Origin of the sequence: Nocardia sp. BMG111209 (assembly GCF_000381925.1) — a bacterium.
Taxonomy (GTDB): Bacteria; Actinomycetota; Actinomycetes; order Mycobacteriales; family Mycobacteriaceae; genus Nocardia.
In genome coordinates this window covers 1-57,671 of sequence record NZ_KB907309.1, presented here as the reverse complement: position 1 = coordinate 57,671, position 57,671 = coordinate 1, and the positions used below count along the sequence as shown (strand labels likewise).

The 57,671-nt window shown below is 68.4% G+C and carries 21 protein-coding genes and 1 pseudogene (1 of these 22 running past the window's edge); 6 read left to right on the top strand and 16 right to left on the bottom strand.

Features of this window, described 5'->3' with window-relative positions; genetic code table 11:
- The 4 genes from G361_RS0131595 to G361_RS0131580 form a co-directional block, all read left to right on the top strand.
- Positions 1-30,696, top strand: the 3' portion of a protein-coding gene (locus G361_RS0131595; protein WP_020647650.1) for a C2 family cysteine protease. The gene continues 10,617 nt to the left of window position 1, outside the view; 30,696 of the gene's 41,313 nt are visible here — the last part of the coding sequence; the start codon falls outside the window, past its left edge; its stop codon occupies positions 30,694-30,696.
- Positions 30,697-30,784: 88 nt separating this feature from the next.
- The gene (locus G361_RS47465) at positions 30,785-31,939 is read left to right on the top strand and encodes a type VII secretion system-associated protein (protein ID WP_019931143.1); all 1,155 of its coding nucleotides are present in this window, start codon (positions 30,785-30,787) and stop codon (positions 31,937-31,939) included.
- Between the two features lie 34 nt (positions 31,940-31,973).
- Positions 31,974-35,321 (top strand): hypothetical protein, encoded by a 3,348-nt coding sequence (locus tag G361_RS50555; protein WP_052172935.1) that lies wholly within the window; start codon positions 31,974-31,976, stop codon positions 35,319-35,321.
- A gap of 183 nt (positions 35,322-35,504) precedes the next feature.
- Positions 35,505-35,903 (top strand): hypothetical protein, encoded by a 399-nt coding sequence (locus G361_RS0131580; protein WP_019931142.1) that lies wholly within the window; start codon positions 35,505-35,507, stop codon positions 35,901-35,903.
- A gap of 124 nt (positions 35,904-36,027) precedes the next feature.
- On the opposite strand, the gene G361_RS0131575 is transcribed toward G361_RS0131580, so the two are convergent.
- The 4 genes from G361_RS0131575 to eccD all read right to left on the bottom strand — a co-directional run bounded on the left by G361_RS0131575 (position 36,028) and on the right by eccD (position 43,612).
- Positions 36,028-36,558, bottom strand: a complete 531-nt coding sequence (locus G361_RS0131575; protein ID WP_019931141.1) for a hypothetical protein — start codon at positions 36,556-36,558, stop codon at positions 36,028-36,030.
- A gap of 80 nt (positions 36,559-36,638) precedes the next feature.
- A complete protein-coding gene (locus tag G361_RS0131570) occupies positions 36,639-40,685 on the bottom strand; it encodes a type VII secretion protein EccC (protein WP_019931140.1) in 4,047 nt (1,348 codons plus the stop codon).
- 34 nt (positions 40,686-40,719) lie between these two features.
- Complete coding sequence (gene mycP, locus G361_RS0131565; protein ID WP_231387168.1) at positions 40,720-42,141, bottom strand: type VII secretion-associated serine protease mycosin; 1,422 nt, start codon at positions 42,139-42,141, stop codon at positions 40,720-40,722.
- Positions 42,134-43,612 (bottom strand): type VII secretion integral membrane protein EccD, encoded by a 1,479-nt coding sequence (gene eccD / locus G361_RS0131560; RefSeq protein WP_026343739.1) that lies wholly within the window; start codon positions 43,610-43,612, stop codon positions 42,134-42,136. The genes mycP and eccD overlap by 8 nt, the downstream gene beginning before the upstream one ends.
- A 206-nt stretch (positions 43,613-43,818) precedes the next feature.
- Between eccD and eccA the strand changes: the two genes are divergently transcribed.
- Positions 43,819-45,636, top strand: a complete 1,818-nt coding sequence (eccA, locus tag G361_RS0131555) for a type VII secretion AAA-ATPase EccA (RefSeq protein WP_019931137.1) — start codon at positions 43,819-43,821, stop codon at positions 45,634-45,636.
- Here eccA and G361_RS0131550 read toward each other — a convergent pair.
- The 3 genes from G361_RS0131550 to eccB are packed head-to-tail and all read right to left on the bottom strand — an operon-like array spanning position 45,620 to position 49,180.
- On the bottom strand, positions 45,620-46,420 hold the full coding sequence (locus tag G361_RS0131550) for a hypothetical protein (protein WP_019931136.1): 801 nt from the start codon (positions 46,418-46,420) through the stop codon (positions 45,620-45,622). The genes eccA and G361_RS0131550 overlap by 17 nt on opposite strands.
- A gap of 11 nt (positions 46,421-46,431) precedes the next feature.
- Positions 46,432-47,505 (bottom strand): glycosyltransferase, encoded by a 1,074-nt coding sequence (locus G361_RS47455; protein ID WP_019931135.1) that lies wholly within the window; start codon positions 47,503-47,505, stop codon positions 46,432-46,434.
- A gap of 40 nt (positions 47,506-47,545) precedes the next feature.
- The gene (gene eccB / locus G361_RS0131540) at positions 47,546-49,180 is read right to left on the bottom strand and encodes a type VII secretion protein EccB (RefSeq protein ID WP_019931134.1); all 1,635 of its coding nucleotides are present in this window, start codon (positions 49,178-49,180) and stop codon (positions 47,546-47,548) included.
- Between the two features lie 96 nt (positions 49,181-49,276).
- Between eccB and eccE the strand changes: the two genes are divergently transcribed.
- On the top strand, positions 49,277-50,965 hold the full coding sequence (gene eccE, locus G361_RS45585) for a type VII secretion protein EccE (protein WP_052172934.1): 1,689 nt from the start codon (positions 49,277-49,279) through the stop codon (positions 50,963-50,965).
- Positions 50,966-51,051: 86 nt separating this feature from the next.
- Here eccE and G361_RS0131530 read toward each other — a convergent pair whose 3' ends face one another.
- The 9 genes and pseudogenes from G361_RS0131530 to G361_RS50550 all read right to left on the bottom strand — a co-directional run.
- Complete coding sequence (locus G361_RS0131530; RefSeq protein ID WP_019931132.1) at positions 51,052-51,381, bottom strand: hypothetical protein; 330 nt, start codon at positions 51,379-51,381, stop codon at positions 51,052-51,054.
- A 38-nt stretch (positions 51,382-51,419) separates the two neighbouring features.
- Entirely contained in the window at positions 51,420-51,767 is a 348-nt protein-coding gene (locus G361_RS0131525) for a WXG100 family type VII secretion target (RefSeq protein WP_019931131.1), read from the bottom strand.
- Positions 51,768-51,833: 66 nt separating this feature from the next.
- Positions 51,834-52,619, bottom strand: a complete 786-nt coding sequence (locus G361_RS0131520; protein ID WP_019931130.1) for an ESX secretion-associated protein EspG — start codon at positions 52,617-52,619, stop codon at positions 51,834-51,836.
- Positions 52,619-53,674, bottom strand: a complete 1,056-nt coding sequence (locus tag G361_RS47450; RefSeq protein ID WP_019931129.1) for a PPE domain-containing protein — start codon at positions 53,672-53,674, stop codon at positions 52,619-52,621. The genes G361_RS0131520 and G361_RS47450 overlap by 1 nt, the downstream gene beginning before the upstream one ends.
- 35 nt (positions 53,675-53,709) lie before the next feature.
- Positions 53,710-54,015 (bottom strand): PE domain-containing protein, encoded by a 306-nt coding sequence (locus G361_RS0131510; RefSeq protein WP_019931128.1) that lies wholly within the window; start codon positions 54,013-54,015, stop codon positions 53,710-53,712.
- A 51-nt stretch (positions 54,016-54,066) separates the two neighbouring features.
- Positions 54,067-55,359 (bottom strand): hypothetical protein, encoded by a 1,293-nt coding sequence (locus tag G361_RS0131505; RefSeq protein WP_019931127.1) that lies wholly within the window; start codon positions 55,357-55,359, stop codon positions 54,067-54,069.
- Complete coding sequence (locus tag G361_RS0131500; protein WP_019931126.1) at positions 55,356-55,664, bottom strand: type VII secretion target; 309 nt, start codon at positions 55,662-55,664, stop codon at positions 55,356-55,358. Before G361_RS0131500 ends, G361_RS0131505 begins: the two co-directional genes overlap by 4 nt.
- 96 nt (positions 55,665-55,760) lie before the next feature.
- A complete protein-coding gene (locus G361_RS0131495; RefSeq protein WP_019931125.1) occupies positions 55,761-56,063 on the bottom strand; it encodes a YbaB/EbfC family nucleoid-associated protein in 303 nt (100 codons plus the stop codon).
- 48 nt (positions 56,064-56,111) lie between these two features.
- Positions 56,112-57,671, bottom strand: a pseudogene (locus G361_RS50550) (collagen-like protein); the annotation flags it as partial.

Genomic DNA, 57,671 nt, shown 5'->3' with positions numbered 1-57,671 from the left:
GAGCGTTCCCGCCGCCTGAAGACCGCGCTGACGACCTTCGGCGAAGCGCGTCGGGCCCATTCGACGACCGCACCCGACATTCGGGTGGTCGACACCCTTGCGCCCCTGAATCGGGCCTCGGGACGGGTGACCGGTGGCAACGGCAGGCCGGTCGGCGTGCATTACGCCGTGGCGCAGGTGATCTCGGAACTGGAGCGCGAAACCCACGTCACCGCTCCGGTCGCATCGGACCCGACCGCGCTGGTGGCCCCGGCGCCGCCACAGCAGGCCGGGCCGCAACCCCTCGCCGTGCAGCCCGCCACAGCGGATGCGGCGACCCAGCAACTGCGGAACTGGTTCGCGCGCAACACTTTCAACGACGCCTTCGATCGTGCGGTGCGGGGCGGGGTGGTGCGCGACGGCACCGTCACCGACCCGGAAGCGGCCGACCTCGAAGGCATGTCGCAGGACGCCCGGCAGCCGGAAGCAGGGCCGGGCCTGCTGGAGAACGATCCCGCGACCGGTGTGCAGTGGGGCGACGACGAGATCGCCGGCTTCTTCGATCGGATGGAGGCCGAGGCCGCGGCGTCGGTGCAGCAGGCCGCCGCGCCGATTGTGCCGGCGGCCGCCGCGAATCAGCAAGCGCCGCAACGGGCCACCTTCGACGATCTGCATCCCTTCGTCGCGCCCGCGATCGAGGAGCGGGTGCCGTCCGATCGGATGGTGGTGCTGGACAAGGCCGGTAACACCCGCCGGTTCGGGATCGGCAGCGGCTGGCGGCGGGTCGCGGGCCCCACGGTCACGGAGAACGGCCGGGAATACGTCGGGCTCGTGCCCGTGGACCAGACCGGTGACCACAATCCGATTCTCGTGAGCAAGGGGATCGTCGACCGGGCCTTCGTAGAAGAGGAATCCACCGGCTGGTTCTCGCGGACGAAATACCTACTGGCCACGTCGGGTATCTGGTTCGACGGCTCAGACGGTGAACCCGTGACGCTGCCGCTCGGTTCGACGGCCGCGGTGCGCCGAGTGGAGAATCGCGACGGCACCCTGGACCCGGACACGATCATGATCCGTGATCCCGCCGACAAGAATCCGGGTACCGCGTGGCGGCGGCTCGCGACGCAGACGGCCGGGATCCGGCTGTCCCGGCTGCAAAAGATCGACGCCCCGTTGTGGGGGCCGGCGGGTCCGCGGGATTCCGATGTCGCACAAGGTTATCTGGGTGACTGTTACCTGATCTCGAACATGCTGGAGTTGGCGCGCACTCCGGGCTTGTTGTCGGAGATGATGCGCGATCTGGGTGATTCGGTGGCGGTGCGGTTCTTCGACAAGGATCGCAACGAGGTGTGGCAGCGGGTCACCAAGGATGTCTATCTGAACGCGGACGGGGCCGCCCGGAATGTGGCGCTCCGCAACGGCGTGCTGTGGCCGGCGATGCTGGAGAAGGCGTATGCGGTCTTCGCCGGCGGCGAGAAAGGTTACCTCGGAATCGAAGGCGGCACTGCGGATATCGCCGCAGCGGCGATCATGCCGGATGTGCTGCCGGGCAGCTACGGGCCGCAGCCGGCGCGGACCGTCGGCGACGCCTACTTCCTGCATCCGATGCGGCTCGATCTGGACACGACGCGGCAATTGACGGGCTCCGACGAGGAATTCGCCAGGCGGATAGGATCGCTACAGGCCGAATGGGAAGCGGCGCTGCACGCGCACATGGCCCGGGAACGCAACCCGTTCGCGAACGCCGACGATGCCGAACTGGTGAACCTGCTGACGGTGCAGCACGGCCCGGCGCAGGCGATGCGGGAATTCCTGGACATCATCAAATGGCGCAACCCGGCGCTCAGCGAGGGCTTCCGGAACTTCCTGCAACAGCGTTTCAGCAGAGCGGAACTGGCTCGCTGGGAGCCGGAGATCGACCGGCTCGTGCAGCATGTCACCGTCGAGGATTCGTGGCAGCACACCACACCCGACCCGATCGTGACGCACTCGGCCGCCGAGCGGATCCAATTCGCCCTGGACCGTGGCGATCTGGTGATGCTGGACACCCGGAAGTGGGGCACCGGCACCGAGGACACCTTCGAATTCCCCGGCCTGGTAGGCGGTCACAGTTTCGCGGTGCTCGGGATCGAGCGGAATGCCCTGGGCGAACCGGTGGCGGTGGCCCTGCGCAATCCGTGGCGGCGGCACGGGCATCCGGGCGAGGCGTTGTTGCCGCCGATGGCCGGGATCACCCAGTACCGGGACGGTGTGCTGACGGTCGGGCTCGAACACCTGAACAAATTCAACGGGCTCACCGTCAGTGGTAGCGGGGCCCGCGGAATATTCGGCCTCGACCAGGTCGCGGAGACGACCTTCGACCGGCTGGTGCGCACCGGTCCGTCGGCGGAAGAGAACGCAGCCGATGTGCCGGCAGCACGAGTCACCAACGGGGAGGTGCGTGGGCGGGCCGGGGAACCGGCGCGGCAGGCCGCCGAGGTTGCCCGGCAGCGCCGATTGCTGAATGTCCAGGACGCCGCGCTGGGCAGGCGTGCGGGCTCCGCCGCGTCGCTCGAGGTACTGCGGTACCTCGCCCGGGAAGGCGCCCGGATCGCGGCCTGGCGAAACGATCTGGACGAGTGGTCGCGACTGCTCGCCGCCGGGCAGGTGCGGCCCGCCACCGAAGTGGGGCTGTACGCGCATCCGGAGCCGGTGTCGGGACAGGACCGGATCGTGCCACCGGAATTCCCGCCGGCGGCGCGAAGGCCGGAGGTGCGCACCAGGACCCACGAACTGGCGACCTGGTGGTGGCGGCACGGCCGGCAGTGGTGGAGCGACCTGCACTTCGCCGATCTCGCCCCGGAACATCAGCACCGACTGGCCACCGGCTTCCCGGAACTGCGCAACTCGAACGGTATTCCGGGCGACATCCGCGACCTGCTCAACCTGACCTACGCCGAGACCGAACTCGGGAAACTCGCCGAACTCGATCAGTTGTCGCCGAAACAGCAACAGCGGCAACAGAATCTGGAGAATGTCCTCGGCATCCGGTACGACGCCGAGCTGGAGGCGGCGCTCGTCGCCGATCGGGCCGGCATCACCGCGCCGCCGGTGCGCCTGCTGGCATTCGATCCCGACGCCGCCCCGGGGCGCGGCGCGGTGGTGCTGGCGATCGGCGACCTCGATGCCGCGGATGCGGTCTCGTGGCATGTGACCGGCGACGACGTCTCACCGGCCGCCATGTCCGGAGAACTGACCACCGCGCTGGGCCGGTTCGTCGCGGACACCCAGCAGAACCGGGGTGCGCCGATCGCGGCGGTGGTGTGGGCCGACCATCGCGGCGTGACCGGAATTGCCTCACGCACAACACGTTTCGCACCGGCATCGCGGGCGCGAGCGACCGCGTTGCAGAATGCGCTGGCCGCCTTCGACGAGGCCAGGCGCGCCACGGTGATCGACCCCGTCGAGGTCCCGGTCCGCGTTTTCGACGCGCGCACCGCCGCCGACGATGCCATGCCGAATGTCACCGTGGCGGCGACCGCCGGTCCCGAGGCAGCGATCGGTGCGAGGGCCTCGCGCACGTCGTCCGACGGCGTCGTGGTGGCGGTCGAATCCTCGCGTGGCCGAACGAGTCTGGCGGACTTCCTGTCCAACGGTTCCCCCGATCAGCAGCTGGCCGAGGCGATCGGGCTGCACCGGCTGACCGGCCGGTTCCGTGATCCTGGGCCACAGTTGCGCGCGCTGGACTATCTGCGCGTCTCGCTGGCCGGCCCGGTGCGCGGCGGCCGTAAGGATCAGGTGCAGGAGCTGACCACCGTGCGGCGGCTCGTGGATCTGCTGCGGTCGGAGGGCATCCTGCGCGGTTCGACGCCGCCGACGATCGCGCACGTTGATCAGCTACTGGCGCAATTCAATACGCGCCGCACCGTGACACCCATGCAGCGGGCGTTGCTACTCGATGTGCTGGACAAGCTGAAGGTGAAGGGGAAGAAGCTCACCGCCGATCAAGTCCGTAATGCCTACCAGCAGTTCCTCACCCGTCCGGTCGGATCCACCGACAGCGTCACCATCGACGGCCTGTCCCGCCGATTCGATCAACTGACCGCGGCCGGCGCGGTGGTGCCGGCCCGCCTGCTTATCGCGGGCGCCGATCGGGACGGTCTGCGCCGGCTGCGCGACCTGATGACCGCGGACCTGATGCCGAAGCTGCGCGCCGCGGACGCGAGCCGAGTGCACACGGTGCCGCAGGAGATGAATTTCGCGGTGTCCGGCGATGAGCTGACGCCCGCGGCGCTGGCCAATATCAAGGCGTGGATCCGGTCGGCCGGTACCACCGATTGGACGTTCACGCTGTGGACCGACGCCGGCAACGATCGGCTGCGCATCCAGTTGACGAACGATCCGGACATGGCGGCGTTCGCGGACAGATTCACCGTGCGCGACGATATGCGGGACGTCGTCGCGGCGCTCCGCGATCCGCACTTGGTGGCCGCCTACGATTCCGCCACGAACTCGGGGAAGCCAGGGCTGGCCGCGGAGATCGGCCGCAACGCGGTATTGCTGTTCCGCGGTGGTGTTTTCACCGACCCCGGCCTGGCTCCCGGTGGCGTGCAGCTGGCAGGCATCCGGCCGATGGCCATGCACGAGAACGACGTTCCGGTATTCGCGCCGGTTCTCTTCGACGCGGCGCCGGCGCCGGATCGCGGGCTCCCCCACGCGGAGCAGGTCCGGCGGGCGGTCGATCGGCAGTATCGGAACTCCCGGATGAACGACCGTTTCCTGGTCGCGCCGCCGAATTCGCGATACCTGTCGCGTCGGCTGGCGCAGCTTGCGGGGACTCCGAATCGTCCGGACCGGACCGCGGGTTTCGAGGTCTCGGGCACGATCGGTGAGTACGTCGAGGACGCTTTCGGATTGCGGCTGCTGTCCGCCGACCATGCCGCGGTGATCGATCCCGCGATCCGCGGGGCATTCGAATCGGTGGCCTGGCTCACCGACCGGGGGACTGTGCCCTTCGCGGACGCGCGGACGACGCCGGCCACCGACGCCGATCCGGCCGCCGCCACGGTCACCCCGGCCACCGCGAACCGGGTGACTCCGAGGGTACGAACGGCAACAGGCCATCCGGCTCTCACCGGTGCGCCGGATCAGCTCCGGCAGGCGGCGCGGGCGATGTTCGACGGCACGCACTCGGTGTCGCTGGACCTGGCCCGGCGACAGGGCCGCGAGGCTCTCGTGTCGATGCGGCAAACGCTCACCATGCTCCCGACTCCCGACGCTCGCGCGGTGGTCGCGGCGCTGGATCAAATCCTGACCGCGACCGACCTCGACGCCGCGTTCGCCGAATTGCGTACCTACCGGTGGGCCCCGAGCCGGGCGCAGACGGCGGCGCTGCAGGCGGCGGGACTGACCCTGACCGAGGTCGAGGCCACCGGCAACTGCATGTTCGAGTCGTTCGCCGTCGCTTCGGGAAGTACGAAGCACCACTTGACGATTCGCGACGAGGCACTCGACTACATCGCGGCGAATCGGGCGGCCTTCCTCAGCCTTTATCATCCGCGCGGCGTCGCCGACTACAACCGCGCGCTGACGTTCGACCGCGAACTGGGCGAGTTGCGCGCCACCGGTGTCTACAACAACGATCTGGCGGATCTCCTGCCTCGGGCGATCGCGGGATCGCAGGGCAAGACGATCGCGATCATCGACGAGCGGTGGGCGACCCCGGCGCACGAAATCGCCGCCGCGGACGCGGTACTGGTGCGGATCGACTACGGCGGCGGGCACTATCACGCGGCGGTCCGGCCCACCGCCGGACCGCAACAGGCGCCGGTCGTCCAGCGGTCCGGTCCCGCGGCGTGGGAACCGATGGGTACTCCCGCGGATCCGCTGTTCGCCACGCTGGCACGGACATTCGACATCGATTCCTCGCGGGAGATGCGGGAGGTGCTGGCCGAGGAACTGCAGAACAATATCCGGCACTATCGGGAGACGATGTTCTCCGAACGTTCGGCAGCGCAATGGGCAGCCGAACGGATCCGGCGGCAGAACCACTTCGAACGGGCCGCCACCGATCCGGCCTGGGCGGCCGCGCATGCCGACGTGGAGTGGCAGCGCCGGGACACGTTCGACCGGAATTTCCGGGAGGAGACGAACAACCGCCTGCAACAGGCGCGAACCCAGTTGCTGGACCCTGCACACGATTTCGGGCAGCATCCGGTTCGCCACGGTGACCTCACGCACCGTGAACTGCTGGTGCTGGCCGCCCGCGCGTTCCGCGCCGATATCGTGCTCGACACTGCGTCGGGACCGTCGATCCATGTCATGGAGAACGACCGGCGGGGCACAATCCATCTGCGCCGCACCGAGACCGGGCAGTACGAGATCGGCCTGAACGCGGACGGTTCGCTGTTCTCGTCGGTTCGGCCGATCGTGCCGTCGGCGGTCACGATGCCGGGAGCGATTCCGCGCGACCAGATTCCGGCTCCGTTCGATCGAGTACTGGCCTCGCAGGCGATTCCGCTGCTCGACGGCGCGGTGCTAGGCCATCACTACGCCGGCGAGAACCGGCCAGTGCGGGTGCTCACGGATCTGAAACTCGGCCTGACGAAGCAACAGTGGGCCAGAGCCACCGCGAAGCTGAAAGCGCTGGAATTCCGGGGCGAGCCGCCGACGCACTACATGACGCCGGCGGAGCGCGAGCAGCACCGTATCTTCGTCGCGCCGGACGGGCGGTTGTATCAGGCCCGGGACGGCGCCCTGTTCACCACCTCGGGTGCCAGATTCGTCATGGACGAATTCGGCAACGTGTATGCCGGCGACACCTCGGTGACGCGGTTCCACTCGTCGTTCCTCGGTGGCCGGACGGTCACGGCCGCAGGGTATCTGAGCGTCGACGCCGGCGTCCTGCGCATCATGTCCGACCACAGCGGTCACTACGCGCCCCGGGCAGACATGAACGATTTCGCGCTGGATCTGCTGCGCCGGCGGGGACTGCGGCTGACACCGGATTTCCAGCGGCGTCGTTACGACCAGCACCGGCGCCGTGGTGGTGTGAGCGGGCCACAGCGTGAACGGGCCGGGGAGCATGCCCGCCAGTTCGCCGAGGTGGTCCGCCTGCGCCGGATCATCGGCGCGCACGACACGGTGCTGAGCAGGCGCGAGCGGACCGCCACCACACCTGTTCTGCGACAACAACTCGCGATGGAACGGCAGGGTCTCGCCGCCCGGCAGACCGATGTCGACGCCTGGGCGAACCTGCTGCATCAGGGCAGGATTCGGCCTTCGGCCACGCTGAACCTGTTCGCGCATCCGGAGCCGAAGTCGGAGCAGGATCGGATCGTGCCGCCGGAGTTCCCGGCGGCCGACCGTACCCTGACCGATGCCCGCACGCGCACCGGGGAACTCGCGAAGTGGTGGGGTGATCACGGCCGGACCTGGTGGGAGAGCCTGCAATTCACCGATCTGGCCGCGGAGTATCAGCGCCGCCTGGCGATCGACTTCCCGGAACTGCGTAATGCCGAGGGTATTCCGGCCGCGGTGCGGAACACGCTCAATCGCGGTTACATCGATGCGGAGCTGGGCAGGCTGGACGGGATCCCCTACCCGTCGCGGCAGCAGGCGATGCGGAAGGCGAATCTGACCGCGGTACTCGGCGCCGTCTACGACGCCGAGATGGAGGTGTACCTCAACGTCGGCCGGACCGGTACGCATCCACCCGTGCATCTGCTGAATCTCGAGCCGAACGCGTTCAACGGGCTCGGTGGCGTGGTGCTGGGCATCGGTGATGTCGACACCGCGGATTCGATCGTGTGGCGGGCCGCCCCCGGTGACACTCGGCTGGCCTCGATGTCGGACGAATTGTCCACTGCCATGAATCATTACGTCGAGACGCTGCGAGCGAACCCCAGCGCCGCAGCCGCCACCGTGCTGTGGCTCGGTCACCGGGCATCGACCGCACCGGGCACGCGCGAGACACCCCAGGCCACGCGGTCCCGCGTGCTGAACGCCGCGGTGGCGGCGTTCGACGCGGCGCGCGGCGCCGGTTCGGCACCCGCGCCGACCGTCCGGGTGGTCGACGCCGGTGCGAACCGGAGAACGACCGCGAATCCGATCCCACCGTCGCACGGAAGACTGCTTCCGGCGACCCCGCTACGTGCTGCGGCAGTGCGACGGATCCCGGCCGGACCGCGGCCGATGGGCGCGCCCTCCCGGGCGCGCCCGGTGGCCGCGGCACTCGATCCCGCGAGTGCGGAGCTGTGGAATTTGTTCGCCCGCAACATGTTCAACGACACGTTCGATCGTGCGGTGCGGGGACGTGCGGTGCGCGACGGCAGCGTCACAGATCCGGAGTTCACGGATCTTGCGGGACTGTCCGACGATGTGCTGCGTCCGGCGGCGGGACCGGGTCTGCTCGAAGACGATCCCACGACGGGTACGCAGTGGGACGACAACGAGATCGGCGGCTTCTTCGAGCGGATGGAGGCGGAGGCCGGGCCGGCCGGCACCACGCCGCGGCAGACCCGGTCTCGGGCGCTACCGGTAGCGCCGACCACGGCGACCTTGATGCAGCTCCCACCGGTCACCACCCTGCCCGTCGAAGGGACGGTTCCCGCCGATCGGCTGGTACTACCGGACCGGACCGGGGTGCCCCGGCGATTCGTCACCGGCAGCCGTTGGCGGCTGACCCTTGCCCTGCCGATCGTCGATCCCGTCACCGGCGACACCTTCGTCGGTTTGGTTCCGCACCAGCAACGTTCCGACGCCGATCCGGTCTGGGTGAAAGCCGAGCTGGTCGCGGCAGCCTTCACGCGCGCGCCGAACCTTGCCGTGTCGGACCATCTGATCGCCGGCGCCGGTCTGTGGTTCGACGACAACGGCTCACTCACCTCGCTGAAGGCCGACGCGAACATTCTGGTCAAGCCCGCGGAGCGCCCCGACGGAACGCCCGACACCGACACGGTCATGGTCGCCGATCAGCGGGGCACCCAGTGGCACCAGTTGCCGCGCCGGTTGTTCGGGGACTCGATGCCGGACCTGCAGTTCTTCGACGCTCCGCTCTGGAAGCCGGGCGGCCCGACCGAAGCCGATGTGCGGCAGGGCTTTCTGGGAGACTGCTACCTGATCGCCAATATGCTCGCACTGGCACGTCGTCCCGAGTTGATCACCGATATGATGCACGACCTCGGCGACTCGGTGGCCGTGCGTTTCTACCGACCGGATGGCACCGAGCAATGGGTGCGAGTATCCAAGCATCTGTACACCAACTCCGACGGCACCGCGCGCCACGCCGCGGTCCGCGACGGGGTGCTGTGGCCGGCCATCCTGGAGAAGGCGTATGCGGCGTTCAAGAGCCCGCATCTGGGCTATGTCGGTATCGACAGCGGTAGGACGGAGGACGCGGCAGCGGCCATCATGCCGGAGCTCCTGCCGGGCAGCTACGGCCCGCGCCCGGCGCGTACGGCGAACGATGCCTTTCCCCTGCAACCGATGCGGATGGACGCCGATACGATCCAGCAATTGACCGGTGGCGACGAGGAATTCGCCGCTGCGATCGTCTCGTTGCAGGACACGTGGACACGGGCCGTACACGCCCACACGATCCGGGAGCGGAATCCGCGTGCGAGACCCGGCGACCGGGCGTTGTACGCGAATCTGTTGCAACAGCACGGGTCCGGGGCGGGCACGGCAATGCGGGCGTACCACGCGGCGCTGCGGCCGGATAATCCGGCGCTGTCGACCGGCTTCCGCGCTTTCCTGCAGTGGCATCTGACCGCGGCCCAGCAGACCCGCTGGTCCGCGGAGATCTCCCGATTGGTCACGCACGCCGAAATCGACGAAGAGTGGCGTACTCGGACGCCGGATCCGGCCGTGACGCAAACGATCGCCGAACGCATCCAATACGTGCTCGATCGCGGCGATCTGGTCACGCTGTCCTCCCGCCGCTGGGGACAGACCCCCGAGGACACAGAGCAGTTCCCCGGTCTGGTCGGTGGCCATGGATATGCGGTGCTCGGCGTTCAGCGCGACACCGCCGGCAATCCCGTGGCGCTGGTGCTCCAGAATCCGTGGCGCGGTCACTGGCAGCACGGAACGTCGCCGAGCACGTTGCTGCCCGGAATCAGCCACAGCGAGCACGGCGTACTGACCATGCGGCTCGAACATCTCGGCAAGTTCGACGAACTGACGGTCAGCGGTTCCGGGGCGCGTGGGTTGTTCGGCCTCGACCCGTTCGTACGGCCGACCCTGGACCGCAACATCGGCGCGGCCGCGGGGGCGTCCGAGTCCGACGCGGCGATCGCGGCGGCAGCGGCCTTCGATCGTCAGGTGCACAGCGCCGCGGCCCCGGAACGACTGGAATCGGCCCCGCCGTCCGTGGCCGACCCGGTGGTGGCCGAATTCGGTGCGACCCGGGCAGTGCGCTGGCGGCGCAGGTTGCAGAGTGCGTTGCGGATACTCCGATTCCGCGGATCCCGGACCCGTGATGTCCCGGCCGTAGCGCAGCCCGGTGTCACCGCCCAATCGACCGTGACGCCGGAGACAGCCGGATCGATCGGACCGGCGGAGCCGAATGTCATCGCTGCGACGGAGACCGCGGAGTCGATCCGATCGCAGGCCGGCGATATCGACGGCGAGATGCTGGAAGCCATCGCCTCGACCGGGCAGCCGATCCGTTTCACCGCCGCCGACGTGATCAGTAATGCGCTGGTGGACAAGGACGGTCGCACCATCGGTGTCACCTTCATGCAGGGCCGGGACCTGGCCGGAATGGAGAGCTGGGCGAAGGCGCCGCTGGGACACGACAATGTACTGAAAACCCGCGCGGGCGACGATGACCTGGTGGAAGTGGCCCGCCGTGGCCTGGTGCCGCAGGAGTCGCTGGTCCTGGCGCCGTGGTTCCGCGATTATGTGCGCAACAAGGACAAGCCGGGCTATCCCGGTCCCGTGTACCTCGACACCCACGCCGGGCCCGATGGTTTTGTGGTGCACCTGAAATCCGGTGTCAAGGCGTTCGTCGACGGGGAGACCTACGCGAAGATCGCCCAGTCGACGCAGGCGTTCCACGACGCGCTCAACGGCCGTACCGGCAAGTCGTTCGTGCTGTTGTCCTGTTACGCCGCACAGGGTTCGCTGGCCGGGGACTTCTATGACGCCATCCGAACCAATTTCCCGATCTCTCGCGTCTACGCCTCCGAAGGGGTCATCAGCGGGTTCGGCTCGCCCGGCGTGGGGGCCATCCTGGGCGCCCACCACAACGCCGGATGGGTTTCCTTCTTCAGGAACCGGGGATTCCGGCACGCCTACACGCAGTACGAGGACGATCCCGGCACCGGACAGGTCGCCGATTCGCCGACTCGGGAGAGTACGGCGGTTGCGGCGCAAGCGGTTTCGGGCACCGATGCCGAACCGGTGGTGGCCACGACGACCGCCGAGCCGGGCACTACGCCGGCTGCCGACCCGATCGTTGTCACCCATTCCGCCTCGGTTACCGCCGCTCCCGTCACCGAATCCGCGACGGCGGAGGCGTCCCGATCCGTGTCGGCCGGCCGGGCGGGGAGCTGGCGATCGTATCTGCGGTCCCGGGCCGCGGGCGGTCGGTTCGCGGCGGCCGACCGTGGGCTCGACAGGGTGCATCGGAGTCGGCGCGCGCGCGGCCTGCGCGGCTGGATCGGCCGTTCGGTCCGGGGCGACGCCGGGCCGGCGGCGCGGTATGCGGACTCCTCCGGCGACTCGGTTTTCACCGGTACGCCCGAGGAATTGCGGGACGCGGCGCGGGCGCTGTTCGACGGTACGTATTCGGTCCCGATGGACCTGGCCCGGCTCCAGGGCCGCAATGGACTCACGTCGCTGCGGAACTCGCTGACGGCGTTGCCGACTCCCGATGCCCGCGCGGTGGTCGCGGCGCTCGATCAGATCCTGACCGCGGCCGACCTCGATGCCGCATTCGCCGAATTGCGTCCCTACCGATGGGCCCCGGACACGGCGCAGACCGCGGCGCTGCGGGCGGCGGGACTGACGCTGACCACTGTCGAGGCCGCGGGCAACTGCATATTCGAATCGTTCGCCATCGCTTCGGGAAGTACCAAGCACCACTTGACGATTCGAGACGAGGCACTGGATTACCTCGCGGCGAATCGCACAGTGTTCCTCGGGCTCTATCATCCGCGCGGCGTCGCCGACCAGGATCGCGCGAAGACGTTCGACCACGAGTTGGCGCAGCTGCGCACCGCCGGTGTGTACAACAATGATGTGGCGGATCTGCTGCCGCGGGCGATCGCGGAATCGCAGGGCAAGACGATCGCGGTCGTCGACGAGCGGTGGGCGACCCCGGCCGGCGATATCGCCGCTGCGGACGCGGTATTGGTGCGGATCGACTACGGCGGCGGGCACTATCACGCAGCGGTCCGGCCCACCGCCGCGGCGACCACCGCGCAACAGACACCGGTCGCCCAACGGTCCGCTCCCGCGGACTGGGAACCGATAGGTACTCCCGCGGATCCGCTGTTCGCCACGCTGGCGCGGATGTTCGACGTCGATTCCCCGCAGGGGCTGCGGCGGCTGCTCGCCGCGGAATTGCAGCGGAATTCGAGCCACTACCGGAAGGCGCTGGTTTCCGAGCGTTCGGCCGCGCAGTGGGCGGCCGAACGCCTGCGGCGGCAGGATCATGTGGCGCGCGCCGCCACCGATCCGACCTGGGCAGCAGCCCGTGCCGATCTGGAGGGACAACTTCAGGACACGTTCAACCGGAATTTCCGGGAACAGACCGATGCCCGGCTGGAGCGCGCGCGCCTGCACTTGCTGGATCCGTTGCACGATTTCGAGCAGCATCCGGTGCACGACGGCGACCTCACGCATCGTGAGTTGCTGGTGCTGGCGTCCCGCGCGTTCGGCGCCAACATCGTGCTGGAGCATTCCGCGGGACCGCCGACCCACGTCACCGAACACGAATGGCGTGGCACCGTCCATCTGCGCCGGACCGCGGAGGGGCAGTACGAGATCGGGGTGAAGGCGGACGGTTCGCTGTTCTCCGCGGTCCGCCCGATCGTGCCGGCCGCGACAACGGTGCCGGGAGCGATTCCGCGCGAACGGATTCCGGCTCCCTTCGATCAGGTGCTGGCCTCACCGCGGATTCCGCTGCTCGACGGCGCCGTGCTCCAGGCGCGCCACGCCGGTGAGAACCGCCCGATGCGAGTGCTCACCGAGCTGAAACTCGGCCTGTCGAAGCGGCAATGGGCGACCCGCACGGCGAAGCTGAAACCGCTGGAGTTCCGGGGCAAGCCACCGACCCATTACCTGACGCCGGCGGAGCGCGAGCAGTACCGCATCTTCGTGGGCCCCGACGGCCGCATGTACCAGGCGCGCGACGGCGCCCCGTTCGCCACCGCCGGTGCGAGATTCGTGATGGACGAATTCGGCAACCTGTATGCCGCTGACACCACGGTGGTGCAATTCCACTCGTCGTTCCTCGGTGGCCGGACTGTGACGGCCGCCGGATATCTGGTCGTGGACGACGGCTTGCTGCGCGTGATGACCGACCACAGCAGCCAGTACGCGCCGCATCACAAGATCAACGATTACGCGCTGGACCTGCTGCGCCGGCGCGGCCTGCGCCTGGCGTCGAATTTCGAACGCCGAGGATCCGATCCGGCCGACCGGAGCGGTCTCACCGGTCCGGTGCGCGAGCGCGCCGGCGAGCGCGCCCGGCAGACGGCCGAGGTGGCTCGCCTGCGCCGAATCATCGCCGCGCACGACGTGGTGCTCAGCCGACGCGAGCGGGCCGCCGGCACGTCCGCGTTGCGACAGCAACTCGCCACGGAGCGGCAGGGGCTCACCGACCGGCAGCGCGATGTCGACGCCTGGGCCGAGCTGCTGCAACAGGGGCGGTTGCGGAACTCGGCCACCCTGGACCTGTTCGCGCATCCCGAGCCCGCCTTCAAGCAGGATCGCATCGTGCCGCCGGAGTTTCCGGCGGCGGATCGCAAGCTGACGGATGCGAGTGCCCGGACCGCGGAGCTGGCGAAGTGGTGGCGCGATCACGGCCGGACATGGTGGGAGCAGCTGCAATTCACCGATCTGGCGTCGGAGTATCAGCGCCGCTTGACCAGCGATTACCCGGAATTGCGCAACGGCGACGGGATCCCGGCGGCGGTGCGCAACACCCTCAATCGCGCCTACATCGACGCCGAGTTGCGCAGGCTGAGTGACATCGGGATGCCGTCGCGGGCACAGACGCTGCGGAAGCAGAACCTGGAGACCGTGCTCGGCGTCATCTACGACGCCGAACTCGAATCGTGGCTCAACCACACCCGCACCGGTACGCAGCCGTCGGTCCAGGTGCTGAAACTCGCACCGGACAGCCACAATTCACGGGGTGCGCTGGTGCTGGGCATCGGCGATATCGATCGCGCCGACTCGGTCGTGTGGCGCGCTGCCCCCAGCGATACCGTCATGACCGCGATGTCGGGGGAATTGGCCGCCACCCTCGAACATTACGTCGGCGCCAAGCGGGCGAATCCCGCTGCCGAGACCGCTGCCGTGGTGTGGTTGGACCATGGGATCTCGCAGGGATCCGCCTCTGGCGAAACATCGTGGGCTGCGCGTTCCCGCCGGTTGAGCAACGCGATCACGGCCTTCCGCGCAGCGCGCCGGGCCGATTCGGCGACCGTGCCCGTCATCGAGCTGTTCGACGCCGGCCTGAGCCGGGACACGATAGCGAACCCGATCTCCGGACAGGTCTTCGACGGCATCGGCAAGCCGGTCGGTACCCACTTCCCGGCGACGCCCGCGGTGCCGACGGGCCCGGCCACGATCCCGGCGGTCCCCGGCACGACGCCATCGGAGCACGACGAGGAGGATCCCTTCGAGGTCGTCTTCGCGACCGCTCAGCTGCGAAACTGGTTCGCCCGCAACGTATTCAGCGATGTATTCGATCGCGCGGTGCGGGGCCGCGCGGTCCGGGACGGGACGATCGCCGATCCGGAGTTCGCGGATCTCGCCGAGCTGTCGGAGGATGCGCGAAATCCGTTGGCGGCGAAGGGATTGTTCGTCGATGATCCGGACGCCGGTATCCACTGGGACGACAACGAGATCGGGGCCTTCTTCGATCGGATGGGCGCCGAGGCCGGAACCACGACACCGCAGCAGGCCACCACCCGTGCGCCGGCGGCGGTGATACCGGCTGCGCCGCAGGACGAAACGCTGCGGCAGCTGCCCCGAGTCGCCGTGGTGCCCGCCGGCTGGACGGTGCCTGGCGATCGGCTGCTGGTGCCGGACGTGACCGGCACCACGCGCCGATTCCACGTCGGCAGCCGCTGGCGCACGATCGCCGCCGCGCCGACCACCGATACCGCCACCGGGCGTACTTATGTCGGATTGGTTCCCCTGCGCCAGCAAACCGACGACAACCCGATCATGGTGGACGAGCTCGCCGTGGCGAAGGCGTTCACGAAACCGCAGAATTGGACCGCGGCGGATCATCTGGTCGCCACCTCGGGCCTCTATCTGGACAACAACGGCTCGATCATCTCGGCGGCGGTCGGCACCGAAATCCTGACCCAGCCGGTGGAACTTCCCGACGGCACGTTCGATAAATCCACGGTCATGCTCCGCACTCTCGACAGCGACGAATGGCAGCAGGTGCCGCGGCAGGTCCTCGGGTCCACGATGCCGGGCTTCCAGCATGTCGCCGGCCCGCTCTGGCGATCGAGCGGACCGAGCGAGAGTGACGTCCAGCAGGGCGCCGTCGGTGATTGCTACCTCATCGCCAATATGCTCCAATTGGCGCGCCGACCCGAATTGCTCGCCGATATGATGCGCGATCTCGGTGATTCGGTGGCCGTGCGTTTCTACAAAGCGGATCGCACCGAGCAGTGGGTCCGGGTTTCCAGGCATGTGTATTCGAGGGCGAACCACACCGCACGCCATGCGTCGATCCGCGACGGGGTGATGTGGCCGGCGATCCTGGAAAAGGCGTATGCGGTGTTCGCCGGCGGGAACCGAGGGTACCAAGGCATCGACGGCGGCAAGGCGAACGAGGCAGCCTCGGCAGTGATGCCGGATCTGCTTCCGGGGACGGCCGGACCGAGTCCGGCGCGGACGGTTCCCGATTGGTATTTCCTGCACCCGATGCGGATGAACACGGATACCCTGGCGCAGTTGACCGGCGGTGACGAGGAATTCGCCGAATTGATCGAATCGTTGCAGGAGGACTGGATACAGGCACTACACACTTTTTCCGCCCGGAAGCACAGCGCGGCGACGAATACGTCCGACTCCTTGCTGATGATCTCGCTGTTTCAACAGCACAACCAGGACTGGAAAGAGGCGTCCCGGGAATACCTGCGGCGGATCGAGAAGGAGAATCCGGCGATTGTCACCGGCTTCCGGAGCTTCCTGCAATGGCACTTGACCGCCGCCCAGCAGGCCCGCTGGTCCGCGCAGATCGATAAGCTCGTCGACGCCGCCGGCGTCGACGAATCGTGGCGCACCCGGACCCCGGACCCGGCCGCGGCCCGTGCCGTCGCCGAGCGCATCGAATATGCCCTGGCCCGTGGGGATCTGGTCACGATCAGTACCCGTCACTGGGGGACCACGGCGGAGGACACACAGGAATTCCCGGGCCTGGTCGGGGGACACGTATACGCGGTGGTGGGCGTCACCCGCGACGGCACCGGTGAGCCGGTGCGGCTGGACTTGCAGAACCCCTGGCAGAGCAACCGTTCCGGCCGAAGCGCACCGACCGGGTTGATTCCCGGGGTCGTGCACCAGGCCGGTGGGCTGCTGACCATCGAATTCGAACATCTCACGAAGTTCTTGCAATTGTCGATCGCCGGTTCCGGTGCCAAGGGGCTGTTCGGTATCGGGCCGGTCGCGCCGTCTCTCAGGCGAGGTGGCACGGCAGCCGGCACGATGACGGGCAGCCGGGCCGACGCGTCCGGCCCGCAGGCACCGATCATCGAGCAGTCCCGGCCCGCCGACATGGCGGCCGCCTTCCGCGCGGCGCTGGTGGCCGACGATGCGACAGCCGTGCGGGCCGTCCGGACGTTCGACACCGCACCGTCGGACGCGACCCCGATGATCCTCGCGGCCGCGCCGCGCAGCGAGGTCGCACCGCAGCTCGCCGCCGCGGCGCGGTCCGAAGCCGTGCCGACGCCGGCCCCCGTTGTGAGCACCCGGTTGCGACGATGGTTCGAGCGCAACCTGTTCAACGATGCATTCGATCGCGCGGTGCGGGGCCGGGCGGTGCGGGACGGTACCGTCCTCGATCCGGAACTCGATGATCTCGCGGGTCTGTCGGAGGATGCCCGGAATCCGGCGGCGGGCGGGGGATTGCTGATCGACAATCCGGAATCCGGGGTGCACTGGGACGACAACGAGATCGGCGCCCTCTTCGATCGGGCGGACGCCGAGGCCGGGCGTACCGCCCCGAGCCGCTCGGCGGGGACCCCCGCCACCGACGCGCCCGCCCCGGCGATACCCGCTGCGCCACAAACGGATTCGTTGCGGCAGCTGCCGCGTTTCACCGCCGTGCCCATCGAGGCGACGGTGCCGACCGACCGGCTGGTGGTCCCGGACATGGCCGGTGTCGCACGCCGATTCGGCGTCGGCAGCCGCTGGCGGCGGGTCGCCGGTGCGCCGGTCACCGATTCCCGTACGGGCAACAGCTACGTCGGATTGGTTCCGTGGCAACAACAGTCGGACGCCGACCCGATCTGGCTGGGCGAGGGCCTGGTCGCGCAGGCGTTCACGAAGTCACGGTTCTGGTCCGGGGCGGATCATCTGATGGCCACCTCCGGCATCTGGTTCGACGACGACGGGCCGCAGGCGTTGCCGGCCGACTCGAGCGTCCTGGTCCAGCCGGTGGAACTCGCCGACGGCACACTCGACCCCGGTCTGATCCGGATCCGCGAGCCCGCGGGCGGCCAGTGGCGGGTGCTGCCGCGGCGGATCTTCGGAAATACCATGCCGTCGTTGCGAATGTTCGATGCGCCGCTCTGGCAGACCGGCGGGCCGACCGGAGCCGACGTCCAGCAGGGTGAGCTGGGCGATTGTTATCTCATCGCCAATATGCTCGAACTGGCGCGCCGTCCCGAACTGATCACCGCGATGATGCGCGACCTGGGCGATTCGGTAGCCGTGCGCTTCTACGACGACGATCGCAACGAGCACTGGATCCAGGTATCCAAGCATCTGTACACGCATCACCACGGCACCGCGCGCAACGCCGCGGTCCGCAACGGTGTGCTGTGGCCGGCCATGCTGGAGAAGGCATACGCGGTGTTCGCCGGCGGGGACCGGGGCTACCTCGGCATCGAGGGTGGCCGGACGGATCGGGCGGCCGCGGCGATCATGCCGGATCTACTGCCGGGCGCCGCGGGCCCGCGCCCGACGCGCACGGCGGACGATTCCTACTTCCTGCATCCGATGCGGATGGACGCCGACACGCTGCGGCAGTTGACCGGCGGCGACCCGGAATTCGCCACGCTGATCGCCTCGCTCCAGGACGAGTGGTCGCAGGCGCTGGAGGACCATCTGGTCCGGGAGCGCGATCCCGGCGCGTACCCGCAGTACAACCAGCTGATGCTGAACCTGCTGCGGCAGCACAAGGACGACCTGGAGGGGGCACTCGCCGGATATCTGCGGCAGATCAGAGACGCCAACCCGGCTCTGCGCACCGGGTTCCAGCGCTTCCTGCAAGGTCGTCTGACCGCGGACCAGCACGGCGAATGGGCCACCGAGATCGCCCGGCTGATCGAGCAGGTCAGCCTGGACGAATCGTGGCGCACCCGGACGCCGGACCCGGCCGTGGCGCGGGTCGCCGCCGAACGCATCAAATACGCCTTGGACCGTGGCGATCTGGTCACCCTGGGCACCCGCCAGTGGGGAGAAGCCGCCGAGGACACGACGGAATTTCCGGGCCTGGTCGGTGGCCACGGCTATGCGGTGCTCGGCGTCGGACGCGACGCCGCGGGTGAGCCCGCGGCGCTGGCGTTGCAAAACCCTTGGCGCCGGCACACTCTGAGTGGAAAGCCACTCGGCACGGTGATGCCCGGCATCCGCCACGACCCGGGCGGCGTGCTGATGATGGGGCTCGAGCACCTCAACAAGTTCCTCGGGGTGACGGTCAGTGGCAGTGGAGCGCGCGGACTGTTCGGCATCGACCCCATCGCGCGCGATACGCTGGACCGCGCTGTGCGCAGCGCTGCGGTCGCATCCGACGAGGTGCCGGAGGACACCGCGGGCATGTCGGAGGATGCGCGGAATCCGTCGGCCCCCGCTGTCGAGATCACGAAGTCGGTGTCGTCGTCGGTGGCGAAGGCGTGGGCGACGCGTGGGGTGCGCTGGCAGGCGGTGCTGAACAGCTGGCGGATGCGCAAGGATGCCGATTCGATCCAGGGTGTCGATTCCTGGGGTCTGCCGGTGCGGTTCCAGTTGCGGGATGTGGTCAGTTATCCGTTGCTGAACAAGGACGACACGATCATCGGCGTCACCTTCGCGCACAAGACCGATGAGGTGTTGGTGTCGCAGCGGTGGGCGGCGGCCGACAGCGGGCACGATCGGGTGTACAAGACGCGGTTCGATGCGGCGTCCGGGACGTATGTCCGGGCCGACAATATCGCGGCCCCGTGGTATCGGGACTACCTGAACGGCAAGGATGGTCCGGTATTCCTCGACACTCATGCGGGGCCGGATGGGTTCCAGGTGCGGTTGGCCGCGGGTCTGACCGTGATGGTGGACGGGCGTAACTACGCGAAGATCGTGCAGCACAGCAACGCGGTTCGTGAGGCGTTGCAGTCGAATTCGTTCAGGTCGTTCGTGCTGGTGTCGTGTAAGCCTGGGAAGGGTTCTGCTGCCAACGATTTCATGGCGGCGATGCGGAGCGCGTTCTCGGATAACACGATGTACGCGTCCGCGGGCACGGTGCGGCTCGGTGTCCAGGCGTCCGGGCCGGGTCGGACGGAGGCGACGCTCTCGGCGTTGAAGAACAAGGGCTGGACGACGTATCTGCTCGGCGAGGAGCTGGACAATCCGCGGACGCGGTATCCGGAGGCCGAGAAGAAGACGGTGGTACAACGGATCCTGGGCCCACTCGCCGGGAAGACCACGGCCGCTGCCGATATCACTACGGCGGGACAGAGGTCGGCAGGGACAACTCACCGGACGACGGCAGCGCCGACCACCCCGGTCGAGACCACGGGCACTGCGGCCGAGACCAGGGCCGCCACGGCCGGGACGGTGACCCCCGCTGCCGAGTCGTCGACGACCAAGTCGGTGTCGTCATCGATGTCGAAGGCATGGGCGACCAAGGGCGCCCGCTGGCAGGCCGTGTTGAACACCTGGCGGATGCGCAAGGACGCCGGCACCGTCCGAGGCACCGACACCTGGGGTCTGCCGGTGCGGTTCCGCGTGCAGGATGTGGTCAGCTATCCACTGGTCGACAAGAGCGACCGGATCACCGGCGTCACGTTCACCCACAAGATCGACGATGTCCGCCTCATGCAGCGGTGGGCCGCCGCCGATGTCGGGCACGACCGCGTGTACCGGACCAGGCTCGACGAGTCCACCGGCAAGTACGTCCGTGGCGACGACGTGGCGGCGCCGTGGGGCATCGACTATGTCAACGGGGACGGTCCGGTATTCGTCGACACGCACGCCGAACCGGACAGCTTCCAGGTGCGATTGAATTCCGGCATCACCGTCACGGTCGGCGGGCGCGACTACGCGAAGATCGTGCAGAACAGCAACGCGGTACGCGAGGCGTTGCAGTCGAATCCGTACAAGTCCTTCGTGCTCCTGTCCTGCAAGCCCGGAAAAGGCACGGCTGCCGACGATTTCGTGGCGGCGATGCGCGGCGCCTTCTCGGGCAACGCGGTGCACGCCTCGGCCGCCACGGTGACGACCGGCGTCCGGGGCATCGGGTTCGGCCGGACCGAGGCGATGATCACCGCGGACCGGAACAAGGGCTGGACATCCCATATGTTCGGCACCAAACGGGACGTTCCGCACACACGATATGACGAAGAAGCGAAAACCACTGTGCCACAGCAGGTTTTGGCGGACAGGTCCACCGTCGCGGCCACCGCGATGGCGGCCCGGAAGACGGTCTCGTCGGCATTCTCGAAGGAGGGCGCGCGCTGGCGGTCGTTCCTGGACGCATGGCGACTGCGCAACGATCCCGAAGCCATCGAGGCCACCGACGATGTCTGGGGATTCCCGCTGCGATTCCGGCCCGAGGACATCGTCAGCAGATCCATGGTGAACAAGGACGGCAAGTTCCTCGGCGTCTCCTTCATGCACAAGCAACGCTCGATCCGGCTCATGCGGCGGTGGGCCGAAGCCGACAGCGGACACGACACGGTGTTCCGTACCTACCTCGACGAGAAGGGAAACTGGGCCAAGGGCGAGCAGGTGGCCGCGCCGTGGCACGGCGACTACGCCAACGGTGGCGACGGCCCGATCTTCCTCGATGCGCACGCCTATCCGAACACCTTCTCGCTACGGCTGAAGTCGGGCATCGACATCTCGCTCGACGGGCGGAACTACGCGAAACTCGTGCGGCAGACCGGGGCGGTACGCGACGCGCTGCGGTCGAATCCGTTCAAGTCCTTCGTCCTGCTGTCCTGTGCGCCAGGCAAAGGTACTGCCGCCGAGGATTTCGCGGCGGTGATCCGAGAAGCGTTCTCGGACAACACGGTCCATGCTTCGGCCGCCACCGTGGTCGCCGGTGTGCAGGAACGCAACGGCCGGGTCATCGCGACGATTCGCGCGGAGCGGAACAAGGGCTGGCTGTCCTTCCTGCCCGACCGCGTCCTGAACAATCCGTCGACGCGATATCCGGGCGGCCTCACCGGGCGGCCCGCGCAGCAGGGCGCGGAAACCACCGCGCCGGCCGTGACCGCCGCTACCTCGGAAGCGAAGAACGCCAACGCCTCTCGCGATATCCCCGCGAGCGCGCCGATTTCGCATGGTCTTTCGAGTGTGGTGTCGTCGAAGTTGGGTTGGCGGACGTATTTGAATTCGTGGCGGGTTCGTCACGCGAGTGATGTGTTGCAGGGTAAGAATTTCTTGGATGTGTCGGTGAATTTCCGGGTGCAGGATGTGGTGTCGCATCGGTTGGTGGGGTCGGCGGGTAATCCGATCGGTGTGACGTTTGTTCACAAGGCGAACGAAGTGGAGTCGGTTCAGCGGTGGGGTCGTGCGGAGTTGGGTAATGACAAGGTGGTTCGGACGCCGGCGCGTAATAGTGCGTGGTGGGCGCGTGGGTGGTTGGCGAAGGGGTGGTGGGCGAAGAAGGCGGAGGGTGTGCCGTCGGGGGATGCGATAGTCGATGCGCCGTGGGCGAGCGAGTATTCGGATTCGAAGGGGCCGTTGTTCGTCCAGGCGCATGCGGGTCCGGACACTTTCGAGATCCGGTTGAAGACGGGGACGTCGTTGGAGGTGTCGGGGGAGACGTTCGCTCGGATTGTGGAGCAGTCTCAGTTTTTTCAGGATGCGGTGAACGACGAAGAGGTGGAGCTGAATCGTCTGTCGCGGTCGCTGGTGTTGGTTTCGTGTAAGCCGGCGGCGGGTAGTGCTGCGAAGGATTTCACGACGACGATGGCGGGGTCGTTCCCGTATATGCGGGTGCATGCGTCGAGGGCGACGGTCATGACGAATGTGTCGTGGAATGATGCGCGTCCGGGTGTGGAGACTCGGTTGATTCGTGCGAAGAACAATGCGGGGTGGGAGACGTTCACGCCGAATGGGAATTCGTTCCCGGTGAAGAGGACTCGGTACGAGCCGACGACGCCGGCCACCACGAACGCACCGGCCACCCCCTCGGTCGGCCCTGCCGCTTCGGCGAACGCGACGGTGACCGCCGCACAGACGGTGAGTGCCGATACGGTGACGGCGGCGAACGGTACGAGCGTTCTGGGCCAGGGGATCTCGCACGGTGTCGGTAGTGCGGTGTCGTCGAAGTTGGGTTGGCGGACGTATCTGAATTCGTGGCGGGCCCGTAACGCGAGTGATGTGTTGCAGGGCAAGAATTTCCTGGATATGTCGGTGAATTTCCGGGTGCAGGATGTGGTGTCGCATCGGTTGGTGGGGCCGACTGGTAATCCGATCGGTGTGACATTTGCGCACAAGGCGGATGAGGTGGCGGCGTTCCAGCGGTGGGGTCGTGCGGCGGGGTTGCAAGACAAGGTTTTCCGGACGCCGCCGCGCAACAGTGCGTGGTGGACACGAGGGTGGTTGGCGAAGGGGTGGTGGGCGAAAACGGACAACTCGGCACTCGGGCCCGCGATTGTCGATGCGCCGTGGGCAGCTGAGTATTCGGATTCGAAGGGGCCGTTGTTCGTTCAGGCGCATGCGGGTCCGGACACTTTCGAGATCCGGTTGAAGACGGGGACGTCGTTGGAGGTTTCGGGGGAGACGTTCGCGCGGATTGTGGAGCAGTCGCAGTTTTTTCGTGATGCGGTGAACGATGAGGAGGTGGAGCTGAATCGTTTGTCGCGGTCGTTGGTGTTGGTTTCGTGTAAGCCGGCGGCGGGTAGCGCTGCGAGGAATTTCACGACGACGATGGCGGGGTCGTTCCCGTATATGCGGGTGCATGCGTCGAGGGCGACGGTCATGACCAATACGGCCACCTACGATACGAAGCCGGGTGTGGACCACCGGGTGATCGGCGCGAAGAACAATGCGGGGTGGGAGACGTTCACGCCGAACGGGAAGTCGTTCCCGGCCGAGGGCACCCGGTACGAGCCGACGACACCGGCCACCACGAACGCGTCGGCCGGCCCTACCGCTTCGGCGAACGCGACGGTGACCGCCGTGCAGACGGTGAGTGCCGATACGGTGGCAGTGGCGAACGGTACAAGCGTTCTGGGCCAGGGGATCTCGCACGGTGTCGGTAGTGCGGTGTCGTCGAAGTTGGGTTGGCGGACGTATCTGAATTCGTGGCGGGCTCGTGGTGCGGCGGATGCGTTGCAGGGTAAGAATTTCCTGGGTGCTTCGGTGAATTTCCGGGTGCAGGATGTGGTGTCGCATCGGTTGGTGGGGTCGGCGGGTAATCCGATCGGTGTGACATTTGCGCACAAAGCGGATGAGGTGGCGGCGTTCCAGCGGTGGGGTCGTGCGGAGGGGTGGCAAGACAAGGTGGTTCGGACGCCGGCGCGTAATAGTGCGTGGTGGGCGCAGGGGTGGTTGGCGAAGGGGTGGTGGGCGAAGAAGGCGGAGGGTGTGCCGTCGGGGGATGCGATAGTCGATGCGCCGTGGGCGGGTGATTATTCGGGTGCGAAGGGGCCGTTGTTCGTTCAGGCGCATGCGGGTCCGGACACCTTCGAGATCCGGTTGAAGACGGGGACGTCGTTGGAGGTTTCGGGGGAGACGTTCGCGCGGATTGTGGAGCAGTCGCAGTATTTTCAGGATGCGGTGAACGACGAGGAGCACGAGCTCAATCGTTTGTCGCGGTCGTTGGTGCTGGTGTCGTGTAAGCCTGCGGCGGGTAGTGCCGCGAGGAATTTCACGACGACGATGGCGGGGTCGTTCCCGTATATGCGGGTGCACGCGTCGAGGGCGACTGTTACCACGAATTTGTTGACCAACAGTGCGCGGCCGGGTGTGGACCATCGGGTCATCGGTGCGAAGAACAATGCGGGGTGGGAGACGTTCACGCCGAACGGGAAGTCGTTCCCGGCCAAGGGGACTCGGTACGAGCAGCCGGCGGCGACCCAGCCGGCCGCGGCCGCGGAGAACCCCACGCCACCGGTGAACACGACAGCTCCGGCGAGCGTCCGGGCCGTCGCGGATCCGACGGTGGCCGCGACCAGCACGACGGTGAGTGCCGGTACGGTCACGGCGACGAACGGAACGAGCGTTGTGGGTCCGTCGATTTCGCATGGTCTTTCGAGTGTGGTGTCGTCGAAGTTGGGTTGGCGGACGTATTTGAATTCGTGGCGGGTTCGTCACGCGAGTGATGTGTTGCAGGGTAAGAATTTCTTGGATGTGTCGGTGAATTTCCGGGTGCAGGATGTGGTGTCGCATCGGTTGGTGGGGTCGGCGGGTAATCCGATCGGTGTGACGTTTGTTCACAAGGCGAACGAAGTGGAGTCGGTTCAGCGGTGGGGTCGTGCGGAGTTGGGTAATGACAAGGTGGTTCGGACGCCGGCGCGTAATAGTGCGTGGTGGGCGCGTGGGTGGTTGGCGAAGGGGTGGTGGGCGAAGAAGGCGGAGGGTGTGCCGTCGGGGGATGCGATAGTCGATGCGCCGTGGGCGAGCGAGTATTCGGATTCGAAGGGGCCGTTGTTCGTCCAGGCGCATGCGGGTCCGGACACTTTCGAGATCCGGTTGAAGACGGGGACGTCGTTGGAGGTGTCGGGGGAGACGTTCGCTCGGATTGTGGAGCAGTCTCAGTTTTTTCAGGATGCGGTGAACGACGAAGAGGTGGAGCTGAATCGTCTGTCGCGGTCGCTGGTGTTGGTTTCGTGTAAGCCGGCGGCGGGTAGTGCTGCGAAGGATTTCACGACGACGATGGCGGGGTCGTTCCCGTATATGCGGGTGCATGCGTCGAGGGCGACGGTCATGACGAATGTGTCGTGGAATGATGCGCGTCCGGGTGTGGAGACTCGGTTGATTCGTGCGAAGAACAATGCGGGGTGGGAGACGTTCACGCCGAACGGGAATTCGTCCCCGGCCAAGGGCACCCGGTACGAGCCGACGGTGACGAGTCGGCCGGCCGTTGCGGCGGCGAACGGTACGAGCCTGCTGGCCCAGGGGATCTCGCACGGTGTGAGTAGTGCGGTGTCGTCGAAGTTGGGTTGGCGGACGTATCTGAATTCGTGGCGGGTTCGTCACGCGAGTGATGTGTTGCAGGGCAAGAATTTCCTGGATTTGCCGGTGAATTTCCGGATGCAGGATGTGGTCTCGCACCAACTGACCGGTGCGGCCGGTAACCCCATCGGCATCACCTTCATGCATCTCCGGGACGAGGTGCAGGACATCGAGAAATGGGCGAAGGCGGATCGGTACCGCGACCGGGTGGTCCGCATGCGACCCGGCCAAGATGTGAACGAAGCGTTCAAAGGCCCGAGGCGGGTCGGCCAGGAGGTGGTGAACGCTCCCTGGGATGTCGACTATCTCGGCGGCGCGAAGGGACCGTTGTTCGTGCACAGTCACGCCGGCCCGAACACCTTCGCGATCCGGCTGAAGACGGGTACGACCGTGGAGGTCGACGGTGAAACCTTCGCGAAGATCGTCGATCAGTCCCAGTATTTCCACAACGCGGTGAACAACGAAGCGGAGTGGGCGCAACTGACCCGCTCGTTCGTCCTGATTTCGTGCCGAGCGGCCGCGGGCACCGCCGCGCGCGATTTCACGACGACGATGGCGCGGTCGTTCCCGCGCCTGCAGGTGCACGCGACAAAGGGCACGGTATCGCACGCCACGGCTTGGCACCCTGACACACCGGACGTCCAGGCGCGGCTCATCGCCGCCCAGAACAACGAGGGATGGGAAACCATCGCCGCGGACGGTACCTCGACAATGAACGAGGGCACCCGATACGAGCCGACCGCGCCGGCCACCACGAACGCCACTCCGGCGCAGGGGACCACGAATTCGACCGTGCCCGCGAGCGCCACGATATCGCAGGGCGCAACCACTCTCGGCCGGTCTGTGTCCCACAGCGCCCGGACGTTGTTCGGTACGGGGTGGAAGAACCCCCTGAATTCGCTGCGGTCGACCGGCTCGGCCGATGTCGCGCGTGCGATGCCGGTGACGGCGCCGACAGCGGAGCCGGGCGACACATCCGGAGACATCGCGGGAACGACTCCCAAGGGCGCCCCGGTGCGCTTCCGGGCCGAGGACGTGGTCAGTCACACGTTGCGGAACAAGGACGGCGCCGTCGTCGGCGTCACCTTCACCCACAAGCGCGACCACATCGAACTCGCGCAGGACTGGGCTGCGGCCGACGGCGGGCACGACCAGGTGATCAGAACGAGTCGTGGTTGGTTCGGCCGTTCCACCGAGAGTGACAAAGGCGTGCCGGCGCCGTGGAGCGCGGACTATCTGGGCGGTAAGGCGGGGCCGCTGTTCCTCGATGCGCACGCGAACGCGAACAGGTTCCAAGTGCAGTTGAAGTCCGGCGCCCCGGTGATCATCGACGGGCGCGATTACGCGAAGATCGTGGCGGCCACGGCCGCAGTGCGCGACGCCCTGCGGTCGGATCCGCAGCGGTCGCTCGTACTGTTGTCCTGCCAGCCCGCAGAAGGCAGCGCGGCACCGGATTTCGCTGCCGCTATCCGAGGAACATTCGCGGGTAGCACCGTGTACGCGTCGTCGGGCGAGGTGCACATAACGCTGCAAACTCGACCCTCGGGACGGACCGAGGCACGGGTCATCGCGCAGAAGAACCGCGGCTGGACATCGTTCTCGTCAGCCGGACGGACGATCGATCCGCGAACGCGCCATCGGGCTTGGCCGAATATGACGTGGTCCCGGCGGATGGTGTCCATCGGTGGGCGGCCCGGCCGCGACACCCCCGCTGCGCCGGTCACTTCCCCGACCGCGCAGACCACGGCGCAACCTACTGTGCAGCAGAATTCCACGACGACGCCCGCGGTCGCATCGAGCCCGCGCAGCGGCAATCCGGCCCGGCCGGCCAGCGCGGTGGATTCGCCGGCCGCCACTGCCGGCGAGGAGGCGGTGGCCGTCCGCACCGGCAGCCGAGGAACCCGGGCCGCATGGCTCGAGCGGCTGGGACGGTTGCTGCCGGGCACATCCCGCGCCGCCGGCACCCTCACCGGCACCCGTGCGGACGGTACATCGATCCGGTTCGCGGCCACCGACGTGTCGAGTAAGCCGATCGTGGACAACGGCGGTCGCACGATCGGCGTGACGTTCACCCAGGGTGTCGATCGGATGGCGATGCAGGTGTGGGCGGGTGCGAAGACAGGACAGGATTCGGTGCTGCGGACCCGGCCCGGCGACAACGATTTGATCATGGCCGCGACGCGCGATCGGAACCGGCTCGATGTGCTGGCGACGGCGCCCTGGGCGGCCGAATTGAACAGCAAGCGAACCGGTTCCGGATATCAGGGCCCGGTCTTCGTCGACGCGCACGCGGTCCCCGATCGCTTCATGGTCTATCTGCGCTCCGGCGAGGAGGTGGAGGTTGACGGTGGCGCTTATGCGGAGATCGTCCAGTCGTCGAAAGCCTTCCGTGCTGCGCTGAACGGGCGTACCGACAAGTCGTTCGTACTGTTGTCCTGCGAGGCCGCTGCGGGGTCGGCGGCCGGGGACTTCTACGGCATGTTGCGGAAAACCTTCCCCGGCAACAAGGTCTATGCCGCCAGGGGGGTGGTCAATGGATTCACCGTACCGACCTCGGGCGCCTTCCTGGGCGTGATGAACAATGCCGGCTGGGTGTCGTACGGCGACGGCAAGAAGCTGATTCTGGCCGGGACACGGTATACACAGCAGGAACTCGACGCCCTCGCGGCCGGGGACAACGCGGCCTCGCCCACCACGCCTCCGGTCGGGTCGAGGCCGGATGCCGGCGACCTCGCGACCTCTGCGCCGCACACCACACCGCAGCAGACCGTCACGACGGCGCCCACGACCGCATCGAAGGTGACGGCCCGGACCAATGGTGTTGCGGCCGCATCGGATTTCTCCCGGCGACCGGTGCCGCCGGCCGTGAGTGCCGAATCACCAGCCGCGGTCACCGAGGCGGTAGCGACGCCCGCTCCGGTGCACGACGAGGTCGTCACCGGGGTCGCCGGCACCCGTGGCCGGAGCTGGCGGGAGAAGTTCCGGCGCATGTTCCCGGCCCTCTTCTCGTACACGCCGGAGCCCGTTCGGGAAGTCGGTGCCGGTGCGTTCCGGGGAACGCTGCTGTCGAGCGGCGCGCCGATCCGGTTCGATGCCGACGATGTGGTGAGTAATCCGTTGCGGGACAAGGACGGCCGGACGATCGGTGTCACCTTCGCCACGGGCGAAGCGCTCGACAACAAGCAGCAGTGGGCCGCGACGCAGGGGGGACAAGGCGGCGTGCTGCGGACCCGGCCCGATGACGACGAACTGCCGGACATCACGTCACTCGAACGGAAACCGGGCGGTGAACTGGTGGAGGCGCCCTGGGAGGCCGAACTCCGAGCGAAGTCCACTGCTCCCGGATACCAGGGACCGGTCTTCGTCGATGCGCACGGGAACCCACAGGCGTTCAAGGTGCAACTGCGCTCCGGCCATATCGTGAGTGTGGACGGCTGGACCTACGCCGCGATCGTCCAGGCGACCGAGTCGTTCCGGGAAGCGCTGAACGGTCGCACCGACAAGTCGTTCGTGCTGTTCTCCTGCCGGTCCGACGCGGGGCCCGCGGCCACGAGGTTCTATCGGGCCATCAGCGCTACGTTCCCCAGCAGCAAGGTCTACGCTACGCGCGGCGTTGTCGCCGGATTTGTCGTGAACGACAAGGCAATCGTGACTGCTAAGCGCAACGCCGGCTGGGTGTCGCTCCACAACGGTGCCCGGACGGTGTACGCCGAAACTCGTTACACCCAGCAGGAACTCGACGACATCGCGGCGGGGAGGGTCCCCGCGCCGCCCCCCGAGTCGAGTTCGGCCGCCGGCCGCCCGCCGCAACTTTCGCCCACCGCCGCGACTCGAACGGTGAACACCACCGGCGCGAGCCGGTCGGTGCCCACCGTCGCGGCGCGCCGGTCCGCGAACGGCACCGCACCGGCGCGGTCGATACCGCCCGGCACGACGCAGCCGGGCCAATCCGCCGCGACGACAAGCTGGGAGCGTCCGGCCGCGGCGACGCAATCGGAGCAGTCGGCCGCGGCGACGCAATCGGAGCAGTCGGCCGCGGCGACGCAGCCCGAGCATTCGGCCCCTGTGCGCCAGGAGCAGACCGCCGGCCGTGGGCGGGGGTGGCGAGCCGCGCTGGCCGATGTAGCCGGCTGGGTCCGAGCCGACCAGTACCACGTCACCGGATTCCGCTTGGACGGCACGCCGATCCGGTTCTCCGCCACCAAGGTACGGAGTCGACCGCTGCTGGACCACGAGGGCCGCACGATCGGCGTCACTTTCGCCAAGGTGGCGGACCGCAGTGCGATCGGCAAGTGGGCCGGGGCGCCGCAGGGACAGGACGCGGTGCTGCGGACCCGCCCTGATGACGATGAGATCGTCTGGGCCGCCGAACGCGATCGGGACCGAGCCGATGCCGAGGCGGAAGCGCCGTGGGCGGCCGAATTCAACGACAAGCGCACCGGTCCCGGCTACCATGGCCCGGTTTTCCTCGACGCGCACGCGGACCGCGATCGCTTTCGGGTGTACCTGCGATCCGACGTCGCGGTGTGGGTCGACGGCGCGACCTACGCCAAGATCGTCTGGTCGTCGAGGTCGTTCCAGAAGGCGTTGAACGGGCGTACCGACAAGTCGTTCGTGCTGGTGTCCTGCTGGGCGGGTGCGGGGTCGGCGGCTCGCCACTTCCACAGGGCGTTGCGCGGAGTCTTCCCCAGCCACAAGGTGTACGCCGGCGCGGGCCGGGTCGGTGGGTTCACCAGGCCGGTTTCGGGCGCCTACCTGGGCGTCCTGAACAATGCCGGATGGGTGTCCTACTACCAGGGCGCGAAGGTGAGTCTGACCGAAACACAGTATACGCAGCAGGAACTCGACGCCATTGCGGCCGAAGAGGCTGCGGCGCAGGGGGTTCCGGTGCCGGGTACGGGCCCGGTCACGCCCGGGGACCTGCCCTCGTGACCGCCTGTGCCGCGGCGGAGCGCCGTCGGCCCGGATACCGGGCCGCGACCGTGGTTGAATGCACCCGACGACGAGAAAAGGCATGGTAATGACCGAGGAACAGCTAGCTCCGCGGACCGAGCCCGAATGGGTGTTCATGATCGACCCGGCCTGGCAGCCCACCGAGGAGGGCGACCGCCCACCGGCCGAGGCGGTGGTCGGCGGCTGGTTCGTCGACGCCGAGGGTGAGGTCGGCCGGTTCCACGCCAATCCGGACTACGAGCCGTCCACGCCGACCTCACCGACCGACCCCGTCGACGCCAGCCTGCAACTGGTCACCCAGGGGAAGGCCGGTTCCGACGAGCTGATGTCGACGCTGCGCGAGGCCATGGTCGGCGTCGCGGTCGACGAGGACGATAATCCGGTGATCGACGCCTCGCCGGACGGCGTGCCCTGTGTCCTGGTCACCACCGCTCCCGCGCACCGGCATCGGGTCGATGTCTCGCAGTGGGCGGATGCGCACATGGTGGAGTTGGTCGGCGCGCTGCCCGACGAGGGCATCGATGTCCTGCTCAATCCCGGTGCCCCGGCCTCGATGCGGCTGCTGGCCACGGCGCTCAAGGAGGCGTTCGCCGGGGTGCCGTTGCCGGATCCGGAGCCGGATTTCGGCGGGCCCGAGGATCCGGTCGGCATGCTGTGCGAGTCGATCTCGTACGTCGGCGACCTGTCCGACGAGATGATGGGCCATGCCGCCGACGATCTGATCGACCGCGTGAGCTACCCGGCGACGGTCGAGGAGTTCTATCCGGCGCTGCAGGAGGTGGTCGCCGCGGGTGCGGTGCCCAGCGACGCGCTGGCCCGGGTGGGAAACCACGATGGGCCGGACGTGCTCGACTTCCTGGTCCGGCTGACCGCTGAGCTCGAGCGGCGGCAACCCTGGCCCGAGCCGGCGCTGGTCATGGTCGACGGCCGGGACTGGCCGTCGCCGGGTGCGAGCGTGCCCATCGCGCGACTCGACGTCCCGCGCAACGAACTGGAGGCCGCAGTGCACGCGCAGTTCACCGCGACCGGCGACATCCCGTTCATGGTGTTGCGATTGCGTCCCGGTCAGGTGATCGGGCTGGCTGGTGACGACGGAGTGGAGCAGTCCAATTTCACTGTGCTGCTGCCGGATCTGCCGGACAACATGGGTTCCGCCGACGTGATCACCTATCTGGCCCGCTACACCGGTCTGGAGCCGGTGGCCCTGAGCGTCGGGCAGTAGCAGCCGCGACGGCAGTGTCGACCGTGGATTCGAGATGATCGAGTTCCCCGACAGCCTCAAATGGGTCGGCTGGCTCGTCGGCGTCGACCCGCCGGACGGCAACGAAGACCTGATGTTCGGCATCGGCAACGCCTGGAACGACGCTGCGAAAGCGCTCCAGGCGCAGGTCGATCCGATCAGGTCGGTGAAATCGGTGGCAGCGTCGGGTTATTCGGCCGGGAGCGGCGCCGACACCATCGGGCAGATGTTCGACGAACTGCTCAACGGTGATTCCTCGCTGGCCACGCTCGCCCATGCCTTCGACGAGATCGGCAATGCCGCTTTCGATTTCGGCACCACCATTCAGGAGGCCAAATGGATGGTGATCGCCTCCTACATCCTGCTGGCCATCGAGATCGCCTGGGCCTGGACGTTTCCGCCGACCGCGCCCGCGGTGGAGGCCGCGGCTGTGGCGGGCACCCGGTCCGGGCTACGTCTGCTCGAGGATCTGACGATCGACAAGATCGCGCAGATGGTGCTGAAGTTGCTGGGGCGCAGTGGAAGTCAGTCGTGGACGAAGCTGGTCGTGAAGAATCTGTCGACCTACGCGGTCAAGGGCGCGGTGTCCGGCATCCAGGCGGTCCTGATCGATGTCGTCGTGCAGAGCGCGCAGATGGCCCACGGCACCCGGCGCCACATGGACGGCAACGAGGTACTGGTTTCGTTCGGGGCGTCGTACCTCAGCGGCATGATGGGCCGGGCCGCCGGGCATTGGGGTGGTATCGCGTTCGACGCCTCGATCGGCCGGTTCACCAACAGTTTCGGGCGGGCCAGCGGTATGTTCCGCGGTGCGGTGGTCGGCACCTTCGCCGGCGAGGTCAGTGTGATCGGCGGCGCGATCGGAGGAGCGCTGAACTCCGGCGACTGGCAGGGCGCATTCACCGGTGCCGGATTCCGGGCCTCGGCGATCGGTGGTGCTTTCCGCAGCTCCACCGGCGGCATCGTGCGTGGTCTCACCTTGGCCCGGATCCCGAATACCACTGCCGAACACGGCTTCTGGCGGCATTTTCAGCTCGATGCCGAGGGGAATGTGTACACCCGGGCGTCCGAAGCGGAGGCGGCTGTCGGCGTCACGAACAACGCCGGCCTCGCTCGTCCCAATCCGGTGGCGCGTCCGGCGATCAACGGTGAGCCGACCCCGGAGCAGCGGCGGCAGCTGGGTGCGCTGGACCGGCAGGACGCCACCGCGATCCGCAACTTCGACCAGCAGGTTCGCGCGCAGCAACCGCTGCTGCGGGCACAGCCCGACGCGCCTGTGCCGAACCCGCCGCGGGCCCGTGCCCTCGGCGATCCGGCCGGTCTGGTCACGGCGGATCGGCAACCCGCTTGGGGCATGCGAATGGGTTCGCGGGCAAGGGATTTCGAGAACAAGGCGATCGCGACCCAGAACGACGCGGACGCGGCTCAGGTCCGGGCCGACCAGGCGCAGCAGCGGGCCGACAATCAGCAGGCCCGTGCGACCGGTGCCCTGGCGGGCGTCACCCGGGCCCGCGCGGATCTCGTTCGCGACCAGCGTCAGGCGGACCAGCTCGACCGGCAGTTGCAGAACGAGCGCGCCCAACCGGTTCCCGACCCCGCCCGAGTCGCCGACCTGCAACGCCGCTATCAGGCCGCCCAGGGCGCACAGGCCCGGGCGATGCAGGGCCTCACCAACGCCGAGCGCAACGTCGCCAATCTGCAACGGCATGCCGACGATGAACAGATCCGCGCCGACGGAGTGCAGCGCGCGGCCGACGGCGCCCAGCGGATCGCCGACCGGGCCCGGGTGGTCCGAATCAACCGCGACACCGTCGACACCAGGGCGAATGCGGAGCGCACCAAGAACTCTGCGCCCGGCGCCGACGAGGACACCTGGTGGAAGCGCACGCTGATGGGCAGCGAGCGCCTCGGCAAACGCTACGGTCAGGGCGGTCCGGATGCGGACCGCTACATGACCAAGGGCACCGACGTCCGCAGCAAGACCCGCCCGAAGATCGAGAAATACCATTGGCCGGATATCGCGGAGTACCACGCACCCGAGGCGCCTCCCGAATCCGCCTGGGGGATACCGGGTTCGGAACCGGATCCCGGCTCGGGTCCGGGATCCGGTTCGGATCCGGGTTCGGGTTCGGATCCCGGGTCGGGTTCGGGTTCGGGTTCGAATCCGGGCTCGGGCTCGGGCTCGGGTCCTGGGTCGAATCCCGGCTCCGGCAATGGTTCCGGGATGGGTTCGGCTTCGGATTCTGGTTCGGGTAACGGTTCGGGGATGGGTTCGGGCTCGGATTCTGGTTCGGGCAACGGTTCGGGGATGGGTTCGGCCTCGGACTCCGGTTCGGGCAATGGTTCCGGGATGGGTTCGGGCTCGGATTCTGGTTCGGGCAATGGTTCCGGGATGGGTTCGGCTTCGGACTCCGGTTTCGGCAGCGGCTCAGGTGCGGGCACCGGCGCGGGTAATGGGCACATCTCGGGCACCGGGCACGGTTCGGGCATCGGTACCGGCTCCGGCAGTTTCGGTCGAGGATCCGATGTCGGCTCGGGCGGCGAAGGTCCCGGACGTGCCGGTCCGGCGTCCGGCGGCGGATTCGATCCCGGCCGCGCAGGCCCGGGTTCTGGTGGTGGCCCCGGCCCCGGAGGCCCAGGCCCGGGTGGCGGCGGCCCCGGTGGTGGTCCTGGTCCGGGTGGTGGCGGCCCGGGTGGCGGAGGCCCTGGTCCGGGTGGTGGCGGCCCCGGTGGTGGTGGTCCTGGTCCGGGTGGCGGCGGCCCCGGTGGCGGGGGCCCTGCCGGTGGTGGTGGTCCCGGTGGTGGTGGCCCGTCCGGTGGCGGCCTCGGTCCGTCCGGCGGTGGCCCGAATCATGGTGGTGGACCGGGTGATTCGGGTCCCGGCGGCCCCGGCCCGAACCCGGGAGACTCGGGCCCCGGCACCGATCCGGCCTCCGGAGGCGGACCCGCCACCGGTCCCGGATCGGGCACGGACGTCGGTGCGGGGTCCGGCCCTGATTCCGGAAGCGGCAGCAACGGCGAAGACGACGGCAATTCGCCGGACGACGGTGACGGTAGCGGCCCGGACGACGGCGATCCCGATTACCCGGACAATGGCGACGGTCGCGGCGACGACGGCGGCCACAGCCATCACCACCATCATCACCACCACCATCATCACCATCACGGCGACGGCTACGACGGTGGAGACGACGGCCGCGACCGGCCTGCCGACGGCTACCGGGACGGCGAACACGACGGCCGCGGCCGCCATGCCGACCCCGGGGAAGCCGAGCACGGCGACGGTGATGACGGGCGAGCCGGTGGGCACGATGGCGGCGACGATCCCGACTTCCTCTTCGACCCACGGGATCTGCTGCGGTAGTAGGCGGGAACGCGGCTGGGGTCTGTCCGGGTCCGGTCGGGCCCGACGGCTTCGATCGCGAACGGTGAAAGTGGCTGTCCCACCGAATGTTCAGGTGCTGTTCGCTCCGGCGCCGCCGGTAACTGCGGGCGGATTCGACTCGCGCTGCGACCGTGGGCCGACAGGCGAGTGAAGAGGGGATCCATGGGGCAGCAGGAGATCATCGTCCACCCCGAGGAACTGCGTACGGCCGCAACGGATATGGACGCTGCGGCGACCGCGGTGCACGCGGCCGTCACCACGCTCTACGAGACGCTCACCAGGCTCGGTGATCCGATCAGCGTCACCGAGACCACCGCCCAGGGCGTTAAGACCGGGACCGTATCGGCCAATTCGGACTCGAATCCGCCGTGGGGCCACGACTCCTACGCCAGCAGGTTCTCCAAGGGCGACCAGGGTTATACGAAGACCAGCGTCAACCTGTTGCAGGGCGGATACGACATGGCCGCCACCCTGGCCGAATTCGCCAAGGGTATGCATCAGGCCGCCGAGGGTAGCAGCAATACCGAGAACGTCTCCACCAGCGGATTCGGCGCCGAGTGAACCCGACTACCGCCTGAACCCGAGCCCCGGCGCGGCCCCCGCCCCGCTGGCGGTGAATGTCGCGCCATCAAAGCCTCGCTGGCTGTGTCGGATCTCGGTGATGCTCGGACCGTACGAAGTCGGGTCAGGGGCCGTCGCTGACCTGCCGGTCGTGGGTGGTGACGTTCACGCCGCCGGATCGCAGGACGTTCATCAGCGCGTCGGCGTTCGGTCCTTGCACAGTCCGATAGCGCTTGTCACCGACGTAGACCTTGATGCCGAGCACTGAGGGTGAACCGGTCGTGTTCCGTGTCACACGGACGTTTTCGATCTCCGGCAACGGCACCCGGTGGATCTGTCCGTCCCAGCTGTGCAATGTCAAAGTCTTTCCGGTGTCCTCGGTTTCGACTCGAAGTTCGATTACGGTCCTGCGGCCGTACAGATATCCGAACCAGAATCCCGCCCCGACGCACACCGCCGAGAAGGCATATAAGGCCGTCAGCGCCATGAGCGGCGAGGTCGGGGCAGACCCGGATCGGGTCACGACCAGCACCGTCAGCATCGCGCACGCGATCAAGGTCAGCCCCCCGGCCAGCACGCCGTAGCCGACCGCAGGATTGAGGCTCCCTCCGGATCGCCATTGCAACAACGGATCTTCGGGCTCGGCTTCGGCCACGACGCCATTATTCACTTCTCCACCGCGGCGCGGCCGGTTCGAGACCGACCCGGCCGGAAGTGGCTCGGGTGGTTCGTGTTTCACAGCGGCGGCAGGTGGCTGATCTGGATCAGTTCCCGGCCCCGGCTGCGGGACACCAGCATGCCGCGGCCGGGTGGGTAGAGGGCGGGGCGTACGTCGCTGAGCAGGACACCCTCGTCCTTCGGGGTACTCATCAGAATGCCGTCGACCGACATGTCCTTCATCGGTCCGAGCACGTTGTCGTACAGCGCGCGGCTGGCGCCGCCGGAGCGGCGGGCGATGATGAGGTGCAGGCCGATGTCGCGGGCCTGCGGTAGCAGTTCGATCAGCGGCACCAGCGGGTTGTTGGACGACACCATGTCGTAGTCGTCGACGATGACGTACACCTCGGGGCCGGTCCACCAACTACGTTCACGCAGCTGGGCGGGGGTGATGTCGGCGCCGGGGATGCGTTGTCCGACGAAGCCGGCCACCTCCTTGATGGTGCCGATCGAGGTCTGGGACGAGGTCGAGTAGCCGGCCAGATGTTTGCCCTCGATCGCGCCGAGCATGGTGCGCCGGTAGTCGATGAGGATGATGCGGGCCTGGCTCGCGTCGGAGTTCTCGACGATGCCCATCGCGATGTTGCGCAGCAGCGTGGTCTTGCCGGAACCGACGTCCGCGAACACCAACAGATGTGGCTGTTCCTCGAAATCCAGCACCATGGGCTGCAATTCGGATTCGCCGAGGCCGATCAGCACATGTTTGTGGTCCAGGACCACGTTCTGCTCGCGGGCGGCGGCGAGGACCCGTTCGCGCGGCAGTTCCAGTGGGAGCATGCGTACCGCGGGTGCCTTGCGGGCGCCGTACATCGCGGCCAGCCCGGCCTTGGCCGCGGCGACGCCCTCGGACAGGGTGCTCGGGTCGACCACCGAGTCCAGTCGCGGCAATCCCAGCAGCATGTGCAACTTCTCGCGGGTGATACCGCGGCCGGGCCGGTTCATCGGGACGTTCGCGGCGGTGCGCCGATCCATCTCGGAGTCGGACGGATCGCCGAGCCGCAATTCGATCCGGGTACCGACCTGATCCTTGATGGCGGCGCGGATCTCGCCCCAGCGGTTGGCGCCGAACATCACGTGGATGCCGTAGGACAGGCCGCGCGCGACCAGCTGCTGTACCGAACCTTCCAGGCCCTCGTAGTCCTCGCGGAAGCCCATCCAGCCGTCGATCACCAGGAATACGTCACCGAACAGGTCCTCCGACAACGGATCCGCCGCGCGCTCGGCCTCGGGCTTCGCCGCGAGTTCGGCCTTGAGCCGGCGGAAGTCGCGCATGTTCTCGATGCCCAGTCGCAGGAACCGCGCCTCGCGCTGGCGCAGCAGCGCGGACAGTTCGGCGATGGTGCGGCGCACCCGGTCGATCTCGAGCCGGCTGGCCGCCGAACCCACGTGCGGCACATCGCCCATCGCGGCGAGCGTGCCACCGCCGAAGTCGAGGCAGTAGAACTGCGCCTGTTCGGGGGTGTGGGTGGCCGCGGCGGCCAGGATGATGGTGCGCAGTGTGGTGGACTTGCCCGACTGCGCGCCGCCGACCACCGCGACGTGCCCCTGCGCACCGGACAGGTCGATGGTGAGCACATCGCGTTTCTGCTCGTAGGGCTTGTCGACGATGCCGATCGGCATCCACAGTTTGCCGTGCCGGTTGCCTTCGGCCCGCCAATTCGGTTCCGGCAGCAGCATATCCACGGTCGGGGAGACATCCAGCGGCGGCAGCCACACCTCGTGCGCGGGCCGCCCGTGGCCGGTGAGCCGCTCGACGACCACCTGCAGCAGGGTGCGTTCCACGCCGCCGACGGTGGGTGGCGGATCGGCGAGCAGCGCGCTCAGATCCGGCAGCGCGACCTCCACCGGTTCGGCGGGCTGTTCGATGACGGTGACCGCGACGGTGGCGGCGGTGAACACCTCGACGGTGCCGGACTCGGCCGTCACCGCGCCGCCGCCGGCGACGGTGCTGGTCGCAGGCGGCGTGTAGGTGCCGGAGACGTAGCTGGCGTTGAACCGCAACGGTTCGGCCGCATCGCTTTTCAGGTATCCGGCGCCGGGCTGGCTGGGCAGGTGGTAGGCGTCGGTGATGCCGAGCACCTGCCGGGATTCGCTGGCGGAGAACGTCCGCAGGCCGATCCGGTAGGACAGGTGCGAGTCGAGCCCGCGCAGGCGGTTCTCCTCCAGACGCTGCGAGGCGAGCAGCAGATGCACCCGCAGCGACCGGCCGAGCCGGCCGATCATCACGAACAGGTCCGCGAAATCCGGCTTCTGCGAGAGCAGTTCGGAGAACTCGTCGACGATGACGAACAATGCCGGCAGCGGATCGAGTTGCGCGCCGTTGGCGCGGGCCTTCTCGTATTCGGTGACGTTCGCGAAATTGCCCGCGGCGCGCAGCAATTCCTGGCGGCGGTTCATCTCGCCGGCCAGTGCGTCGCGCATGCGGTCCACCATCGAGAGTTCTTCCTCGAGGTTGGTGATGACCGCGGCGACGTGCGGCAGCGGGTCCAGGCCGAGGAAGGTCGCGCCACCCTTGAAGTCGACCAGTACCAGGTTCAGTAGGTCGGGGGAGTGCGTGGTGACCATCGACAGCACCAGCGTGCGGAGGAATTCGGATTTACCGGAACCCGTTGCGCCGATGCACAATCCGTGCGGCCCCATGCCGTTCTCGGCGGATTCCTTGATGTCGATCTCGACCGGGGTGCCGTCGGGGGTGATGCCGATCGGCACCCGCAGCCGTTCCCGGGTCGAGCGTGGCCGCCACACCACATCCGGGTCGATGGCCGTGGCGTCCGGGATTCGCAGCAACGACATCAGCCCCGGATTGGCGACGGTCTCGTCGCCGAGGTTGACGATCTGCGCGGCGGACGCGATCCGGTAGCGGGACATGCTGCGCGCGAAGGTCGACGCCTCGGCCGGGCTGACCCGGTCGGGCCCGGCGAACTTCTCCACGTTGCCGCCGGTGCGTGCGCCGATGATGGTCTCCTCCACCACCAGTTGCAGGCCGCGCCGGACCGCGAGACCGGCCTGCGGCGCGGTCAGATCCAGGACGGTCACCGAATCCAGCCCGGCGTCGCTGACGGTGCGCTCGGCGCCGTTGACGTAGCCGTCGTCGATCACCACCACCAGGTGCAACCGTCCGGGGGTCGGCGGCGCGTTGCGCAGGAACCGGCCGCGCTCCTGCAGGTCCTCGGTGAGGGCGGTCTCCAGTTCCGACAGCGACTCGTAGAGCATCCGGCTGCTGCCGATGCCGTCCTTGTCTCGCGGATGTTGCAGGTGCGGAAGCCATTTCGTCCACGACCAGGCCTCGGAGTCGGGTTCGGCGGTGACGATCGCGAACACCAGGTTGTCCGGGCCGTGGAAGGTGGCCAGTTCCAGCATCATCGAGCGGATCAACGCGCGACTGTGTACCCGAGGGCCCTCGATGTTGATGGCGGGGAAGGCGCGCAACGAGATCGCTGTAGGCAGGCCGTGCACCACCGAATGGGTCCGGACGAACCGGCGCAGTGCCACCGTCGACACCGGTTCCAGATCCTCCAGCGGGCCGGTCTCCGGCCGGGCCAGTTTGGTGGCCAGCCGGTGACTGCCGACGCCGATGCGCACATGCCCGAAATCGGGGTCGTTGGGCCGGCGTTCCCACATCCGCCGGGTGCCGATGAGGGCCTGCAGATCGACCGGGTGCGGATGGCTCCAGGCCAGGGCCAGGCGCTGGGACTGGCCGGTGTGCCGGACGTCCTTGCGTACCTGGTCCAGATAGCGGAAATAGTCCTTGCGTTCCTCGTTCAGTTCCGCCGGGCGCTTGCCGTTGGCGCCGCCGCGGCCGGCGAACATGCCGACCATCGACATCAGCATCATCATCGGGAACATCATGCTCAGCGGATTGCTCAGCATGGCCCGGCCGCCCATGGTGAACATCAGGCCCATCATGCCGACCGTGCCGACGATCATCACCAGCGGCATCAGCCGCTGCCACAACGGATTCGGGATCGGCGCGGTGATCTCCGGCGGCGCGTTGAGGATCACCTCGCCACCGGGCGAGCGGGGCGGTGCGATCCGGGCCAGCCGGACGAAACCCAGGGTACTCATGGCTGTTCCTCGGTCGGGGCGCGGTCGGCGCGGGTCACAGGTCGTCGTCGCCGGGCAGGACGAGCGGGCGGCGATGTTCGCGGCGGAACGGGATGGACACCGCCATCACGACGGCCAGCACCGCCAGGCAGGCCAGCGCGCCGCCGACGCCGATCCGGCGCGGCCACGGATTCTCGGCCGGCGGCGGAACGGGCGCCGGAAAGGCCCGGCCCACCCCGGCCGCGCGGACATCGCCGGGGGCCGGCAGGACCGCGGACAGCGCGGCCACCGGGTCGATCAGCCCGGCGCCGACCCGGTCGTCGCGGCCCGGTCCCGGTGCGTGCGCGGTGCGCACGATCCGGTCCATGACCTGCGGCGCGGTCAGCGCGGGAAATTTGGCGCGCACCAGTGCCGCCACACCGGAGACGAACGCGCTGGAGAAGCTGGTGCCGTCGACGGGCGCGGCCGGGCCGTCGTTCTGCGGGGTGCCGTTGACCAGGCCCGTACCACCCGGCGAGCTGTCCAGCGACATCAGGTTGCTGCCCGGCGCCGCCACCGATACCCACGGCCCGTACAGGGTGTACGGCGAAGGCGCGCCGTCGAGTTCGACCGAGCCGACCGACAGCACGTACGGCGAGAACCAGGCCGGGGTGGCGACGGTCTTGACCGAATCCCAGCCGGCCGTGCCGTTCTGCGCCTTGCACGCGCCCTGGCTCTCCAGGTTGCCGGCGGCGACGACCACCACCACGTCGTGGTCGTAGGCGTATTTCAGGGCCGCGCCGAGGGCGCCGTCGGCGGGACTGTCGCCCGCGGAGATGCAGGACACCTCGGAGATGTTGATCACGGTGGCGTGCATGTCGACCGCGTGCACGATCGCGAAGGCGAGGGTGGTCACCGTGCCGTACCCGCCGGCCGACATGCGGCCCTGCTTGTCGGCATTGGAGGTGCCCTTCACCTCGTAGGCGAGGCTGGTCTGGCGGATCGTCAGGATGGTCGCGTCCGGGGCGACGCCGGAGAACCGATCCTCCGGCGCGGGATGACCCGCGATCAGACCGGCCACCAGGGTGCCGTGCCCGTCGCAGTCGATGGTGCCGTCGGAGTCGGACACGTAGTCGCCGCCGGGGACGAGCGACAGCCGGGGATGGTTGTTCACGCCGGTATCGATCACCGCCACCAATTGCCCTGCGCCCCGGCTGAACTGCCAGGCCTGCTGCAGGCCCAGCGCCTTCTGCACGGGTGGTTCGGTGACCGGCGCGTTGCCGGTCCAGATCGGATGCGAGCAGACCAGATGCTGCTGGCTCGGTTCCGGCGGCCGCACCGGCGCGCCGAGCACCAGCGCGTTCGGATCGACTCCGGGCGGGCCCAGCGCCTGCGCGCCGGGCATCGGCCCGCACACCAGCAACGCGGCCGCGGCCGCGGCGAACCCGCTGCGCACGGCGGCGCGAGCGTGCGGGAAACGCGATGCGCGACTACGCATTGCGGGCCATACCGTAGATGTCGAGCACCCAGAAGGCCAGCGGCCCGATCACGCAGATGAAGAAGTATTCCAGGATCTCGCCGAACCGCTGCACCACCGGTGACATGTCCACCCGCGGGCCGACGACCCCGAAGAGCACCGCGCCGGCCGAGAACACCAGCAGCGCACCGGCGGCCGGCAACGCCAGATCGTGCTGACGCACCCCGAGCAGGACCGGCAGCGCGACGAGGATCGCGGACCCGCCCAGTACCAGCGCCCCGGCCTGGGCCATATCCGCGAACGCCCGCGACCGCCGGCACAGCACCAGACCGGTCGCGACCGCAAGAGCCGCACCCTGCCAGCGATGTTCGGGAGTGGCCGCGGTGGCGAGGGCACCGGTCACGATGGCCACCACGATGCCGATCAGCATGCCGGACTGGTACTCGTTGGCCAGTTTGGAGCGCAGGCCCAGCCCGGCCGCGGACGGAATCGCCGTCGCGCCGATCGCGCCGATACCCTCGATGGTGGGCCGCTGTTCGTGATCGCGCGGGTCGATGGCGCCACCCGCGGTCGGCACCGGTGGCACCGGCAGCCGGGCCGTCGCGACCGCCACCCGCGGCGTGAGCGTGATGCCCAGCAGGCCGCAGATCACCGCCACCGCACCGATTTTCGGGGCGTCGACGTGCCAGACGACCATGACCCCGGACCCCACGGTGCCGAAGGCGGCCGCCGTGATCAGCGTCGCGAACATCGCCGTGCCGGTGTCGACCAGGCGCAGCACCGGCACCGTCAGGAGCAGTGTCGCGGCGCAGCCGAGCAGGATGTGCGGGGTGCCGAGGTTGCCGGGAACCATCAGCGCCGCACCGGTTCCGGTGAGGATCAGACCGCACAGCGAAAGCGCGGTGGCCGTGCGGGTGTCGGCGTACATGCGCGCGGCGAGCGTGGCGGCCACCAGGGTCAGCAGGCCGGTGCCGAGACCCGTGGCGCCGGCCGCGATACCCCAGCCGTGCACGGTGGCCACGATCAGCAGCAGGGCCGTGCCGATGCTGCCCGCGATCGCGGCGGCCAGCCCGGTGCGGCCGGCGGCGGCGGAACTCCAACCGTGGAAGGAACTTTCGGTGAGCCGCGCCACGGCGTCGATCACATCGTCGAACAGTGCGGGCGCCTCGACCGTGTCGATCGTGCGCAGCACCAGCAGTTCGCCGTCGAAAACCTCTGCCTCGGTGAGGGTTCGGTGCGGCTCGATCGGCTCGTGGCCCAGCCGGGACAATGTCCAGTGCTGGGCCTGCAGCGGGCCGCCGCTCTCGTCGTGCTCGGACAGATCCGGATTTCGGGATGCGATGATCTCCACGACATCCGGGATGAAATTGGCGATCGGTATCGACGCCGGCAATGCCATGTCGACCTGTGTGTTGCCGCCGATAATCGAAACCCGGCACAGCTGTGGCTCGATAGCCGTTGACTCGATCACTGGACGTACTCCCGATGTCATGCCGGTCGTGCGTTCTGCAAGCTATCAGATGCCCCGGCGGCGCGCCGGACGGAGCCGGGCCCGCCTGCGCCGGAATCCAACTGTGCTGGGCACATTGGCCTCCGGCGTGGCAAAATTCAAGTGCCGGGTCGCTTTTCACGTTAACCGAGGGTGAACTGTGAGTGCCGGCCGGAGATTTCGGTTCACCTTCAGGGAGAGTTTCGACTATGTCCGCCATTCGGCAAGCGCAACAGGTATTCGATGCCGGCGTGCTGTCCCTGGGTCTGATGGTCGACGGCCAGCAGGCCGCCAAGGATCTGGAGTACGCCAAGATAGCTTTCCGGCGGGCGACCGAAGTCGACCCCACCATGTGCGACGCATGGCTCGGCAGGGTGGCCGCGGGGGAGGTGACCCGCGAGGTCCTGGCCCAGCTGTACCGCACCTCTGCCACCGCGCTGCTGCGCGAACAGCGCCGCATCGGGCTGGCGCCCCGGCAGTTGGTGGGCCGCTTCCAGATCGGCCAGTACATCGAATATCCCATCGCCAGCCTGGCCGAGATCTGGCTCGCCTGGGCGATGCAGTTGATCAACGATCAGGAATACGACGAGGCCGAGCGGGTGCTCGACGAACTGGCCGAGCGCCGCCGGGCCATGACCGACGATCCCGACCGCGCCATCGACGACCGGGTGTGCGCGTACACCCGCGCGGTGCTGCACTTCAACACGCAGCGCTGGCCGGATGTGATGTCGGTACTGGCCGGTTCGGCGGAATGGCCCGACACCTACCTCGCCTCCGGCGCGCACATCATGGTCGGCACCGCGTGCGCGCATCTCGGCCTGTTCGGCGAGGCGATCCGGCGACTGGACCTGGCCCAGAACGGCCCGATCCCGGCCGCCCGCACCGCCGCGATGTACTGCCGCGGCCTGTGCCTGCGCGAACAGGGCAACGAGGACGAGGCCCGCGCCATGTTCGAGAAGGTCTACACCCAGGTCCCGAATTTCGAGTCCAATGCGCAGGCCATGCGCGATCCCAAGTTCCGGATCGTGGTGACCACCCGCGAGAACATCGAAACTCGAACCGACCGTTGGGATCCGGCGTCCGCGCCCTCGCTGGAGGAGGTCGCCGAGCAGGAGCATCAGGACAAGGCGGAGGCGATCCTGGCCGCCGCCCGCGCCGAGCTGGATCAGCAGATCGGCCTGGGCGCGGTGAAGGTGCAGGTCGCCAAGCTGCAATCGTCGGCGACGCTGGCGAAGATCCGCGCCGAGAAGGGGCTGTCGAGCATGCCGCGCGGCCAGCACCTGGCGTTCACCGGCCCGCCCGGAACCGGTAAGACCACGATCGCCCGGGTGGTCGCGAAGATCTATTGCGGGCTCGGACTTCTGAAGACCGACAAGGTGATCGAGACCAAGCGCTCCGATTTCGTCGGCCAGCACCTCGGCTCCACCGCGATCAAGTCCAACGCGCTGATCGACTCGGCCATGGACGGTGTGCTGTTCGTCGACGAGGCGTACACGCTGATCCAGCAGGGACTTTCCGGCGGCGACGCGTTCGGCCGGGAGGCCGTGGACACGCTGCTGGCCCGGATGGAGAACGACCGCGACCGGCTGGTCGTCATCATCGCCGGCTACGACGGCGAGATCGACCGCTTCCTGGCCGCCAACGACGGTCTGGCGTCCCGCTTCGCCAAGCGGGTGAAGTTCGACTCCTACACCCCGGAGGAGTTGTGCGATATCGGCCGGTTGATCGCGAAGAACCGCGATTCCACCGTCTCCGAGGACGGGATCGAGCTGTTGCGCAGGGCGTGCCAGGAGCTGTTCGACGCCGAGCGGGTGGACCAGAGCGGCCTGCCGCGGCGCGGTATCGACATCGCCGGTAACGGCCGCTTCATCCGCAACGTGATCGAGAATGCCGAGGAGGAGCGGGAATACCGGCTCGCCAGCGACGAGAGCCTCGATCTGCGGAACCTCGACGACGATGTCCTGATGCGGATCGAGGCCGCCGATATGGCCAAGTCGCTGGAGAACCTGCTCAGTACTCTGGGATGACCGGGGCCCCGATCGGCGCGGGCATCAGGAACGGCTCACCGAAGACGTGCAGCCACAGGCGTTCACAGAAGTAGCCGTGGGCGTCGGCGCCGATCGCGGCCTGCCGCATCCGGACCAGCGCCCGCTGCGGCAGCTTGGCGATCAGCGGGTTGCGGACCGCGAAAATGGCGCCGTAGCAATGCCTTCCGATCAGATGCTTGGCGCATTCCTCGGCGAGGTCCGGCAGTTCGCACATGTTCAGGAAGTGCGCCATCATGTTGACGCCCTCGGGCAGCCGGTGCAGCAGGCGATAGTTGCGGCCGATGCGCTCCGAACCCGGATCGACCCATTCCAGGGTGGTCCAGGTGAGCAGCGAATACAGCTCCTCCCGCACCCGCAGGCCCGGTACCTGGGACCGCTCCGGGGTCAGCAGGGTCTGCGGCGGATGCCCGATATGTTCCTTCCAGGCCCAGCTGAGCCCCTGTACATCGACCCAGGTGTCCGCGCGTTCCAGCAACGGCAGGAAATCCGGGCTGTGCTCGAACGGGTCGCCCTGCGCGAAGACGGTGTATTCGCCTGCGCCCGGGCCGTATTCGAGCATGTGGGTGAGGTAGGTGTCGGACTCCCGGCCGGCGTTGCGCATCGGCAGATACGTCGTCGCGCGCTCCAGGATCTCCATGGGCAGATCCGGGCCGCCCTTGTTGTAGATGTGCAGGCGGAAGTTCTCGGGCACCCGCTTGACCCAGTCCAGCGGCTCGTTGTAACGAGCGATCACCAGATCGTGCGTGCCGGCGTTGTCGGACATGGGTTCTCTCCCTACATCGTGTAGAAGCCGTCTTCCCAGAGGGTCTGCAGCCTGCGAAAGTAGTAGTCGTACTGCGGTGCGATCGCCTCGGTGGCGAACTTCGCCACCGCGTAATCGCGAATTCCCTGATAGTCCAGCTTGTCCACCGATTCGGCGGCCTCGGTGAACTCTTTCAGTGTGCGGCAGCGGAAGCCCTGCACACCCTGTTGCACGGTCTCGCTGTAGGCGCCCCAGTCGGTGGTGATCACCGGTGTGCCGCAGAGCATCGCCTCGGCGTGGACGCCGCCGAACGGTTCCAGATACAGCGAGGGCGCGAAAACCCCACGGGCGCGGCTCATCAGCTCGCCGCGGCGCTCGATGTCGACCATGCCGACGTGTTCGCCGTAGGTCGGCGGCCGGCCGGCGCCGGCGAGCAGCAGCCGCGCTCCGAGCCGCCGGCAGGCGTCCACGGCGATCTGGATGCCCTTGGCCTCGATCATCCGGCCGACGAACAGGAAGTAGTCGTCCTTCTCGGCGGAGAACGGGAAGTCGGCCACCTCGAAGTAGTTCGGGATCACCGCGTCGTAGAACTGGCCGCGATCGGACATGATCTTCGGCACGGTGGTGCGGGCGCCGTACACCGCGTGCATCCAGGCGTAACTCTCGAAAACCCGGTACTTGGCGAACACCCCGCTGTAGCCGACGCCGTATTCGACGGTCTGCAGTTCGGGGAAGGCGTCGGCGATCGGCTTCTGCCCGGAACCGCCTATCACGCACAGGAAGTCGTGAGGTTGCCGGCGTTTGCCGATCTCGGCGATCATCCGGGAGTTGGTGTGGATCCAGTGCCGCTCACCGGGATTCCAGGAGAACCAGTCGAAACCGTCGGCGAGGGTCTTCTCACCGAACCAGTCCAGCTGATCGGCCTTCGTGAAGACGGTGATCAGCTCGGTGCAGGCCGCCTCGTTCTCCTCGCCGGCGTAGAGGAACACCTCGTGGCCGAGGCCGGACATCATGTCGCAGAACTTGCGGACCTTCTGCGTGTACGCGCACGGCGTGTAGTACTTGGTGGTCTGCGTGTAGGGCAGCGCGGCTACGTGGAATCTCATCCGGTCACTCGGGGTCGTCGGGCTCGGGAAATGGTTCGGCTCAGGGGTTTCCGGACACCGCGTCCGGGCGGTTGGCGCCACCGGTGTTCGGGGGCGGTCCCGGTGGTGGCGCGCCACCCGGTCCGGGCGGTGTGTTCCCGCCCGGTCCGGAAGGCGCGTTCCCGCCCGGTGCGCCCTGCGGTGTGCTCCCCGGGCCGGGTGCTCCCTGTGGCGTTGCGGACCCCGGACCGGGTGCGCCCGCCGGCGGCCCGGCCGCGGCCGGGGTGTCCGTTCCGGCGCCGATCGTGTCGTGGGCCACCAGCGCGGCCTGGCGGTCCAGCATCGGTCCCGCGGGCAGCTGGTTCACCATCTGCCAGGGCGCGAGTTTCGGCTCGGACAGGCCCAGTACGCCCGCCGTGGTGGCGTCGGGAATGCCGAAACGCACCCCGGTATCGGTGATGTAGAACATCCCGTCGCGGCGGGTGCTGTCCGGCTCGACGCCGGTCACCTGCACGAATTCGCCGGTTGCGGGCTGGATGTAGGCGGCGTCGGCCCGCTGGCCCCCGCCACCGTCCACGAGGGTCACCGCGCGGGTGCCCTCGGCCAGCGGGACCTGCTTACCGACCAGCAGGCCCAGCTGCGCGCCCGGATCGCGCCGAGCGCGGGACCAGGTGACACAGGCCACGGGCTGTTCGTCGGCGGAGACGACGTGCGGTTGCTCGGTCGGAAACTGATCCAGCGGCATGGAATCGAGCACCGGGACGCCACTGAGCGCATCCGGCGGCACGGACGCGATCTCGGTCAGCCCCGCCGAGCTCACCGACCGCATGACCTCCGCGGCGAACGGTGAGAGCTTCTGCACCCCGTTGGGAAGGACGAGGTAGAGCTTGCTGGCGTTGAAGCTGTCCACCCGGATCACCGCGCCCACCATCAGCTTTCCCCAGTGCACCATGCCCTGGGTGCCGGTGCCCGGCATGGCGGGCACGACCAGATCGGGCACCGCGACGGTCGCGTTCAGCAGGCCGTCGCCGACCGGTCGTGCGCGCATCCCGCGCACGCCGAGCGCCTCCACCATCGAGGTGTTGCCCATATCCACTCGGGCGTGCTTACCTTGGTAGACAAGGTAATTGACGCCGTTTCGGGAGACCAGCAGCGCGGCGTCGGGCGCGGCCGCGCGTATCGCCGGTCCCAGCCGCGGCGGTCCGGCCACGACGGTGGTCTTCAATCCGGCGGAGACGTCGTCACACAGCGTCCAGGCGGACATGTCGTGGTCGGCGGTGCCGGGCAGCGCGGCCGGTACCCCCGGGACGCCGAGCAGCGGCCCGCGCGGCATGGTGGCCAGTTTGGCGTCCTTGACCGAGGTCGGCGACTCGGCGCTCCCGGTGATCAATCGCGCCGACGCGAGATTCAGTACGGGGTGCAGGGTTTGGTCGACCACCGCGTAGAGCGCGCCCGAGTCGGAGCCCATGACGATCTTCGCCTGCCCGACCTGCCCCTGCGGCCGGATGAACGACAGAATCGCGCAACCGGCCGTGAACAGCAACGCGAGCACCAGACCCGTTATCAGGGAACGATATTGGATCCGCATCGGATCGTGCAGCATGCGCACGTCGCGGCGGACCATCGCATGTTCGAAGCGCTGCAACAGGAATCGATATCCATTGACCTGTGCTCGGGTGGTCAACTGTGCCGGCACCGCTAAACTCCTCCACCAACCCAAGACACACGAAAATGGCAGCTGTGTGAGAGGCTACCGTAATGCGGGAGTGAGTGCCGATGGGAGATATACCGAATGGTTGACCAGTTGACATCCGGTGATCGCAGTGTTTTTCATCGGCTGCCGCTGTCCGTGCTGCTGCCCGCCGCCGCGGCCGGAACTACGGTGGGCACCATCATGATTGCCGCGCACGTCATGCTGCCGGCGGCGATCGGAACCGGTGTCGCTGTGCTGCTGCTGGGAACGGTTCGTTTCCGCGGGAGAAATATCTGGCGAATTGTGGGAATGCGCTGCGCACTGCGGTGGCGTAAAATGCGCGGTAATGGTAGGACGGCTACTTCCGAGCCATTCGATGTTCCGGTTCCCGAGGTCGCCGGTGCGGTTTACGGAATGCGCTGGGACGGCGGCGCGCTGGTCACCGTGCTGCAGGTGGAGCCGGCCGGGGTGGCGGCGACGTTGCTGGCGCCCACCGAGATCCGCACCCCCGACGAGGTGCCGCTCGCCGAGGTGGCACAGTGCTTGTCCCAGTTCGACATTCGCCTCGCCGCCGTGGACGTGATCGCGCTGGGGGTTCGCTCGCGCGGCACCCACGACGCGATCCGGATGTACGAGCGGATGCTCGGGCCGCTGCCCGCCACCGCCACCCGGACCGTCTGGCTGGCACTGCGTTTCGACCCGCTGGACAACGCGGAGGCGATCGGCAACCGCGGCGGCGGGACCGAGGGCACCGTTCGTACCGCGCTGGTCGCCACCCGTCGCGTCGCGAACCGGCTGGCCCGGCACGGCGTTCATTCCCGCGTGCTGACCGCGGCGGAGATCACCGCCGCGGATGCCGCCGCGCTCTACGGCGGCGCCCCCGAGCAGTGGCGCGAGGAATGGGATTCGCTGCGCGGCATCGACATCGAGATGACCGGCTACGCCGTCCGGCCGGATCGGCTCGATTCCGAAGTGCTGGCCGGTATCTGGGCCGTCCCCGGATTGTCGACCATGATGCGGCTGCGGTTGGCCCCGGTCGCCGCGCACCCCGGTTCGCGGCAGCCGGACAAGCGGTTCGCGATCACCGCGCTGGTGCGTCACGACACGCTCGGCGCCGATTCCGGTGCGGCCCGCAAGGCGCTGACCGCCCTGGGCCTGCGCCCGCTCACCGGTGTGCAGCGACAGGTCGTGCTCCAGGGCGAGCAGCACCCCGACGCGGCGTACGGTCCCGCCGAGACGCTGCGGAAGCTGGCCGTGCCCGCGGGCGGCTGTGGTCAGGTGATCGGTGCCACCGCCGACGGTTTCGGTGTCGCGGTACCGGTGTTCGGGCCTAAGGTGCGCCGCGTGGAGGTCGTCGGCAGTCTGCGGCTGGCACAGCAGACGACGTTGCGGGCCACCGCGATCGGCGCCCGGGTGATCGTGCACAGCACCCGGCCCGAGGACTGGGAGCACATGGTCGGATTGATCGGGGTGCCCGAGGCACTGTCGGTGTCGTCACCCGGCGGCGGCGCCCAGCACACCGCGGCGGCGACCCTCATCGTCTACGACGGGGTCGCCTCGACCGGTCAGGTCTCCGAGGCGACCGTGATGTACGTGCGCGAGCCGGGTGAGCTGACGGCGGCGAGCCTCGGCGCGGACGTGATCCTCGTCGAGTCGCCCGACGATCCGGACGAGGTGCACGTCCGAACCGCTTCCGGGGAGTGGACCGTCCGGGTGGTGTCCATCCCGGACGAGCTGCGGTACATCGACGGTGGCGATCCGGCCGCCCGGCCGATGCAGTCCGCCTGAGCCGGAAAAGACGCCACACCCGGACCCGGCCGTACGGGACGGCGGATCCGGGTGCGGTGACAGCGGGAAGGTCGCGCGTCCGGCTGTTATTCGTACTGCGAGAAGGAGTTCGAGACGCCGCGGTCGGCCGCCTGCGCGTTGGCCAGGGCGGTGGCCACCGCGTCGGAGAGCGCCTGGATCATGCCGAGGGCGGTGTCCGTGCTCTTGTCGGATTCCGTGCCGAAGGCGGTGTCCCACTTCTTGGTCGAAGCCTGGAAAGCGCCCAGACCGGCGTTGTTCTCCCACGCGGCCGCCAGCTTCGTGGCGGCGCCGTGGAAGTTGTCGGACTCGGCCGCGAGGTCTTTCTTGAATTGGACGAGCAGCGCGGAGAGGTCGGTGAGGACTCCCTCTTCGTACTTCATGAAATCGCTGGTCATGACAGTCTCCCGGAAGGGTCGAATGGAGGTGGGGGTGATCAGCCGTGCAAGGAGGTGTAGGCGGTGGCAGCCGAGCCGGCTTCACCCTCCAGCTTGCTGAAGGTCTGGGTGTTGTCGCCTTCCAGACCGGTGTAGCTCTTGTTACCGTGGCCGACTTCCTGGGTGATCTCGTCCAGGATGCCGTTCAGCTTGGTGGCCTCGGCGTCCCAGTTGTCGGCGGCCTTGGCGCAGGCCTGGAAGGCGGTGCCCTGCCAGCCCCGCTTGGCGTCGTCCACGGCCTGGGTGATCTTCGAGATCTTCGCGCGCAGGGCGTCGACGGCGTTACCCATCTCGGTCTGCGCGTTGTTCGCGCTTACGTCATATTGGATCGAACTCGAATCAGCCATGACGGCTACCTTCTTTCGGGTCTGGGGACTGACATTTCGGTATTCGAATGTCCCAGCGGGGAGGTGCTAGGGCATCCACCTGCCTTCCGGCAACGATTCGACGAGCGAGGCGATCACCTGCGCGAGTCGACCGTCGGAGCCGGGGGCGAGCGTGGTCCAGGAGCGGCCGTCGGCGGTGACGCTGCCGCCGCCGATGATGCGCCCGGCGGCGGTGTCGTACACGGCGGCCGCGGCCGGGGAGCGGACGGCCAGGCCGTCGCGGTGGCTGTAGCAGACGAGTTCGGCGGTCGAATGTCGTTCGCGCAGCGCCAGACCCAGGGTGACCGCATCGGGTTCCGGCATACCCAGGCCGTAGGCGGCGGCGGTGATGTCCACAGCGGGATCATCGAGCCGTTGCCGCAGTTCCTCGGTCGGCGCGCTGAACGCGGGAACATTCGCGGCCGCAGCGGTTCCGAGGACGGCCAGCAGTGGCCGGGCCAGCGTGGCCGGATCGTCGCCGGCCCAGACGGTCCGGACCTCCAGATCGTCGCCGGTGCGGACGGCCACCGCGTGGTCGAGTCCGCGCCGGGCGAGGCAGAACCGGATCAGGTTGTCCGCGCGCTTGATTCGCGCGACCAGCTGCCGTTCCGGCCGGGCCAGCGCGAACAGGGCGGCGGACAGCTCGTCGTCGCGGACCTCGCCGTCGCGGTCGAGGATGCCCCGGCCGGACAGGTCGGTCACGGCGGCGGCCCGGGCGGCCGCGAAATCCGCGTGCGACGTGTGCGTGGAACGCACGCCCAGCACGGTCGGGAAGGTCTGGACACCGAGCGCGGCGGCGACGGCCAGCATGCCGTCGGTGCTGAGGGTCGCCATCAGGCCCCCTCGCCGATGGTCCCGCCGGCGCCCGTGACCTGATTCGCGGTGCCGCCGAGAACCGCCGGGGCGGTGGCGAATCCGGCATTGACGACGATGGTCTCGCCGGGGTCGTCGGCGTCGGCGGAGTCGGCCCGCAGCACCGAGGTGTCCGCGGGCGGGGCGACGGCGGTGGCGGGAGCCATGACCGGCGGCGCCGCGGTCATCGGCTGTGCCTGCACCGCCACCTGCGGCGTGGCGGCGGCGGGTGTGGTGCCCGCCGCGCCCGGCGCCGCCAGCGGGTGCATCATCAGCGCCTCGCTGCCGACCGGCACGGTCGGGACCGGGGCCGGGGCCTGCAGCGCGGACAGGTCGATGTGCGGCAGATCGGACAGTGTGGGTGCGCGCTGGAGTTGTTCCGGCCCGGCCACGCCGTCGGTCGGGGCCGGGTTGCCGGCCGCGGGGCCGTCGCCGCCGCCACCGCCGCCGCCGGGTTGTTCGGCGAGGAAGGCGGCGCCGTCGGACACCTCCGGCGCCACTTCCTGCTGCCAGGGCCGGGCCAGATGTTCACTGGCCTCCTCGTACGCCTGCATCACGCGGACCGCCTGCTGCCGGACGGCGTCGAGTTGTTCCTCGGCGGCGTCCAGCAATCCGGCCAAGGGTGCGCCGAGCAGACTGCCGCGCACCAGATCCTCGGCCGCGCGGACGGCCTCGGTGATCTCCACGATGTGCGGCAGGGTATTTCGCGCCACCTCGTACGCGGCCGCCTGCCGGGCCGCGATCGCGGCGTTGGACTGGGCGGCGGAGGTGATCTTGTCCATCCAATCCGACAGGGCCGCAAGCTGGTTCAGCCCGTCCTCACTGGAGGAGGAACCCCAGGCGTCACCCATCACCGCGAGGATCGCGCGATACTCGGTGGCCGCCTCACCCAGCCCGATCGCCAGCGCCGCGTACGCGAGTCCGGCCTCGACCGTGGGGATTCCGCCCGGCCCCGTGGTCAATTCGCGAGCCAGCTGCTCGGGCGGGACGGCATCCCACACCGTGCCGGTGAAGCCGGTCTGGGGTGGTTCCACCATGCTCTCCTAGGTTCTCTGATCTCACCCGGCGGTGGTCACGACAAACCGCGGAACGTGTCGACCGCGTCGGAATCGGTGTCGCCGAACGAGTCCGAATGGGCCCGCATGTTGGCGGCGATCTTGCGCAGCTCCCGCACGCCGCTGAGGTAGGAGTCGCGGAACGAGCTGCCGACCGTGTCGAGGGTGTCGCCGGTCCGGTCCGACACCGGGTCGACGGCGGCCGCCGCGGGGCTCAGCGAGTGGCCGGCGTGGGTCAGCCCGGCCTCCAGCTCGTCGGCGAGGGCGTCCAAACGTCCGGCGGCCTGCCGGGCCAACTCGTGGTCGAAGGCGATCTTGCTCATGGCGTCTCCTTGCCGGGGGTGCTGTGTGATCGGGTCGTCAGGTCGGGGGGATCACAGGCTGAACGGGCTGTCGGGGTTGTCGGCGGTGGTGGCCACCGCGCCGATGACGGGGGCCGCGGCCTCGTCGGCGTCGTCGCCGACCAGCTCGTCGCCGTGCCGGGCGTTCACCAGGCCCTCGGGTGTACCGGTCCCGGCCGCGGCTCGGTTGGTGGCCGCCAGCGCCGCACCGCCACCCGGGGCGAACGGCGGCATGGCCTCCTCGGTCGTCACCGTCTCACCGGGGGGCGGGCCGCCGCTGCCGACCGGCGCCAGCGCCGCGGTCTCCACGACGGCCTCCTCCTGGTACGCACCCAGGGGCGCGGGTGCGGCCACCGTGCCGAATCCACCCCGGACCAGGCCCGCGGCGGCCAGTGCGGACGCGGCGGTGCCGGCGAGCGCACCGGACGCGGCGGCCCCGAGCGTGCCGGTGGCGGGCGCCGGTGTGGCGGTGGTCGTACCCGCCACGGGGCTCGCGAGGGGCGACTTGGCGACCGTGGTGCCCACCTGCTGGGCCGCCGAGATCAGCGGCTGCACCAACTGCTGCACCTGCTGCACTTCCGAGAGCAGTTGCTGCAGTGCGGATTGTGAGCCGGCCGCGGAGGATCCGTTGACGGTCACCGACGAACCCGCCTGCGACATGGTCGTCGAATGCGCGGCGAGCTGCGCCTTGGTGCGGGCGGTGACCGCGCTCGCCTCGGAACCGGACTCCAGCGCCGCGGCCAGCAGCGCGGCCTGGCCGGCCGGGGTGATCAGGGTCGGGCCGAGAGCCACCGTGGTGGCGAGGAATCGGGCTGCCACCGCGGCCATTTCGGCCGCGCCGTCGGCGACGGTCAGCGAGGCGGCGCCGAGGACCGAATGGATCTGCCCGGCCTGGGTCGAGACCGCGGTGGAGCTGGCCTGGGTCGCCAGTCCGGCCGAGGTGGCCGCCTGCGTGCCGGAACCCTCCATCGACTGCAACAGCGACAGACCCTGCTGGGCCCATTGGGCGACCGTACTCAGGGTCTGAACGACGTTCTGCAGCAGCGATTGTGGATTGAGGGCGCCGTTGGCGCCGAGCTGGCCCGAGCCGAAACCGCTGAACAGATCGGTGATCGGCTTGACCAGCGTGCCGGGATCCAGCGGCGGCAGCGGAGGCAGCGCCGGAAGTGGTGGCAGAGCAGGCAATTGCGGCAATTCGGGCAGTCCCATGGTCGCCAGGATCTGCTGAACCGGCTGGCCGAGCAGTGGCGCGGCGGGCGTGTTCTGCAGAGCGTCCAGAACCGTGGGATGCAGTGGTGCCGCCAGTGTTTCGGCGGCCTCGGTCACAGTGCCGCGAAACCTTCCGAGCTGTGCGCCTCGGCGCGCTCGTAGGCGGTGGCGGCCCCGTGCGAGGCCTGGGCGGTGCCGGCCATCACGGTCGCCAGTTGGGTCACCGCGGTGAGGTGATTGTTCTGGGCGAGGGCGAAACTGGCGAGGAACTCCTGCCCGATCAGCCCGAACACCGGCACCGCCGCCGCGATGCTGCTCGCCTGATCGACGGCGCCCGCAACGGCCACGGTGGCCGCGCTGCCCTGTGCGATATCGCCGTACTGCCGGAATACCTGGGGGTCCACCTTCAGGATGTCCACCACGGCTCCTCCTAGAGCTTGTCTACGCATAGAGAAAAGCGACGCAACGGTAATGTTAACGTGCCCAGTGGTTTCGGCAACTCCTACGGATGTTCTCCGTCAAGAGTTCATCTGACCGTTGAATTCCTCGATCAGTGCTCCGCGCCTGGCCAGCGCCAGTTGTGCTGCCGCGGCGGCGGTATCGATCACAGTCCGGGCGAACTCCGTCGGTGACATTTGTGAAATGTATTCCGACAGTTCGAGATCCAGTAAATTGGCGGCGCCGTCCACAGTGACCGTCACGCCGCCGCCGGCGGCCGTGTGCCGGATCCGGATAGCCGCGAGATCGTCGGAGAGTTGCCGCATGCGTCCCAGCCGCGCCTGCGCCGCGGCCTCCAATTGTGCCCACTGCTCACCGATCATCAACGCGTCCTTTCATTTTCGTCGCAGGGCCGGATGCGAGCGTCGTGCTCAGCGATCGATGATCGAGCGCACACTCAGCGGATCGTCGCCGAGCGCCTCGTCCATATGTTCCTTGCCGTCCAGATAGGAGGCGCGCTTGCGCTCCTTCTGCTGGTTCTGGGCACCCGCGCCGCCACCCATGCCGCCCATCGGCATCCCGCCCATCGGCATGCCGCCCATCCCGGTCGGCGACGTGGTCGAATCCTGGGCCGCCGCAGCGATTCCGGCGCGCGATCCGGTCGGATCGGCCTGCTCGCCGCCGGTAGCGGTGGAGGCGCGCGGGAACAGTTTGGAATCGCCGAGCGAGTCGGTGCCCAGCGCACCCGGGCCGAGCGCACCGCCGGCGCTGCCGCCGCCACCACCGCCGCCGAGAGCGTCGGCCAGGTCGCCCAGCATGCCGGAAGCGCCACTGCCGCCGTCGAAGCCGAACGGGCCGGAGATACCCGAGGCGCCGAACGGACCGGTGATGCCGGAAGCGCCGAACGGGCCCGACGCCCCGAACGGGCCGGTGACTCCGGTGGCGCCCAGCAGATCCGCCAGATTGGTGAGCGGACCGCTGCCGCCGAGCAGGCTGCCCAGCAGCGAACTGATCGGGCCGGAGGCCGCGGCGAACGGATCACCGGTGGTGCCCGGCGACGAGGTGCCGGATGTCGTGGTGCCGGCCGGGATTCCGGTCGTCCCCGAGCCGCCCAGGCCGAGGTTGCCGAGGTCGCCTGCGCTGAGGCCCTTCCCGCTGGGTGTGCCTGCGCTGCCGCCGGATTGCCCGCCGCTGCTGCCGGTATCGCCTCCGCTGGTACCACCGGTGCCGGAATCTCCGCTGGAGCCGAGGCCGAGGTTGCCGAGGTCGCCTGCGCTGAGGCCCTTCCCGCTGGGTGTGCCCGCGCTGCCGCCGGATTGCCCGCCGCCGCTACCGGTATCGCCGCCGCTGTAGCCGCCGGTGCCGCTGTTGCCGTTGCCGCCGCCGTTGTTGTTGTTGCCGTTGCCGTTGTAGCCGTTGCCGTTGTAGCCGTTGTTGTTGTTGCCGTTGCCGGGGTCGCCGGTGCCGTAGTTGTTGTCGGGGCCGCTGGCGGTGTCTTTGTTGGGGTCGGCGAGGGTGGGGATGTAGGCGGCGATTTTGGGGAGGGCGGGGACGTAGATTTCGTTCCAGTGGGTTTGGGTGGTGGAGAGGTTGTTCTTGTTGGTGGAGCAGCCGCCCCAGTGGCCCATGCGGACGGCGACCCAGTGTTGGGGGAGGGTTTTGTAGAGGTTGGCGAAGAGGTCGGTGAGGTAGGACTGGGCGGTGTAGATGGATTTCATGCCGGCGCCGAGGTCTTGGGCGGATTGGTAGTAGTTGGCGACGGCGGTGAGGGCGGAGTCGGCGCCGGTGCCGGACCAGGTGGCGGTGTCGGTGAGGGCGTTGGAGGTGGCGTTGTAGAAGTCGTCGGTGGCGGTGTTCCATTTGGCGGCCAGTTGGCTCCATTGGGTGGCATCGCTGGCGAGGACGGGGTTGTTGGTTTGGATGGATATGGACATGAAGTAGAACTGGGCGAGGTTGAACATGCTGCCGGGTTCTGCTTCGCCGGCGACGGT

Bases quoted from the DNA above. Each gene is read 5' to 3' on its own strand.
- G361_RS47465 (WP_019931143.1), top strand. From the start codon at position 30,785: ATGACCGAGGAACAGCTAGCTCCGCGGACCGAGCCCGAATGGGTGTTC.
- G361_RS50555 (WP_052172935.1), top strand. From the start codon at position 31,974: ATGATCGAGTTCCCCGACAGCCTCAAATGGGTCGGCTGGCTCGTCGGC.
- G361_RS0131580 (WP_019931142.1), top strand. From the start codon at position 35,505: ATGGGGCAGCAGGAGATCATCGTCCACCCCGAGGAACTGCGTACGGCC.
- G361_RS0131570 (WP_019931140.1), bottom strand. From the start codon at position 40,685: ATGAGTACCCTGGGTTTCGTCCGGCTGGCCCGGATCGCACCGCCCCGC.
- mycP (WP_231387168.1), bottom strand. From the start codon at position 42,141: ATGCGTAGTCGCGCATCGCGTTTCCCGCACGCTCGCGCCGCCGTGCGC.
- eccD (WP_026343739.1), bottom strand. From the start codon at position 43,612: ATGACATCGGGAGTACGTCCAGTGATCGAGTCAACGGCTATCGAGCCA.
- eccA (WP_019931137.1), top strand. From the start codon at position 43,819: ATGTCCGCCATTCGGCAAGCGCAACAGGTATTCGATGCCGGCGTGCTG.
- G361_RS0131550 (WP_019931136.1), bottom strand. From the start codon at position 46,420: ATGTCCGACAACGCCGGCACGCACGATCTGGTGATCGCTCGTTACAAC.
- G361_RS47455 (WP_019931135.1), bottom strand. From the start codon at position 47,505: ATGAGATTCCACGTAGCCGCGCTGCCCTACACGCAGACCACCAAGTAC.
- eccE (WP_052172934.1), top strand. From the start codon at position 49,277: ATGGTTGACCAGTTGACATCCGGTGATCGCAGTGTTTTTCATCGGCTG.
- G361_RS0131530 (WP_019931132.1), bottom strand. From the start codon at position 51,381: ATGACCAGCGATTTCATGAAGTACGAAGAGGGAGTCCTCACCGACCTC.
- G361_RS0131525 (WP_019931131.1), bottom strand. From the start codon at position 51,767: ATGGCTGATTCGAGTTCGATCCAATATGACGTAAGCGCGAACAACGCG.
- G361_RS0131520 (WP_019931130.1), bottom strand. From the start codon at position 52,619: ATGGCGACCCTCAGCACCGACGGCATGCTGGCCGTCGCCGCCGCGCTC.
- G361_RS47450 (WP_019931129.1), bottom strand. From the start codon at position 53,674: ATGGTGGAACCACCCCAGACCGGCTTCACCGGCACGGTGTGGGATGCC.
- G361_RS0131510 (WP_019931128.1), bottom strand. From the start codon at position 54,015: ATGAGCAAGATCGCCTTCGACCACGAGTTGGCCCGGCAGGCCGCCGGA.
- G361_RS0131495 (WP_019931125.1), bottom strand. From the start codon at position 56,063: ATGATCGGTGAGCAGTGGGCACAATTGGAGGCCGCGGCGCAGGCGCGG.